This is a genomic window from Curtobacterium sp. MCBD17_028 (assembly GCF_003234875.1).
Taxonomy (GTDB): Bacteria; Actinomycetota; Actinomycetes; order Actinomycetales; family Microbacteriaceae; genus Curtobacterium.
The window spans coordinates 173,015-228,847 of sequence record NZ_QKTQ01000005.1; the positions used below are offsets into that span (position 1 = coordinate 173,015).

61 protein-coding genes and 4 tRNA genes (2 of these 65 only partly in view) are annotated in these 55,833 nt (G+C 71.8%); 19 read left to right on the forward strand and 46 right to left on the reverse strand.

What is annotated here, in order from left to right; all coding sequences use genetic code 11:
* On the forward strand, nt 1-413 hold the final stretch of the coding sequence (locus DEI86_RS08520; protein WP_111049296.1) for an ABC transporter permease. Its footprint begins 1,147 nt before the window's first position; 413 of the gene's 1,560 nt are visible here — the last part of the coding sequence; its start codon lies off the left edge, out of view; the stop codon is at nt 411-413.
* Between the two features lie 131 nt (nt 414-544).
* Entirely contained in the window at nt 545-1,219 is a 675-nt protein-coding gene (locus DEI86_RS08525; RefSeq protein WP_111013594.1) for an ABC transporter ATP-binding protein, read from the forward strand.
* Nucleotides 1,220-1,310: 91 nt separating this feature from the next.
* Here DEI86_RS08525 and DEI86_RS08530 read toward each other — a convergent pair whose 3' ends face one another.
* The 6 genes from DEI86_RS08530 to DEI86_RS08555 all read right to left on the reverse strand — a co-directional run bounded on the left by DEI86_RS08530 (nt 1,311) and on the right by DEI86_RS08555 (nt 7,692).
* On the reverse strand, nt 1,311-2,324 hold the full coding sequence (locus DEI86_RS08530; RefSeq protein ID WP_111049343.1) for a biopolymer transporter Tol: 1,014 nt from the start codon (nt 2,322-2,324) through the stop codon (nt 1,311-1,313).
* 172 nt (nt 2,325-2,496) lie between these two features.
* The gene (locus tag DEI86_RS08535; protein ID WP_111013529.1) at nt 2,497-3,336 is read right to left on the reverse strand and encodes a carbohydrate ABC transporter permease; all 840 of its coding nucleotides are present in this window, start codon (nt 3,334-3,336) and stop codon (nt 2,497-2,499) included.
* Complete coding sequence (locus DEI86_RS08540) at nt 3,329-4,324, reverse strand: carbohydrate ABC transporter permease (RefSeq protein ID WP_111009450.1); 996 nt, start codon at nt 4,322-4,324, stop codon at nt 3,329-3,331. The genes DEI86_RS08535 and DEI86_RS08540 overlap by 8 nt, the downstream gene beginning before the upstream one ends.
* A gap of 82 nt (nt 4,325-4,406) precedes the next feature.
* The gene (locus tag DEI86_RS08545; RefSeq protein ID WP_111049297.1) at nt 4,407-5,723 is read right to left on the reverse strand and encodes an ABC transporter substrate-binding protein; all 1,317 of its coding nucleotides are present in this window, start codon (nt 5,721-5,723) and stop codon (nt 4,407-4,409) included.
* Nucleotides 5,724-5,833: 110 nt separating this feature from the next.
* Entirely contained in the window at nt 5,834-6,949 is a 1,116-nt protein-coding gene (locus tag DEI86_RS08550) for a Gfo/Idh/MocA family protein (RefSeq protein ID WP_111009448.1), read from the reverse strand.
* Nucleotides 6,946-7,692 carry a sugar phosphate isomerase/epimerase gene (locus DEI86_RS08555; protein WP_111049298.1) on the reverse strand — a complete coding sequence of 249 codons (747 nt, stop codon included), beginning with the start codon at nt 7,690-7,692 and terminating at the stop codon, nt 6,946-6,948. The genes DEI86_RS08550 and DEI86_RS08555 overlap by 4 nt, the downstream gene beginning before the upstream one ends.
* A 176-nt stretch (nt 7,693-7,868) precedes the next feature.
* Here DEI86_RS08555 and DEI86_RS08560 point away from each other — a divergent pair, with 176 nt between their 5' ends.
* Both DEI86_RS08560 and DEI86_RS08565 read left to right on the forward strand, forming a co-directional pair.
* Nucleotides 7,869-9,083 (forward strand): ROK family transcriptional regulator, encoded by a 1,215-nt coding sequence (locus DEI86_RS08560; RefSeq protein WP_111009446.1) that lies wholly within the window; start codon nt 7,869-7,871, stop codon nt 9,081-9,083.
* A gap of 28 nt (nt 9,084-9,111) precedes the next feature.
* Nucleotides 9,112-9,756, forward strand: a complete 645-nt coding sequence (locus tag DEI86_RS08565; RefSeq protein WP_111013531.1) for a YqaJ viral recombinase family protein — start codon at nt 9,112-9,114, stop codon at nt 9,754-9,756.
* A gap of 8 nt (nt 9,757-9,764) precedes the next feature.
* Here DEI86_RS08565 and DEI86_RS08570 read toward each other — a convergent pair whose 3' ends face one another.
* The 6 genes from DEI86_RS08570 to DEI86_RS08595 all read right to left on the reverse strand — a co-directional run bounded on the left by DEI86_RS08570 (nt 9,765) and on the right by DEI86_RS08595 (nt 13,528).
* A complete protein-coding gene (locus tag DEI86_RS08570; RefSeq protein WP_111009444.1) occupies nt 9,765-10,391 on the reverse strand; it encodes a Pr6Pr family membrane protein in 627 nt (208 codons plus the stop codon).
* A 193-nt stretch (nt 10,392-10,584) separates the two neighbouring features.
* Nucleotides 10,585-11,277, reverse strand: coding sequence for a 50S ribosomal protein L1 (gene rplA / locus DEI86_RS08575; RefSeq protein ID WP_111013533.1), 693 nt, complete (start codon nt 11,275-11,277; stop codon nt 10,585-10,587).
* Between the two features lie 79 nt (nt 11,278-11,356).
* Complete coding sequence (gene rplK / locus DEI86_RS08580) at nt 11,357-11,788, reverse strand: 50S ribosomal protein L11 (protein WP_111009442.1); 432 nt, start codon at nt 11,786-11,788, stop codon at nt 11,357-11,359.
* A 126-nt stretch (nt 11,789-11,914) separates the two neighbouring features.
* Nucleotides 11,915-12,970 carry a transcription termination/antitermination protein NusG gene (nusG, locus tag DEI86_RS08585; RefSeq protein ID WP_111049299.1) on the reverse strand — a complete coding sequence of 352 codons (1,056 nt, stop codon included), beginning with the start codon at nt 12,968-12,970 and terminating at the stop codon, nt 11,915-11,917.
* Between the two features lie 119 nt (nt 12,971-13,089).
* Complete coding sequence (secE, locus tag DEI86_RS08590; protein ID WP_111009440.1) at nt 13,090-13,371, reverse strand: preprotein translocase subunit SecE; 282 nt, start codon at nt 13,369-13,371, stop codon at nt 13,090-13,092.
* An 84-nt stretch (nt 13,372-13,455) separates the two neighbouring features.
* A tRNA-Trp gene (locus DEI86_RS08595) sits at nt 13,456-13,528 on the reverse strand.
* 210 nt (nt 13,529-13,738) lie between these two features.
* Here DEI86_RS08595 and DEI86_RS08600 point away from each other — a divergent pair.
* Entirely contained in the window at nt 13,739-14,953 is a 1,215-nt protein-coding gene (locus DEI86_RS08600) for a pyridoxal phosphate-dependent aminotransferase (RefSeq protein ID WP_111027022.1), read from the forward strand.
* An 82-nt stretch (nt 14,954-15,035) separates the two neighbouring features.
* Here DEI86_RS08600 and DEI86_RS08605 read toward each other — a convergent pair whose 3' ends face one another.
* The 3 genes from DEI86_RS08605 to DEI86_RS08615 are packed head-to-tail and all read right to left on the reverse strand — an operon-like array spanning nt 15,036 to nt 17,025.
* A complete protein-coding gene (locus DEI86_RS08605) occupies nt 15,036-16,142 on the reverse strand; it encodes a UDP-N-acetylmuramate dehydrogenase (protein WP_258376490.1) in 1,107 nt (368 codons plus the stop codon).
* Nucleotides 16,143-16,150: 8 nt separating this feature from the next.
* Nucleotides 16,151-16,579 (reverse strand): MaoC/PaaZ C-terminal domain-containing protein, encoded by a 429-nt coding sequence (locus DEI86_RS08610; RefSeq protein ID WP_111049300.1) that lies wholly within the window; start codon nt 16,577-16,579, stop codon nt 16,151-16,153.
* Nucleotides 16,576-17,025, reverse strand: a complete 450-nt coding sequence (locus DEI86_RS08615; protein ID WP_111049301.1) for a MaoC family dehydratase N-terminal domain-containing protein — start codon at nt 17,023-17,025, stop codon at nt 16,576-16,578. Before DEI86_RS08615 ends, DEI86_RS08610 begins: the two co-directional genes overlap by 4 nt.
* A 164-nt stretch (nt 17,026-17,189) precedes the next feature.
* On the opposite strand from DEI86_RS08615, the gene DEI86_RS08620 reads away from it, so the two are divergent.
* Complete coding sequence (locus DEI86_RS08620; protein WP_146244891.1) at nt 17,190-17,993, forward strand: helix-turn-helix transcriptional regulator; 804 nt, start codon at nt 17,190-17,192, stop codon at nt 17,991-17,993.
* Nucleotides 17,994-18,033: 40 nt separating this feature from the next.
* Here the strand turns inward: DEI86_RS08620 and DEI86_RS08625 are convergent, their stop codons facing one another.
* From DEI86_RS08625 to DEI86_RS08650, 6 genes are all read right to left on the reverse strand, one after another.
* Nucleotides 18,034-18,975: a helix-turn-helix domain-containing protein gene (locus tag DEI86_RS08625; protein WP_111049303.1), complete on the reverse strand. Its 942-nt coding sequence runs from the start codon at nt 18,973-18,975 to the stop codon at nt 18,034-18,036.
* Nucleotides 18,976-19,079: 104 nt separating this feature from the next.
* Nucleotides 19,080-19,153: transfer RNA gene (locus tag DEI86_RS08630), tRNA-Met, on the reverse strand.
* A 35-nt stretch (nt 19,154-19,188) separates the two neighbouring features.
* Nucleotides 19,189-19,260, reverse strand: a tRNA-Thr gene (locus DEI86_RS08635).
* Nucleotides 19,261-19,358: 98 nt separating this feature from the next.
* A complete protein-coding gene (locus DEI86_RS08640; RefSeq protein WP_181439738.1) occupies nt 19,359-20,123 on the reverse strand; it encodes a M23 family metallopeptidase in 765 nt (254 codons plus the stop codon).
* Nucleotides 20,124-20,578: 455 nt separating this feature from the next.
* The gene (locus tag DEI86_RS08645) at nt 20,579-21,400 is read right to left on the reverse strand and encodes an inositol monophosphatase family protein (RefSeq protein WP_111049305.1); all 822 of its coding nucleotides are present in this window, start codon (nt 21,398-21,400) and stop codon (nt 20,579-20,581) included.
* Nucleotides 21,401-21,494: 94 nt separating this feature from the next.
* A tRNA-Tyr gene (locus tag DEI86_RS08650) sits at nt 21,495-21,576 on the reverse strand.
* Between the two features lie 124 nt (nt 21,577-21,700).
* On the opposite strand from DEI86_RS08650, the gene DEI86_RS08655 reads away from it, so the two are divergent.
* Together DEI86_RS08655 and cls are read left to right on the forward strand one after the other, a co-directional pair.
* Nucleotides 21,701-22,189, forward strand: coding sequence for a YajQ family cyclic di-GMP-binding protein (locus DEI86_RS08655; RefSeq protein ID WP_111013542.1), 489 nt, complete (start codon nt 21,701-21,703; stop codon nt 22,187-22,189).
* Nucleotides 22,190-22,225: 36 nt separating this feature from the next.
* Entirely contained in the window at nt 22,226-23,686 is a 1,461-nt protein-coding gene (cls, locus tag DEI86_RS08660) for a cardiolipin synthase (protein WP_111036812.1), read from the forward strand.
* Here cls and DEI86_RS08665 read toward each other — a convergent pair.
* The 4 genes from DEI86_RS08665 to DEI86_RS08680 form a co-directional block, all read right to left on the reverse strand.
* Nucleotides 23,667-24,734 carry a DUF418 domain-containing protein gene (locus DEI86_RS08665; protein WP_111049306.1) on the reverse strand — a complete coding sequence of 356 codons (1,068 nt, stop codon included), beginning with the start codon at nt 24,732-24,734 and terminating at the stop codon, nt 23,667-23,669. The two genes, cls and DEI86_RS08665, sit on opposite strands and share 20 nt — an antisense overlap.
* 7 nt (nt 24,735-24,741) lie before the next feature.
* Complete coding sequence (locus tag DEI86_RS08670) at nt 24,742-26,112, reverse strand: FAD-dependent oxidoreductase (RefSeq protein ID WP_111049307.1); 1,371 nt, start codon at nt 26,110-26,112, stop codon at nt 24,742-24,744.
* Nucleotides 26,113-26,155: 43 nt separating this feature from the next.
* Nucleotides 26,156-27,232 carry a polyprenyl synthetase family protein gene (locus DEI86_RS08675; protein ID WP_111049308.1) on the reverse strand — a complete coding sequence of 359 codons (1,077 nt, stop codon included), beginning with the start codon at nt 27,230-27,232 and terminating at the stop codon, nt 26,156-26,158.
* Between the two features lie 88 nt (nt 27,233-27,320).
* On the reverse strand, nt 27,321-28,139 hold the full coding sequence (locus DEI86_RS08680; protein ID WP_111009427.1) for a demethylmenaquinone methyltransferase: 819 nt from the start codon (nt 28,137-28,139) through the stop codon (nt 27,321-27,323).
* An 88-nt stretch (nt 28,140-28,227) separates the two neighbouring features.
* Between DEI86_RS08680 and DEI86_RS08685 the strand changes: the two genes are divergently transcribed.
* Nucleotides 28,228-29,514, forward strand: a complete 1,287-nt coding sequence (locus tag DEI86_RS08685) for an isochorismate synthase MenF (RefSeq protein ID WP_375342168.1) — start codon at nt 28,228-28,230, stop codon at nt 29,512-29,514.
* Between the two features lie 30 nt (nt 29,515-29,544).
* Here the strand turns inward: DEI86_RS08685 and menD are convergent, their stop codons facing one another.
* Together menD and DEI86_RS08695 are read right to left on the reverse strand one after the other, a co-directional pair.
* On the reverse strand, nt 29,545-31,242 hold the full coding sequence (gene menD, locus DEI86_RS08690; protein ID WP_111049310.1) for a 2-succinyl-5-enolpyruvyl-6-hydroxy-3-cyclohexene-1-carboxylic-acid synthase: 1,698 nt from the start codon (nt 31,240-31,242) through the stop codon (nt 29,545-29,547).
* Nucleotides 31,243-31,303: 61 nt separating this feature from the next.
* On the reverse strand, nt 31,304-31,687 hold the full coding sequence (locus DEI86_RS08695) for a PLD nuclease N-terminal domain-containing protein (protein ID WP_111009424.1): 384 nt from the start codon (nt 31,685-31,687) through the stop codon (nt 31,304-31,306).
* A gap of 100 nt (nt 31,688-31,787) precedes the next feature.
* On the opposite strand from DEI86_RS08695, the gene DEI86_RS08700 reads away from it, so the two are divergent.
* Entirely contained in the window at nt 31,788-32,120 is a 333-nt protein-coding gene (locus DEI86_RS08700; protein ID WP_111013548.1) for a DUF4229 domain-containing protein, read from the forward strand.
* 116 nt (nt 32,121-32,236) lie between these two features.
* Here the strand turns inward: DEI86_RS08700 and DEI86_RS08705 are convergent, their stop codons facing one another.
* The 4 genes from DEI86_RS08705 to DEI86_RS08720 are packed head-to-tail and all read right to left on the reverse strand — an operon-like array spanning nt 32,237 to nt 35,887.
* A complete protein-coding gene (locus DEI86_RS08705; RefSeq protein ID WP_181439739.1) occupies nt 32,237-33,196 on the reverse strand; it encodes a 1,4-dihydroxy-2-naphthoate polyprenyltransferase in 960 nt (319 codons plus the stop codon).
* A 17-nt stretch (nt 33,197-33,213) separates the two neighbouring features.
* The gene (locus tag DEI86_RS08710) at nt 33,214-34,386 is read right to left on the reverse strand and encodes an AMP-binding protein (protein ID WP_111049345.1); all 1,173 of its coding nucleotides are present in this window, start codon (nt 34,384-34,386) and stop codon (nt 33,214-33,216) included.
* 37 nt (nt 34,387-34,423) lie between these two features.
* Nucleotides 34,424-35,353, reverse strand: coding sequence for a 1,4-dihydroxy-2-naphthoyl-CoA synthase (locus DEI86_RS08715; protein WP_111027033.1), 930 nt, complete (start codon nt 35,351-35,353; stop codon nt 34,424-34,426).
* Between the two features lie 48 nt (nt 35,354-35,401).
* Complete coding sequence (locus DEI86_RS08720) at nt 35,402-35,887, reverse strand: hypothetical protein (protein WP_111048148.1); 486 nt, start codon at nt 35,885-35,887, stop codon at nt 35,402-35,404.
* 139 nt (nt 35,888-36,026) lie between these two features.
* Here DEI86_RS08720 and DEI86_RS08725 point away from each other — a divergent pair, with 139 nt between their 5' ends.
* Nucleotides 36,027-37,034: an o-succinylbenzoate synthase gene (locus DEI86_RS08725; protein WP_258376492.1), complete on the forward strand. Its 1,008-nt coding sequence runs from the start codon at nt 36,027-36,029 to the stop codon at nt 37,032-37,034.
* Nucleotides 37,035-37,061: 27 nt separating this feature from the next.
* Here the strand turns inward: DEI86_RS08725 and ccsB are convergent, their stop codons facing one another.
* The 8 genes from ccsB to DEI86_RS08765 form a co-directional block, all read right to left on the reverse strand.
* Entirely contained in the window at nt 37,062-38,045 is a 984-nt protein-coding gene (ccsB, locus tag DEI86_RS08730; RefSeq protein WP_111049312.1) for a c-type cytochrome biogenesis protein CcsB, read from the reverse strand.
* A gap of 103 nt (nt 38,046-38,148) precedes the next feature.
* On the reverse strand, nt 38,149-38,496 hold the full coding sequence (locus DEI86_RS08735) for an ATP-dependent DNA ligase (RefSeq protein WP_111009419.1): 348 nt from the start codon (nt 38,494-38,496) through the stop codon (nt 38,149-38,151).
* Between the two features lie 3 nt (nt 38,497-38,499).
* Nucleotides 38,500-38,835: a hypothetical protein gene (locus DEI86_RS08740; protein ID WP_111009418.1), complete on the reverse strand. Its 336-nt coding sequence runs from the start codon at nt 38,833-38,835 to the stop codon at nt 38,500-38,502.
* A gap of 101 nt (nt 38,836-38,936) precedes the next feature.
* Nucleotides 38,937-40,685: a cytochrome c biogenesis protein ResB gene (locus DEI86_RS08745; RefSeq protein WP_258376493.1), complete on the reverse strand. Its 1,749-nt coding sequence runs from the start codon at nt 40,683-40,685 to the stop codon at nt 38,937-38,939.
* Between the two features lie 70 nt (nt 40,686-40,755).
* On the reverse strand, nt 40,756-41,454 hold the full coding sequence (locus tag DEI86_RS08750) for a cytochrome c biogenesis CcdA family protein (protein WP_111009609.1): 699 nt from the start codon (nt 41,452-41,454) through the stop codon (nt 40,756-40,758).
* A 48-nt stretch (nt 41,455-41,502) separates the two neighbouring features.
* Complete coding sequence (locus DEI86_RS08755) at nt 41,503-42,150, reverse strand: TlpA disulfide reductase family protein (protein WP_258368505.1); 648 nt, start codon at nt 42,148-42,150, stop codon at nt 41,503-41,505.
* Nucleotides 42,147-42,791 carry a histidine phosphatase family protein gene (locus DEI86_RS08760; RefSeq protein WP_111013552.1) on the reverse strand — a complete coding sequence of 215 codons (645 nt, stop codon included), beginning with the start codon at nt 42,789-42,791 and terminating at the stop codon, nt 42,147-42,149. Before DEI86_RS08760 ends, DEI86_RS08755 begins: the two co-directional genes overlap by 4 nt.
* Nucleotides 42,792-42,894: 103 nt before the next feature.
* Entirely contained in the window at nt 42,895-44,397 is a 1,503-nt protein-coding gene (locus DEI86_RS08765; RefSeq protein WP_111036823.1) for a SulP family inorganic anion transporter, read from the reverse strand.
* Nucleotides 44,398-44,479: 82 nt separating this feature from the next.
* On the opposite strand from DEI86_RS08765, the gene aspS reads away from it, so the two are divergent.
* A complete protein-coding gene (gene aspS / locus DEI86_RS08770; protein ID WP_111049313.1) occupies nt 44,480-45,823 on the forward strand; it encodes an aspartate--tRNA(Asn) ligase in 1,344 nt (447 codons plus the stop codon).
* A gap of 86 nt (nt 45,824-45,909) precedes the next feature.
* On the opposite strand, the gene DEI86_RS16515 is transcribed toward aspS, so the two are convergent.
* From DEI86_RS16515 to proC, 6 genes are all read right to left on the reverse strand, one after another.
* Nucleotides 45,910-46,203, reverse strand: a complete 294-nt coding sequence (locus tag DEI86_RS16515; protein WP_181435326.1) for a Dabb family protein — start codon at nt 46,201-46,203, stop codon at nt 45,910-45,912.
* Nucleotides 46,200-46,454 carry a glutaredoxin family protein gene (locus DEI86_RS16520; RefSeq protein ID WP_111009414.1) on the reverse strand — a complete coding sequence of 85 codons (255 nt, stop codon included), beginning with the start codon at nt 46,452-46,454 and terminating at the stop codon, nt 46,200-46,202. The genes DEI86_RS16515 and DEI86_RS16520 overlap by 4 nt, the downstream gene beginning before the upstream one ends.
* 80 nt (nt 46,455-46,534) lie before the next feature.
* A complete protein-coding gene (locus tag DEI86_RS08785; RefSeq protein WP_003792170.1) occupies nt 46,535-46,633 on the reverse strand; it encodes a 30S ribosomal protein bS22 in 99 nt (32 codons plus the stop codon).
* Nucleotides 46,634-46,743: 110 nt separating this feature from the next.
* Nucleotides 46,744-46,938: a helix-turn-helix domain-containing protein gene (locus DEI86_RS08790; protein ID WP_111009413.1), complete on the reverse strand. Its 195-nt coding sequence runs from the start codon at nt 46,936-46,938 to the stop codon at nt 46,744-46,746.
* Between the two features lie 120 nt (nt 46,939-47,058).
* A complete protein-coding gene (locus tag DEI86_RS16975) occupies nt 47,059-47,577 on the reverse strand; it encodes a helix-turn-helix transcriptional regulator (RefSeq protein ID WP_111049314.1) in 519 nt (172 codons plus the stop codon).
* Nucleotides 47,578-47,648: 71 nt separating this feature from the next.
* A complete protein-coding gene (proC, locus tag DEI86_RS08800) occupies nt 47,649-48,479 on the reverse strand; it encodes a pyrroline-5-carboxylate reductase (RefSeq protein ID WP_111049315.1) in 831 nt (276 codons plus the stop codon).
* 55 nt (nt 48,480-48,534) lie between these two features.
* Here proC and DEI86_RS08805 point away from each other — a divergent pair, with 55 nt between their 5' ends.
* Nucleotides 48,535-49,491: a cation diffusion facilitator family transporter gene (locus DEI86_RS08805; RefSeq protein ID WP_111009410.1), complete on the forward strand. Its 957-nt coding sequence runs from the start codon at nt 48,535-48,537 to the stop codon at nt 49,489-49,491.
* Between the two features lie 93 nt (nt 49,492-49,584).
* The gene (locus DEI86_RS08810) at nt 49,585-49,962 is read left to right on the forward strand and encodes a hypothetical protein (RefSeq protein WP_111049316.1); all 378 of its coding nucleotides are present in this window, start codon (nt 49,585-49,587) and stop codon (nt 49,960-49,962) included.
* A gap of 24 nt (nt 49,963-49,986) precedes the next feature.
* Here DEI86_RS08810 and DEI86_RS08815 read toward each other — a convergent pair whose 3' ends face one another.
* Nucleotides 49,987-50,418 carry a nucleoside deaminase gene (locus tag DEI86_RS08815; protein WP_111009606.1) on the reverse strand — a complete coding sequence of 144 codons (432 nt, stop codon included), beginning with the start codon at nt 50,416-50,418 and terminating at the stop codon, nt 49,987-49,989.
* A 161-nt stretch (nt 50,419-50,579) separates the two neighbouring features.
* Here DEI86_RS08815 and upp point away from each other — a divergent pair, with 161 nt between their 5' ends.
* From upp to DEI86_RS08840, 5 genes are all read left to right on the forward strand, one after another.
* Nucleotides 50,580-51,215, forward strand: a complete 636-nt coding sequence (upp, locus tag DEI86_RS08820; RefSeq protein ID WP_111009408.1) for a uracil phosphoribosyltransferase — start codon at nt 50,580-50,582, stop codon at nt 51,213-51,215.
* 439 nt (nt 51,216-51,654) lie between these two features.
* Nucleotides 51,655-52,497, forward strand: coding sequence for a winged helix-turn-helix domain-containing protein (locus DEI86_RS08825; RefSeq protein WP_111027042.1), 843 nt, complete (start codon nt 51,655-51,657; stop codon nt 52,495-52,497).
* A 276-nt stretch (nt 52,498-52,773) separates the two neighbouring features.
* The gene (locus DEI86_RS08830; RefSeq protein WP_309146556.1) at nt 52,774-53,304 is read left to right on the forward strand and encodes a MarR family winged helix-turn-helix transcriptional regulator; all 531 of its coding nucleotides are present in this window, start codon (nt 52,774-52,776) and stop codon (nt 53,302-53,304) included.
* On the forward strand, nt 53,301-54,650 hold the full coding sequence (locus tag DEI86_RS08835; RefSeq protein WP_111049317.1) for a deoxyribodipyrimidine photo-lyase: 1,350 nt from the start codon (nt 53,301-53,303) through the stop codon (nt 54,648-54,650). Before DEI86_RS08830 ends, DEI86_RS08835 begins: the two co-directional genes overlap by 4 nt.
* Nucleotides 54,647-55,833 carry the 5' portion of a serine hydrolase gene (locus DEI86_RS08840; protein ID WP_181439740.1) on the forward strand. Its footprint extends 331 nt past the window's final position, so 1,187 of the gene's 1,518 nt are visible here — the first part of the coding sequence; it begins with the start codon at nt 54,647-54,649; its stop codon lies beyond the right edge, outside the window. The genes DEI86_RS08835 and DEI86_RS08840 overlap by 4 nt, the downstream gene beginning before the upstream one ends.

Here is a 55,833-nt window from a genome sequence, read left to right on the forward strand (position 1 = left end):
TCGTCCAGGGCATCATCGGCGGCGTCGTCGGAGCCGTCGCGGGCCTGGTCGGCATCCTCGTCATCGACGTCATCGCCCCCACCATCTCCGCCAGCGCCTCCAGCACCGGCACGAACGGGGCCCGTGGCGCCCCCGGCAGCGGCGGCGGGTTCCCCGGGGCCGCCGCAACCGGCGCGCCGAACGCCGGCACGAGCGGATCCGGTGCGACCTCGGGTGGGTTCGGCGGGGCGGGGGGCTTCGGCGGCGGACAGACGGCCTCGACCACCGACGTCGTGCTGCACGCCCCCGTCACCGTCGAGATCATCCTCGTCGCGATCGGTCTGGCGATCCTCGGCGGGCTGCTCGCCGGTGTCCTCGGCGGCTGGCGGGCCTCCCGGCTCCGCCCGGCAGAAGCACTCCGGAGCGTCGCCTGATGCCCACCGACACGTCCTCGAACCCCTCTCGGATCCCGAGCGCCACCGACCAGTCAGGAGCACCGATGTCCACCACGGACCGCGTCTCGACCATCGCACCCGCCGCAGCACCGGCCAGCGGGAACCGCCCGATGTACCAGCTGAGCGGCGTCGGCAAGACCTACGCCCAGAAGAACAAGAAGGTCACCGCCCTGGCCGGGGTCGACCTCGAGATCCCGACCGGCCAGCTCGTCGCGATCCAGGGTCCGACCGGCGGCGGCAAGTCGACGCTGCTGCAGATGCTCGGCGCGCTCGACCGACCCACGTCCGGGTCCGTCGTGCTCGGCGACCGGGACATCGCCAAGCTCGGCGACGGCGCCCTCACCGAGATCCGGGCATCCGAGATCGGGTTCGTGTTCCAGTCCTTCAACCTCATCCCGACGCTGACCGCCCGCGAGAACGTCGAGACGGCGTTCGCGGGGTCGCTCGCCCGGTCGTCACGTGACGAGATCACCCGGAGCGCGACCGCGGCGCTCGAGTCGGTCGGACTGGGCGAGCGCCTCGAGCACCTGCCCGCCGAGCTGTCCGGCGGCCAGCAGCAGCGTGTCGCGATCGCCCGGGCGCTGGTCAAGAACCCGAAGGTGCTCCTGGCGGACGAACCGACGGGGGCACTCGACGAGGGCACCCGTGACGAGATCATGTCGATCATCGAGGGTCAGTGGAAGGACCGCGGCCTGACGGTCGTCATCGTGACGCACGACTCGTGGGTCGCCCGCCGCGCCGAGCGCCGTCTGCACATCAAGAACGGCCAGGTGCGCGACATCTGACCGTCCCGCACGCACGGCATCTGCGCCGAGATCCCACGACACGCCGCTTCCCCACGACGGGAGGCGGCGTGTCGTGTGATCTCGACGCGGGTCAGTCGACTGGGTAGTCGCAGTAGGCGAACCACGTCGAGCTCGGCGCCCACGGCGGCACGTTCACCGTTCCCTGGCCACCCTGCATCATGGCGACGGTCCGCGGAGCCTCGGTCGTGGTCCCGAGCACGGCGTCGCCGGGGAGCATCCGGAGTTCGACGTCGCGGTCGGCCGGGTGCCCCTGGGTGCCCGTCGGGTACGCCAGGTACAGCAGGTGCCGGCCGTCCGGGGACGGGTGGGGGAACCAGTTCACGCGCTCGTCGTGCGTCAGTTGCTCCGCTCGTTCCGTCAGCGCGGGGTCCTCCGCGGTGCTGTCCGGCACCCCGTCGAGTCGCAACCGTGTCAGCTGCGCGTGCCCGGGCTCGGGCTCCCATCGTTCGGAGTTCCAGAGCAGGGCGGACCCGTCCGGGGCGAACACCACGCCGTCGTCGGCGTGCTCGTCGCGCGTCACGAACGTCGGCTCGCCGGTCGCCGGGTCCACGAGCGCGACGTCCGTCGACCACACGCCGTCGTCCGACAGCTCGCCGACGATCGCCGCGAGCGAGGACCCGTCGGGCGCGATGCCGTGCAGGTAGAACTTGCGGCGGACCGGCGCGGCGGCGGCGTCGGTGATGCGCTCGGCAGGCTCGGCCGCGGTGCCCTCGGGCAGTGCGACGCGGTAGAGGTCGCCGTCGCGGGCGGAGACCACGATCGAGGTGCCGGACGGATCGAGCACGTGGTCGTTGTTGATCTCCGGGACACCGTCCATCGGGACCCGCGCCAGGTCGTTCTCGTCGAGGACCACGCCGGTCCGCGGCACGGGGAGCGTGAAGAGGTCGCCGTCGCCGTTGAGCACGAGCCGTTCGTCCGAGGTCCCCGCCCGGTCGATCCACACGTTCGGCGCCTCGACGAGCACGCGGTCACTCACGAACACGACGCGGTCCTCGCCGGTCGTCACGTCGACCACGTGCACCCGGCTCGTCTGTCCGGGCCGCAGCTGCCGCCCGCGCGGCTCACTCGTGCTGTCGTCGCTCATGGTCTCCATCCTCTCCTGGTCCGCCGCCGTCCGTCGGTTGCTCGGACGCGCCGTGCGGAGACAGGTCGGTCTGTCCCGCCGGCTCCGGACCGTCGCGCCAGCGACGGGGCGACCGTGCCGGGAGGGACGGTGCGGGTCCGACCCGCACCGTCCCTCCGCGAGTGGCTCGTCCCTACTTGACGGCGCCTGCGGTCAGACCGGCGACGAACTGCCGCTGGACGATGAGGAACGCGACGACGACCGGGATGCTGACCACGAGCGAGGCGGCCATGATCTGGTTCCAGTACACGTTCGTCTGGGTCGAGTACTGCTGCAGGCCCACGGCGAGGGTCTGCGAGTTCCCGTTCGTCAGGACGGACGCGAACAGCACCTCACCCCAGCTCGTCATGAACGAGTAGATCGCGACGGCCACGATGCCCGGTCGCGCGGCCGGCAGGATCACCCGGAACAACGCCCCGAGCGGACCCGACCCGTCCACCATGGCGGCCTCGTCGAGATCGCGCGGGATGGTCTCGAAGTAGCCGGCGAGCATCCAGATCGAGAACGGCAGCACGAACGTCAGGTACGTGATGATCAGGCCGAGCTGGGTGCCGACGAGCTGGATGCCGAGCAGCTGGTCCAGGTTGACGAAGATGAGGTACAGCGGCAGCAGGAACAGCACGCCGGGGAACATCTGGGTCGCCAGGATCGAGGTGGTGAACGTGCTGCGACCGCGGAACGTCCACCGCGACACCGCGTAGGCGGCGAAGATCGCGATGGCGAGCGAGAACAGCGTCGCGATCGAGCAGACGACAAGGCTGTTCACGAAGTAGGTCGCCAGCGGCACCGTGGTCCAGATGTCGATGAACGGCTGGAAGGTGAGGTGTGTCGGGATCCACGTGAACGCGCCCTGCACGTCACCGAGCGGCTTGAGGGCCGAGGTGATCATGACGTACAGGGGCACGATCGTGAAGATCGACAGCAGGACGATGACGATGACGCGGAACGTCTTGGAGCCAGTTGTCTCACGCACGCTGGGACCTCCGGTTGGTGAAGAGCAGGTAGGCGCTCGTGACGATGAGCAGGAACAGCAACAGCAGCACGCTCATCGCGGCACCGGAGCCGAAGTTCCACGTGATGAACGAGGCGTTGTAGATGTGGAACGAGATGAGGTCCGCGGCCGGCGGCTGCGCGGTCGAGCCGAACAGCACGTAGGGCGTGTTGAAGTCGTTGAACGTCCAGAGGAACATCACGAGGACCAGGGTGACGTTGACCGACCGCACCATCGGCAGGGTGATGCTGCGCCACTGCCGGAACGGCTTGGCGCCGTCCACCGAGCTCGCCTCGTAGACGTCCTGCGGGATCGACTGCAGGCCTGCCATGAGCATGAGGAACGCGAACGGCCACAGCCGCCAGATGGCGACGATCACGATCGCGACGAACGCGTTGTTGCCGATCAGCCAGAACGGACCGTGCGCCATGAGGTGCAGCTGGTCGACGAGGATGTGGTTGATCGCGCCGGTGTCGCGCTGGAACATGAACTTCCAGGCGATGATGCCGGCGTAGAGGGGCAGCGCGTAGGGCACCAGGAACAGCGTGCGGAACAGGGAGCGTCCGCGGAACTCGCGCTGCAGGGCGACCGCCGCGGCCATGCCGAGGACCCACGCGAACCCGACCACCAGGACGGTGAACCCGCACGTCACCAGGAACGAGTTGAGCAGGCTCTTGCCGATCGCCTGGTTGAAGTCGAGCGCGACGCTGTAGTTGTGCAGGCCCGCCCACGGTGCGCTCGACCAGTTGGCGATGAAGTACTTGGTGAGCTGGACGAGGCTGATCCAGATGCCGGTGAGCATCGGGACGATGTGGATGAGCAGCTCGAACAGGATCGCGGGAGCCAGGAGCACGTACGGCAGCCACTGCCCGTGACGGCGCCGCTTGGGCGGCTTGTTCGCGAGCGTGGACCGTGAGTCGGTCGTCAGCTCCGCAGCTCGGGACGACTCGGGGAGGACCGTCGTTGACATGTGGATCACCTTCCGGCGGGTGCAGGGATGGGAAGGGGCGGCGCCCCGGGCGATGGCACCATCGCCCGGGGCGCCGTCGGGATCAGCCGTTGGCCTGGGACACCTGGTCCTGCGCGGTCTGCAGCGCCGACTTGATCTGGCTCGTCGACACCGTGCTGCCGGTGGCGATCTTGGCGAACATGTCGTTCATCGACTTGCCCACGGTGGACTCGTACTGGTCCTCGGCCGGCACCAGCGGCAGCGGCTTCGCCATCGTGTTGTAGATGTTGAGGAACGTCTTCGTCTCGGCGGACAGGTCCGTCGCGTTCGCGGCGCTCTTGAGCACCGGCAGGGCCGCGTACGGCTTGTCGAGGGTCGCCTGGGTGCTCTCGCTCGTCATGAACTTGACGAACTTGAGCGCGCCGTCCTTGTTCTTCGTGTTCTTGAAGATGGACAGGTTGATACCGGCCGGGAAGCTCGCGATCTGCTTCGCACCCGTCGGCGCCGGGAAGGGCACCACACCGTACTTGTCGGCGGACATGCCGTTCGACTGGATGGTGGCGTCGGCGTTGTTCTGGTTGAGGATCATCGCCGCCTTGCCCTTGGCGAAGTCCGACGTCGACTGCGTCGCGTTGTCGTACTGGGCGTTCGAGGTGTTCACGGCCTTCTGGGTCTGCATCAGGTCGAGGTACCGCTTGATGCCGTTGACGTTCGCGGTCGAGGTGAACGTCGGGTCACCCTTGCTGTTGAACCACTGGCCACCGTTCTGCGCCGAGTTGATGAACGCGAAGTGCGCGTTCTCGGTGTAGGAACCCGCGGCGAGGGAGAACCCGTACTGACCCTTGGCCGGGTCGGTGAGCTTCTGCGCGTCGCTCGTCAGTTCCTCCCACGTCGTCGGCGGCTTGAGACCGGCGGCGGCGAACATGGCCTTGTTGTAGAAGAGGCCGTAGGCGAGGCCGTAGAGCGGGACGCTCGTCACGGTCTTGCCGGGGGCACCACCGGTGGACAGCGGCACCTTGCCGAACTTGTCCGAGCCGCCGATCGCCTTCATCGCCGAGCTGTCGAACGGCATGAACGCGCCGGTGGCCTGGAGCGAGGTCGCCCAGGTGTTGCCGATGTTGACCACGTCCGGGCCCTGGCCACTCGTGACCGCGGTCTGGATCTTGTTCTGCAGGTCGTTCCACCCGATGACCTGGAGGTTCACCTTGATCCCGGTCTGCTTGGTGAACTTGGCCAGCTCCGGCGTGAGCACCTCCTTGTCGTTCTGGAGGCTCGTGCCCTGGTTGCTCGCCCAGTAGGTGAGCGTCTTGCCGTCGCTGCTGGAGGATCCGGATGAACCGGAGGAGGAACAGGCCGCGAGGCCCGTGACCATCAGTGCGCCTGCGGCGGCGACGGCCAGTGCGCGGAATGTGGTGCGCATGACTCTCTGCTTTCTCGTCGTTGAGTGGGAGGTGCTATCGGGAAGGGAAAAGAAGGGAAACGGAAGTTCGGGGCCCGCGCGGCCGTCGGTGTCGGCCGCGCGGGTCGGGGTCAGGCGAGCGTCGACGCCGCGGGGTCGAAGTCCTCGGGGAGGACGGGACTCGAGGACACCGTGCTCTCGACGCGGACGGGGCCGTGCTGCTCGGCGGCCTCGGCGATCGAGACCATGACGTCGAGCACGTGGAACGCCAGCGCACCGGGGACGCGTTCCGGCACGTCGGCGCGGATCGCGCGAGCGAGCTCGACGACGCCGGTCCCCCGCGTGTAGGTCGACCCCGTGGCGGGGATGACCTCGGGCTCCTCGGAGCCGGCGGTCCAGAGCTTCGTGTCCCCGTCGAACATGTTCGGGTCGGGGAACACCACGGTGCCCGTCTCGCCCGAGACCTCGACGAACCCGGCACGCGGCTGGGCCGACTCGAAGCTGAAGATGCTCTGCGCGCTGCCACCGTTCTCGAACTCGATGAGCGCCGAGTAGTGCGTCGGGACCTCGACCGGGAACTCCGTGCCGGCCTTCGGCCCGGACCCGATCACACGGGTGGCGCGGGCCTTCGACGCGGTTGCGCTCACCTGCGCGACCGGGCCGAACACCTGGACGAGCGTCGTGAGGTAGTACGGGCCGATGTCGAACAGCGGGCCACCGCCGAACGCGAACAGGAACTCGGGGCTCGGGTGCCAGGACTCGGGGCCAGGGCTCTGCATGATCGTCAACGCGTTGAGGGGCGTGCCGATCGCGCCACCGGCGATGGTGCGGAGGGACGTCTGGAGCCCGGCGCCGAGGAACGTGTCCGGCGCGACGCACACGCGCTTGCCCGCGGCGTGGGCCGCCTCGACGAGGGCGCGGCCGCTCTCGCGGTCGAGGGCGTACGGCTTCTCGCCCCAGACGTGCTTGCCGGCCTCGAGTGCCTTGGTGGCGACCTCGACGTGGGCGGCGGGGATGGTCAGGTTCACGACGATCTCGATGTCGTCGATGGCGAGGAGTTCATCGACCGTGCCGGAGCCGGGGACGTTCCACTTCTCGGCCTGTGCCGCCGCACGCGGCAGGTCGATGTCCGCGATGAACAGGACCTCGAGGTCGGGGAAGACGGTGAGGTTGGAGAGGTACTGGTCGCTGATCACGCCGGCGCCGATGACGCCGACGCCGACCCGGCCGGTGCGTGCGGCGCTCATGCCTGGACCCCCGTGAGGAAGGCGTGGCTGTCGGCGACGGCCTGGAACACGTCGCCCTCGTGGTCGTCGAGTTCGATGACCTGCTGGGCCTGCGGCGCCGCAGCGATGATCTCGCGGACGGGCATGATGCCGTTGCCGACCGCGACCTGGGCCTTGTCGTTCTTCGTCCCGTCACCGTCCTTGACATGCAGGAACCGGACCTTGTCACCGAGCTTGCCGAGGATCTCGACCGCGGAGTCACCCCCGACCTGGCACCAGTACGTGTCGAGCTCGAGCACGACGTCGTCGTGCAGGGCGTTCGCGAACACCTCGTAGGCGGAGACGCCGTCGATGCGGTGCTCGAACTCGAACGCGTGGTTGTGGTACCCGAGGGCCAACCCGTGGTCCGCTGCCCGTGCGGCGACGGCTCCGAGCTCGCGGGCCATCGCCTCGACGTCCTCGCGGGTGGTCCAGCGCGCCTCGTCGATGTGCGGGTCGATGAGCGTGGTGAGGCCGACGGTGACGCTCGCGCTGAGGATGCGATCGAGGTCGAGGCCGGCGTCGCCGAGGAGGCGAGCGTGACCGCTCGGCGCGGTGAGGCCCGTGGCCTGCAGCGCCTCGGCGTACTCGTCCGCGCGGTCGACGTAGCCGGCGAGCTCGATGTTCGTGAACCCGATGTCGGCGATGCGCCGCAGGGTTCCGGGTAGATCGGTCGCGATGGCGTCCCGGACGGTGTAGAGCTGGACCGAAAGCGGTGGGGTCACCTGGTTCTCCTCGTCGAGTGGTGCGGTACCGGCCGGTGTCGGTCCTCCTCCGCGAGGGGCGCCGGCGCTGGCCGCAGGTCACACTACGAGCACTTCTGCCGAGCGTCAAGCAGAAGTCCCATGTCGCTCGGCGATCTTGCTTGCTGCCGCCGTCGTTAGTGTGGTTCACTCCGACCATGGTCGATCTGACGCGTGCGGCAGCGCCGCCCACCGTCGGGGCGAGTGAGCTGTTCCAGATCCTGCGGGACGGCGTCCCCCGTACCCGCGCCGAGCTCGCCGCCCGCACCGGGCTGTCCCGCTCGACCGTCAGCGTGCGCCTCGACGCGCTCGTCGAGGTCGGCCTCGTCGGCCCGCTCGACACCGCTGTCTCGACGGGCGGACGGCCACCCGCGCAGATCGCACTCCGACCGACCGCGCGGGTCGTCGCCGCCGCCGACCTCGGTGCCTCCCACGGGCGTGTCGCGCTGACTGACCTCATGGGCAACCGCCTCGCGATGGACGAGGCCCGGATCGACATCGCCGAGGGGCCCGTCCCGATCCTCGAGTGGCTCGTCGGGCGCCTGGACCTGCTGCTCGACCGGATCGGTCGCCGCCGCGAGGACGTCGTCGCCATCGGGATCGGTCTGCCGGGCCCGGTCGAGTTCTCCACCGGACGCCCCGCCAATCCGCCGATCATGCGCGGCTGGGACGGCTTCGACGTCCCCGGATGGGTGCGCCAGCACATCGACACCCACGTGCTCGTCGACAACGACGTCAACATCGCGGCGCTCGGCGAACGGGAGCACGCGTGGCCGGACGTCGACCACATGATGTTCGTCAAGGTCGCCACCGGTATCGGCTCCGGCATCGTGTCCGAGGGCCGCCTCCAACGTGGCGCACAAGGCACCGCAGGCGACATCGGGCACGTCCGCGTCGCCCGCGCGGGCGAGGTCCCCTGCCACTGCGGCAACACGGGCTGCCTGGAGGCCGTCGCCTCCGGTCCGGCGATCGCCCGCGCGCTGCGCGCGAAGGGCCACGACGTCACGTCGAGCGAGGACATCCTCGCGCTCGTCGCCCGCGCGGACATCGACGCGATCGGCGCCGTCCGGCAGGCCGGCCGCGACATCGGCGAGGTCCTCGCCACGTGCGTCTCGCTCATGAACCCGGCCGTCATCGCGCTCGGCGGGTCGATGGCGCAGGCGGGGGAACACCTCCTGGCCGGCGTGCGCGAGGTCGTCTACTCCCGTTCCATGCCGCTCGCGACCTCGCACCTGGTCATCGCGCAGTCCCGCGCGGGCTCCGCCGCCGCGTTGCACGGCGCGTCCGCCCTGGCGATCGACTACGCGCTCTCCCCGGCAGGGATCGACGAGATGGTGGCCGTGGGCGAGGATCGCCGCCTCGTGTCCTCCTGACCGTCCCGGCGCGAGGGACAATGGTCGCGTGACCATCGTGCAGCCGACGCTCTCCCTCTGGGACGACGACGACGCGTACGACCGGTTCACGGTCCTCCGCGACCACACCGCGCGCATCCTGGCCGACGCGACCGACCGCGTCGGCTGGCTCCGTGCCCGCGCGGCCGGGATCACCGCGACCGACGTCGCCCGGCTCGCGTCCCTCCACGCCGTGGAGGCCGTGGTCGCCGACAAGCGCTACGGCTCACGGTTCTCGGGCAACGCGTTCACGGACCACGGTCGCGAACGCGAACCGGTGATCGCCGCCTGGGTCGCCGCCACGCACGGCATCGAACCGTCGAGCGCCCTGTTCCACGCCCGCACGAACCGAGCCCACCTCGCCACACCGGACGGCGTCGGACACGATCACCAGGGTCGTCTGGTGCTCGCCGAGATCAAGACGACGTCGACGGGCTGGCGTCGGATCCCCCGCCACTACCTGCGGCAGATCTGGTGGCAGCAGTACGTGCTCGGCGCTGAGCGCACGCTGTTCGTGTGGGAACGACACGACGACTTCGTGCCCGTCGCCGACGAGCCCGAGTGCCGCTGGGTGGATCGCGACGACGACCAGATCCGCGGGCTCGTCGAACTCGCCGACCTCGTGCTCGACCGCCTCCGCGTCGCCCGGAGCTGACGCCGGGGCTACCGCCGCTCGACGCGGAGGAGCCGCACCCGCGCCACCCGCGCGACGACGATGCCGATGAGGGTGATGAACACCCCGATCGCCACACATGCGATCGCCACGACGCCGTAGCCCTGCCGCGGATCGAGGAACGGGTACGGCACCCAGCCGTCGGTGCCGCCCCGGACGAGGACCACGCCGAGCCAGACCGCGGGGTAGACGAGGAACCACGGAACGCGCCGCAGCGAGATCGGACGTCGGTCGTCGACGAAGAGCCAGTCGAGTGCCAGGTAGAGCGGCACCCAGCGGTGCAGGACGTCGTTCGACCAGGCGAGCCCGAACGCGCCGAGCGGGACGTGCACGAGGAGGGTGTTGTACACGACGCCCGTCGTGGCCATGTACGTCGTGGCAGCGGCGCGCACGAACGTCAACCGGCTCGTCGACCGTCCACGCGCGGCGAGCACCACGACCGCGACGAGCACCACCGCGGCCACGCAGTTCGACTGGATGGTGAAGTACCCGAAGAAGTCCCACGGTCGGAACACGTCCCCGCGCACGAGCACCACGAGCTGTCCCACCACCGCGGTCACGATCGCGATCGCGACGACGAGCCGGACGGCGGACACGACGGTGAGGCTGGTGCGCACGTGGCTCACAGTAGTGGCCCCGGCTGCTGCACCGGGCCTCCCGACAGCTGCCTGTGGACGTCTGCGGAGCGCGGGCGGTGCTGTGGGCGGACGGTCCCTGTCGGCGGATGGTCCCCGGCGGCTCGGACGGCGCAGGAACGCGGAACGGCCCACACCGCGTGCAGCGGTGTGGGCCGTTCGGGTCCTCCGGGACTCAGCCGATCGCGTTGACGTCGAGCGGGATGCCCGGGCCGAACGTCGTCGAGATGGCGCCCTTCGTGATGTAGCGGCCCTTCGAGGCGCTCGGCTTGAGGCGGACGACCTCGTCGAGTGCGGCGGTGAGGTTCTCGTTCAGCTGCTCCGGCGTGAACGAGGCCTTGCCGACGACGAAGTGCACGTTGGCGTGCTTGTCGACGCGGAACTCGATCTTGCCGCCCTTGATGTCGTTCACCGCACCCGCGACGTTCGGGGTGACGGTGCCCGTGCGGGGGTTCGGCATGAGACCACGCGGGCCGAGGACGCGGCCGAGACGACCGACCTTGCCCATGAGTTCCGGCGTCGCGACGGCGGCGTCGAACGAGGTGTAACCGCCGGCCACCTTCTCGATGAGCTCGTCGCCACCGACCTCGTCGGCACCCGCGGCGATGGCGGCCTCGGCCGCCGCACCCGTCGCGAAGACGATGACCCGGGCGGTCTTGCCGGTGCCGTGCGGGAGGATGACGGTGCCGCGCACCATCTGGTCCGCCTTGCGGGGGTCGACGCCGAGCTTCAGCGCGACCTCGACGGTCGAGTCGAACTTGCTCGAGCCGGTCTCGCGCGCGATGTCGACGGCCTCGGACGGGGTGTAGTACCGGTCGGCCTCGATCTTCGCGGCCGCGGCCCGGTAGGCCTTGGAATTCTTCGCCATGGTGGTTCTCCTAGTCGAGAGTGTGGTTGACGAGCCTGGCGAGGCTCTCCCACGGGGGTGTCGGAAGGGGTGCGGGGCCTCAGGCCTCGACGGTGATGCCCATGGAGCGGGCGGTGCCGGCGATGATCTTCGCCGCGGCGTCGACGTCGTTGGCGTTGAGGTCGGCCTGCTTCGTCTCGGCGATCTGACGGACCTGGTCCATCGAGATGCGCGCGACCTTGACCGTGTGCGGGGTCGCGGACCCCTTCTGGATCCCGGCGGCCTTCTTGATGAGCTCGGCGGCCGGCGGGGTCTTGAGGACGAACGTGAACGAGCGGTCCTCGTACACGGTGATCTCGACCGGGACGACGTTGCCGCGCTGGGACTCGGTCGCCGCGTTGTAGGCCTTGCAGAACTCCATGATGTTCACGCCGTGCTGACCGAGCGCGGGACCGATCGGCGGGGCGGGGTTGGCCGCGCCGGCGTTGATCTGCAGCTTGATCAGGCCCGTGACCTTCTTCTTCGGAGCCATGTCTCTTCCTTCTCCTGGGTTCGAACGCACGGGGACCCGTGCACTCTCCCGCTCGTCCGGCCGTTCCGGACCGCGGTGGCGAGCTCGGTCCGCGATACGGATCCGAGCCCAAACTCGAACAGTCTACTAGAGCTTCGTCACCTGGTCGAAGCTGAGTTCGACCGGCGTCTCGCGCTCGAACAGCGAGACGAGGACCGTGAGCTTGCCGCTCTCCGGCTTGATCTCGGAGATCGACCCCGGCAGACCCGCGAACGAGCCCTCCTTGATGGTGATCGTCTCGCCGATCTCGAAGTCGACCTCGGCGGGGGTGACGCGCTGTGCCGCGGCACCACCCTTCGCGCCGCCCTTGGCCGGGGCCACCTCGGCCACCTGCACCAGGCTCTTCAGCATGCCGAAGGCCTCGTCGAAGCGGAGCGGCGTGGGGTTGTGCGCGTTGCCGACGAAGCCCGTGACGCCCGGCGTGTGACGCACGACCGACCAGCTGTCCTCGTCGAGGTCCATGCGGACGAGCACGTAACCCGGGATCCGGACACGCGTGACGAGCTTGCGCTGGCCGTTCTTGATCTCGACGACGTCCTCCATCGGGACCTCGACCTGGTAGATCGCGTCCTCCATGGACATCGACACCATGCGGTTCTCGATGTTGGACTTCACACGACGCTCGAAGCCCGCGTAGGAGTGGATGACGTACCACTTGCCCGGCTTCATCCGGAGCTCGGCCTTGAACGCCTCGTACGGGTCGACCTCGACCTCGTCCTCGTCCTCGTCGCCCAGCGCGTCGGCGGCCTCCTCGGCGGCCAGGTCCGCGTTGGCGGCGACGAGGTCTCCCTCGGCCTCCTCGGCCTCGAGCTCGAGCTCTTCCTCGTCCTCCACCGCCTCGACGGCGGCCTCGGCCTCTTCCGGCGTGTCGATCTCGAGCGCGTCGTCGACGATCGCGTCGGCCTCGGGGTCGCGCGACTCGGCGAGGGCGGCGAGCGCCTCGTCGAACGCGTCGCCGTCGGTCGCGCCGGTGGCGAGGGCCTCGTCCTCGTCCTCGACGGACATGGCGCGCTCCTCGGCGGACTCGATCGAGCGACCTTCGGAGGTCTCGACGTTGCCTTCCTGGTTCTCCTCGACCTCGGAGCCCTGCTCGGCGGCGGTCGAGAGGTCGATGTCGTCGCGAGCGCGAGAGTTGTCAGACACTGTCGGTTCTTTCCGTTCGGTTGGCGGATCGGGTGTTCGTTCGGTCCGGTCCGGCGGTGCGGCGCGGCCCCGGGGAGCCGACACGGATCAGGACTCCGCTCCGGAGCCCGTGGTGGTCGTCAGGAGGTCGCGCCGTTCCCGAAGACGTAGCCGACGCCCCACCCGAACACGAAGTCGAGCACGGACACGAGCACCATCATCACGACGACGAAGACGAGCACGACACCGGTGTAGCTGAACAGCTCACGACGCGTCGGCGTGACGACCTTGCGGAGTTCAGCGATCACCTGGCGGATGAACAGCGCGACGGCGGCGACGGGACCGCGACGCTTCTCGCGGTCACGCTTCGCCTTGGTGACGACGTCGTCGGTCGTCGTCGTCTCCAGGTCTCTTCTCGCCACTTCACACCCTTCGGAGGCCAGATCGCAGACGGTGCGCCTGCTGACCCGTCGTCCGGTCCGCACCGGATCGTGCGGACCGAGCTGCAGGGCGGACAGGACTCGAACCTGCAACCTGCGGTTTTGGAGACCGCTGCTCTACCAATTGAGCCACCGCCCTTCGGAAGGGCTCGCCCTTCCGTCGGTGAGGGAATCCATCCGCTCGACCGTGTCACCCTACCGGGTGCCCGACCGAGGGGCGATCACACGGCGAAGAGGCGCGCGAGAGCGTGGCGGATTCCGACCACCGCGCATCAGTCTACGGGAGCGGCGGAGGCGGTGTCCACTCGGGTGCCTCCAGCCGGGCGGGGCGCCCCGGTAGGCTGACCGCGTGAGCACCGAAGCCCCCCGTTCCGCGCCCCGCATCGCCTCCCGTGTCGCCGCCATCGCCGAGTCGGCGACGCTCAAGGTCGACGCCAAGGCGAAGGCGCTCAAGGCCGAGGGGCGCCCGATCGTGTCGTTCGCGGCGGGCGAGCCCGACTTCGCGACGCCGCAGCACGTGGTCGACGCCGCCGTTGACGCCGCCCGCGACCCCCGCAACCACCACTACACACCGGCCGCCGGGCTGCCCGAGCTGCGGGAGGCGATCGTGGCGAAGACCCGGACCGTGTCCGGCGCGGACGTCACCGCCGGACAGGTGATCGTCACGAACGGTGGCAAGCAGGCGGTCTACCAGGCGTTCGCGACCCTCGTCGACGTCGGCGACGAGGTCCTCCTGCCCGCCCCCTACTGGACCACCTACCCCGAGGCGATCCGTCTCGCGGGCGGCGTGCCGGTCGAGGTCTTCGCCGGGAGCGACCAGGACTACCTCGTCACGGTCGAGCAGCTCGAGGCCGCCCGCACCGACCGCACGAAGGTGCTCCTGTTCTGCTCGCCGTCCAACCCCACGGGCGCGGTGTACTCCCCCGAGCAGACCCGCGCGATCGGCGAGTGGGCGCTCGAGCACGGCATCTGGGTGATCAGCGACGAGATCTACCAGGACCTCGTCTACGACGGCACGGTCGCGACGGGGATCCTCGCCGCCGTGCCGGCGCTCGCGGACCAGACGGTGCTCGTCAACGGCGTCGCGAAGACCTACGCGATGACCGGCTGGCGCGTCGGGTGGATGATCGGTCCGGCGGACGTCGTCCGTGCCGCCGGGAACCTGCAGTCGCACCTCTCATCGAACGTCTCGAACGTCTCGCAGCGTGCGGCGATCGCCGCGCTCACCGGCCCGCAGGAGCCCGTCGTCGCCATGCGCGAGGCCTTCGCCCGTCGGCGCCGACTCATCGTCGACGGTCTCAACGCCATCCCCGGGTTCACCACGCCCACGCCGCAGGGCGCCTTCTACGTCTACCCGGACGTCACGGCGCTGCTCGGCCGCACCTGGCGGGGCGTGACGCCGACCACGTCCCTCGAGCTCGCGGACATGATCCTGGACGAGGCCGAGGTCGCCGTCGTGCCCGGGGAGGCGTTCGGACCGAGCGGGTACCTGCGCCTGTCCTACGCACTCGGCGACGACGACATCCGCGAGGGCGTCGCACGTCTGACGCGCCTGTTCTCCTGATCCCCCGCGGCCCGCGCCCCGACGAACGGGTCACCGGCCGGGAGGCCCGACACGTGCCCGGAACGTGCGTCCCGGCGAGCGGTCAGTCCGGCACCGAGTCGAGCAGGTCACCGACCACGACGGGTTCCGGCACGAGGGCGACGCCGAACCGGGTCATGACCATCGTCTGGACGTAGCGCGCGAGCTCGGCGACCTCGCTCGCGCTGGCGCCACCGCGGTTCGTCAGCGCGAGCGTGTGCTTCGACGACACGGCGGCCCGCGACCCGGGCAGGGCGAACCCGCGGTGCACGCCGGCGTGTTCGATGAGCCAGGCCGCGCTGAGCTTCACCCGCTCGTCGGGGACCGTCGGGGGCGCCGCCGGAGCCGACCCGAGCGGGACGACCGCCGGAGCGGCGTCCGGTGCGACCGGCCAGCGCGGTGCGTCGAGCGGCAGGGTCGCGGCGAACGTGGGCGACACGATCGGGTTCGTGAAGAACGACCCCGCGCTCGCGGTGTCCGCGTCCGTCGGGTCGAGCACCATGCCCTTCGCGGCGCGGAGGCCGAGCACCGCCGACCGGACCGCGGTCGGGGCGACGGCCGCGCCGAGCTCCACGGCGAGCGCGGTCGCGAGCTGCGGGTACCGCACGGGGACGCCACGGCCGTCGGCGAGACCGAGGCGGAACTCGACGGTGAGCACGACCCCCCGGCGTCCGCGCTTGAACACGCTCGTGCGGTATCCCAGGCCCAGTTCGTCGACGGGGAGCCAGGCCCGCTCTCCGGTGTCGGCGTCGAGGAACTCCACCGCGGCGAGGACGTCGCCGACCTCGACGCCGTACGCGCCGACGTTCTGCACGGGACTGGCACCCGTCGTCCCGGGGATCCCGGAGAGCGCCTCGAGTCCGGTCCAGCCGCGTTCGACGGTCCGGGCGACCAGGTCGTCCCAGGGTTCGCCCGCCGCGACGCGGAGCCGGACGGCGTCCGAACCGTCCGGGACGACCTCGACCCCGCGGGTCCGGACCAGCAGGACCGTTCCGGGGAACCCGGCGTCGGCGGCGAGCAGGTTGCTCCCGCCGCCCACCACGAGCCAGTCGTCGCCGTCGGCCCAGGTCCGTCGGGCCGCCTCGACCAGCCCGTCGGTCGTCGCACACACGACGAGCCGGGTCGGACGGCCGCCGACGCGCAGGGTCGTGAGCTCCGCGAGTGCGGTCACCGACTCGGTCAGCGGAACACCACCCACACCTGGGCCTTGCCGAGCACGGTGACGCCCGCCGCGGTGACCGTGAGGTCGATGCGCTCCGGGCGGCCGTCGTCGTCGAGCAGCCCGATCGTCGCGACGACCGTGACGTCGGCGCCGCCCTCGGCGTCGACGACCACGGGACGGGTGAAGCGCACCCCGTACTCGCGGACCCACCCGCGGTCACCGAGCCACTCGGCGACCGGCTGCACGGCGAGCCCCATCGTGAGCATGCCGTGCGCGAGCACACCGGGGAGCCCGACCGCCGCGGCGACGTCGTCGCGGTAGTGGATCGGGTTGAAGTCGCCGGAGGCCCCCGCGTACCGCACGAGGGCATCGCGCGTCAGGTGCACCGTCCGCTCGGCCACGACGGCACCGACCTCGCTCGCGCCGGTGGTGTCGACCGTGCTCATGCGACGTCCCCCCGCACGACCAGGGTCGACGTGGCGGTCACGACGTGGGCTCCCGAAGCGTCGACGACGGCGGACTCCGCCGTGACCATCGCGTTGCCGCCGAGGGTCTTGACCCCCGTCACCGTCAGGGTGGCCGTGAGTTCGTCGCCGGCGACGATGGGTCGCTCGTAGCGGAAGCGCTGCTCGCCGTGCACGACCCGCGCGAAGTCGATCCCCGCGTCCGGCTCGGCGAGGAGCTGCGCGAGCGTGGCCTCCTGCACGACGACCGCGAACGTGGCCGGCGCGACGACGTCGGGGTACCCGGCGGCGCGGGCGGCCGCGGCGTCGAGGTGGACGGGGGCGGTCGCGAAGACGGCGCGAGAGAACTCACGGACCTTCTCGCGACCCACGAGGTACGGCGCTGCCGGCGGGAACGTCCTGCCGACGAGCTCGGGGTTCACTGACACCCGGGCAGTCTACCGAGGACCGCGTGCGCGGCACCCTGCCCGGCTCGGAGCCAGTGAACGAAGACAGTTGTCCCGTGCGCGCACGGCTTCTCCGCGTGCGCGCTCCCCGGCGGTCCCGACGTCCGTCCCGCTCCTAGGATTCCGGGGCAGGAAAGCGAGGGCGAGTGACGCAAGTGTCGGGGCAGCCCCGGTCGACGGAAGAGGACGGTGTCCCCACCGGTCGGCAGGCGAGCACGGACCACGTGGGGTCCGATCACGTGCGCGTGCTCCGTCTCCGCCACGTGGTCAGCCCCGAGGACCACGGGAGCGATCACCACCTCCTGCTCCTCCCGCCCGGCGATCACGATCTCCCCGCGACGCTCGACGTGCTCGAGGCGGTCTCGATCCAACTCGCCGTCCTGCACCGCGTGGCACGGACGACCACGGGCAACGAACGACTCCGGCTCCCCCGTCAGCCCGCGCGCCCCGTCGGCACCGCCCTGGCTCGCTACTGGGCCAGTGCCGCAGCACACGCCCGTGCCGCGGCAGCGCTGCCCGGCGTGGAGGCCGGCAGCATCGTCCGGACGACGGCCGAGGAGTCCCTGGCGGCGGCCACCATCGCGACCTTCGAGCTCGCGCCGGTCGACGCCGGGCTGACCGAGGCCCCCTTGGCGGTCCGGCGCGCGGTGGCGTTCATGGAGGAGCACGCCGGCGCACCGATCACGATCACGGACGTCGCCGCGGCCGCGCACATGAGCGTCCGCGGACTCCAGAGCGCCTTCCGCCGCGCGCTCGGGTCGACCCCGCTCGAGTACCTGCGGTCCTACCGCCTCCGGAGCGCACACGCCGACCTGGTGGCCGCGGATCCGTCCCGCGGCGACTCGGTGGCGGCGATCGCGACGCGGTGGGGCCTCATGCACGCCGGGCGGTTCTCGCAGCGCTACCGCGAGCGCTTCGGCGAGTCGCCGATGACGACGTTGCACCGCTGAACCAGCACGTTCGGGACCGTGGTGCCCGCACCACGCCTCGTCAGTGCCGCAGGGTCTCGCCCGGCGACCGGCCGTACTCCTCGCGGTAGGCACGACTGAACCGGCCAGCGTTGCCGAACCCCCAGCGCCCCGCGATCTCGGTGACGGTCGCGCCGGTCCCCGGATTTGCTGCCTCCAGTTCCTCGTGAGCGGCGGCGAGCCGAGCCCGCCGGAGATGGTCGAGCGGCGTCGTGTCGAGGTGCCGACGGAACGCGAGCTGGAGTCCGCGCACCGACATCCGGGCCTCCGCGGCGATGTCGGCCACGCTCATCGGACGGCCGGGGTCGTCCTCGATGAACCGGACGGCGCGCCGCACGGACGACGGGAGCGAACCCGTCCCGCGGACCGTGCCCGACACGACCTCGATCGGGAACGTGTGGAGCGCGGCACCGATGAGCGCGCGGAACGCCTGCTGCCGGACCAGGTCGAAGCCGCCCGACAACTCGTCCTCGCCATCGTCCATGACTCCGCTCGCAGCGAAGTCGACCACGCTGGACCAGAGCGCCGCCGCCGCGGCCGACACGGGCGCCGTGCCGTGGAACCGGACGACCGCCGTCTCGGCGCCGAGGTGCTCCGCGGCGAGCCGCTCGACCGCGGCCGTGGTGACGTTCACGACGAGGAGTCGCGAGTCCTCCGCGTGGCTGCGGACGGCGCCGTGCCACAGGGACGGGCCGGCGGTGGGTCCGGTGTCGACGTTGTCGTAGCGGCCCTCGAGCGTGTGGACGATGCTGAAGCCGTCCGTCAGATCGCTGGCGAGGTCCATGATCGATCCGAAGCGGATCCGGGCGAAGGTGACGTCCTGGTCTCCGTCGACGTGTTGGGTGAACCGGAAGCCACCTCCGGCGGGCACGTCCTGCACCCGCACCGTCGGGTAGACCGTGCGGAGCGCCGCCAAGGCCTCGTCCGGATCGCTCGTGTCGAAACGCGCGTGGATGAGGGCCATGATCCATCCTGCCTGTCGGTCGCACCGCGACTGCAGGGGATGGAGCGGCCGCGGCCAGGACCGGCCGGACCGACGCCAGCGGCGTCGACCGAGCCGGAGAACGGTAGCGAGGGCGGGACTTGAACCCGCGACACCACGATTATGAGCCGTGTGCTCTAACCAACTGAGCTACCCCGCCGCGGACACCGCGGCGCCGGGAGCGCTGCGGGTCGGAGCCCCGAGTCAGGATTGAACTGACGACCCCTTCCTTACCATGGAAGTGCTCTACCACTGAGCTATCGGGGCGTGGCCGCGGACGGGAACCCGGCGCGCGGCACCGTACGAGGATAGCAGAGCCGGCGCGCCGTGCGTGCACCGGTCACGCCCCCCGGGCGTGCCGAGCGTCAGTCCGCGTTGGCCCGGAGCCAGGCGATCGGGTCCACCGCGACGCCGTCGACGTGGACCTCGAGGTGCAGGTGCGGACCGGTGGAGTTGCCCGTGCTCCCGACCAGGCCGAGTTCGTCCCCGACCGCGACGTGCTGCCCCTCGACCACCTCGAACGAGTCGTCCTCCATGTGACCGTAGACGCTCACGAACCGCTTGCCGTCGACGTCGTGCTCGACCCACACGTCGTTGCCGTACCCGCCGTCGTCCGCCTGCACCTTGGTCACGGTGCCCGCGGCGATCACCCGGATCGGCGTGCCCGCGCCCGGCGCGAAGTCCGCGCCCTCGTGGAACGTGGAACAGAACGAGCAGCCCTCGACGTTGCGGGCGCCGAATCCGCTCGTGATCGGCACGCGGGTCATGAACGGCCACTGGATGGTCCCGTTCGGGTCGTTCGTGAACGTGTCGCTCGTGTTCGCGGACGCGGCCGCGGGTTGGGAGACCGTGTAGCCGTCCCGACCGGTCTCGGCATCCGAGGCACCGTCGCCGACGGTCAGGGACTGCGCGGTCGTGCCGGCGGCCGCGTGTCCCGGGAGGGGCATCGGGGACCAGGACGCCTGCGCCGGCAGGGAGGTCGACACGACGAGTCCTGCCACGAAGAGCAGCGCCACCGCACCGGTGACCCGCTCGGCCGCGCGCCGCAGCGCGCCGTCCGTGGCGACCCCGGCCCCGCGGCCCCGCCCGGCACGCCGGGGAGCCGCCACGGCCGCGCGACGCTGCGCCACGACCGGGACCGAGCCCGTCCTGCTCCCCCGCACCCGGGCCGACGTGGCCGCGGCGAGCGGGACACCCGCACCGCGGACGGGCGGGACGACGAGCGGCCGGTGGGCCGGCGTGACCGCGGGACCGTCGGCGGCCTCCGTGTGCGGAGCGGAAGCCGCTGGACGCGACGCGGATCGGACGCGAGCCGACCTGCGTCCACCGCTCCGGGCCTCCCGGCGTTCTGCGTCGATGCGCTGACGCCGGGTGGTCGGAGCGACCGGAGCGTCGGGACCGGTGACGGACGGGGCGGTTGCACTGGCGTCGAAGGGCATGGCGGCGTGGACGAGATCCTCAGGACGGGGCGGAACGCGCTCGCGGGGCGAGCAGTGACGGAACTGGAACGGTACCAGCGGCCGCAGAGGGCCCGCCAGTCACGCACCCCCGACCTGGGGACGGCCGCCGGAGTCCGAGGCCGCCGTCAGGCCGCGCCCTCGAGGCCCCGCACGAGGTCCACGAGCGCTCGGGCGATGACCGGCGCGGCGACGACGTAGCCCCGGGCGTCACCCGATTCCCAGCTCTCGACCGTCGCGCCGGCCTCCGCCGCGACGAGGGCGCCGGCGGCCATGTCCCACGGGTTGATCCCCCGCTCGTAGTAGGCGTCGACGGTCCCCGTGGCCACCGCGCAGAGGTCGAGTGACGCCGCTCCCCCACGTCGGATGTCCCGGATCTCGGTGATGAGTCCCGCGAGCACGCGGACCTGGTCGCGGCGGCGCTCGGCGGTGTACCCGAACCCGGTCGCGACGAGGGACTCGGCGAGCGACGCCGGTGCGCCGACGTGCAGCGGCCGCCCGTTCAGCCACGCTCCGCGACCGCGTTCGGCCCGGTGGACGTCGCCCGTGGCCGGCGCCACGACGACCCCGGCGAGCGCCGACCACCGCGCGGGGTGCGGCTCGCCCTCGACCACCGCGATGCTGACGCCGTACGACGGGCTGCCGTACAGGTAGTTGACGGTTCCGTCGATCGGATCGACCACCCAGGTCAGCCCACTCGACCCCACGCTCGTGCCGGTCTCCTCGCCGAGGAACCCGTCGTCCGGTCGCACCTCGGCGATCCGCCGTCGGATCATCGCCTCGACCTCACGGTCGGCCGCGGTCACGACGTCGACGAGGCTCGACTTGCGGTCGGTGACCTCGACCCCCTCGGTCCGCCGTCGATGCGCGAGGGCTGCGGCGTCGCGCCCGATCGACTCGGCGATGTCGGCGAGTTCCGGGACGCTGACGGTGGCGCTGGCTCCGGGCACGGGGGCCTCCTCGGGACGGACGGGGCCCGGGACGGACGGACCCGTCGGGACGACGAAGGGTCCGTCCGATGCGGACGGACCCTCGTCGCGTGGGTGGCGAGTGAGGGATTCGAACCCCCGAAGGCTACGCCGGCTGATTTACAGTCAGATCCCTTTGGCCGCTTGGGTAACTCGCCATGTGCGCACCCGACCCGTGTGATCACCGACCGGAGGCGCCGTACGAGCATACCGTGTCGGCGGTGCCGCTCGGGACCATCCGGGGCCCCGCCGCGTGGTGCCGGATTCGTTAGGCTGTCGGGCATGGCAGACAGCTCCTTCGACGTGGTCAGCAAGGTCGACAAGATGGAGGCGGAGAACGCCCTCAACCAGGCCGCCAAGGAGATCGAGCAGCGCTACGACTTCAAGGGCGTGGGCGCGTCGATCGCGTGGAGCGGCGAGGACGTCCTCATCAAGGCCAACTCCGAGGAGCGCGCCAAGGCCGTGCTCGACGTCTTCGAGTCGAAGCTCATCAAGCGCGGCATCAGCCTGAAGAGCCTCGACGCCGGCGAGCCGTACGCGTCGGGCAAGGAGTTCCGCATCGAGGCCGCGCTCAAGAACGGCATCGAGCAGGACGTCGCCAAGAAGGTCGGCGCGCTCATCCGCGGTGAGGCCCCGAAGAGCGTCAAGAGCCAGATCCAGGGCGACGAGATCCGGGTCTCGTCGAAGAGCCGGGACGACCTCCAGGCCACGATGGCCCTGCTGCGGGGAGCCGACTTCGACGTGCCGCTCCAGTTCGTCAACTTCCGCTAGCCGGCATCCCCCGACCGCCGAGACCGGAGGCCCGCTGTGGAGCACTGGCTCGACGTCGCCGTCATCGTCCTGCTCGTCCTGCTCGACCTCGCGATCCGCGCGTTCTCGATCATCTACGTGCCGATCAACCGCAAGCCACAGACGGCGACGGGGTGGCTGCTCGCGATCTTCCTGATCCCGTACCTCGGGTTCATCGTCTTCCTGCTCATCGGCTCGACGAAGCTGCCGAAGGCACGCCGCGAGAAGCAGGCCGAGATCAACCAGTACATCCTCGACCAGACCGAGGGCATGGACCGGGTGCGGCGGGAACCGAGCTGGCCGTCCTGGCTGCACGGCGTCAGTGAGCTGAACCGCAACCTCGGGTCGATGCCGCTCGTCGGCGGCAACTCCGCGGAGCTCTACCCGGACTACGAGGAGTCGATCGCCGAGATGACCCGTGCGGTCGACACCGCGCGGCGCTTCGTGCACGTCGAGTTCTACATCGCGACGCTCGACGAGACGACCGCCCCGTTCTTCGACGCCCTCGGGCGAGCGGTGCAGCGCGGTGTGACGGTCCGGTTCCTGCTCGACCACATCGCGAGCCGCGGCTACCCGGGGTACCGGGCGACGCTCGCGCGCCTCGACGAGATCGGGGCGCAATGGCATCTCATGCTCCCCGTGCAGCCCCTGCGCGGGAAGTACCAGCGTCCGGACCTCCGGAACCACCGCAAGCTCCTCGTCGTCGACGGCGGGCTCGGGTTCACGGGCTCGCAGAACCTCATCGACTCGAGCTACGACACGGGGATCAACCGCCGACGGGGTCTGCATTGGAAGGACCTCATGGTCCGGTTCGAGGGTCCGGTGGTCGCGGGGATCAACGCGCTGTTCGTGACCGACTGGTACTCGGAGACGGACGAGCTCCTCGTGCGCGAGAGCGACCCGGTCCACCGCGCCGACCGGCAGGACGCCCTCGACTGCCAGGTGGTCCCCTCGGGCCCCGGGTACGACGGCGAGAACAACCTCCGCCTCTTCAACGCGCTGCTCTACGCGGCGCAGGAGCGCGTCGTGATCACGAGCCCGTACTTCGTGCCGGACGAGTCGATGCTCTACGCGATCACGACGACGGCGCAACGCGGCGTGGCGGTCGAGCTCTTCGTCGGCGAGATCGGTGACCACGCCCTGACCTGGCACGCCCAGCGCTCCTACTACGAGGGGCTGCTGCGCGCCGGCGTCCGGATCTACCTGTACAACAAGCCGACGATCCTGCACGCCAAGCACTTCACGATCGACGACGCCGTCTCGGTCATCGGATCGAGCAACATGGACATGCGGTCGTTCAGCCTCAACCTCGAGATATCGGTCATGGTCCGAGGACACCGCTTCGTCGACGCGCTCCGCGAGGTCCAGGACGCCTACCGCCGTGACGCGTTCGAGATCACGCTCGACGAGTGGCTCGAGCGGCCCACCCGTTCGCAGGTGCTCGACAACGTCGCGCGGCTCACCGCGGCCCTGCAGTAGCCGCGGCGAGGAGCATCTCGAGCGGACCGCGCCGGAACCGGTGCCGCCAGAGCACGGCGACGAGCACCGCGCCGAGCAGGAACGAGGCCGCCACGGCGGGACCCTCGGTCGGCCCGAGGGTGTGCGCGAGCACGGCGATCGCGACGATGTGCAGCGCGTAGACGGACAACGGCATGCTGCCGACCGCCACCGCGGGCCACACGATCCGCGCCAGCCGGGTTCGGCGTTCGGTCAGGAGCAGACAGGCGCCGAGGACCGCGACGGCCACCCCGGTCGAGCCGAGGACGTCGACGACCGACGACGAGTGGGCCCGCGGCGACAGCCACTCCTGCACGACCGCTGACGGTCCCGTCGCGCCGCCGGCCGAGGGCACCCCGGTGACGACGGCCACCGCGGGGTCGACCGGCGCGACGACCGCACCGACCGTGTACGCGGCGACGGCGAGCGCCATCCCCGTGACGACGAGCAGCACCTGCGTCCGGCGAGCGGGGAGGTCGCTCCGCCCCACCGCGAGTCCGACGAGCAGGAACCCGATGAACGTGAGGACCGGGTACGTCCGGCCGAACTGCGCCGTCGCGGCGTCCGCGTGGGCGAACAGCGCGGCGGTCGCGAGCGCGACCGGGACCGACAGCGCGACCGCCCCCGCGGCGAACGACAGCAGGACCGACCGGGGACACCGCAGGACCGGGACGACCAGCAGGAACAGCGCCCCGTACGTCGGCAGGATCACGGCCACGGACGTGCCGAGTGCCACGAGCAGCACCCCGAGCGCGACCAGGAGGACCGCCCGGACCACCAGCCGGATCCGGGCGGCGGCCATCGCGGGCGGAGCGAACGGGCGAGTCCGACCCGTGACGAGCGCGACCGACACTCCCGCGAGCAGCGCGAAGAGTGCGGAGGAGCGCCCGTTCACGACGGCGGACCAGGTGGACGGGTCCGACCACGCCACGGTCTGGGGCACGGCCCCGACGTGCGCCACGACCATGCCGGCGAGCGCGAGTGCCCGCGCGAGGTCGACCCCCACGAGGCGGCCGCCGGACGGCGCCACGGGTCGGTCAGACCCGCTGTGTGGCGCCCCGGCGGAGCGAGACGTCCACCATGTCCTCGCGCGGGACCACCTTGACGCGCGCACGCCCCGCCGGCTCGCCGAGCGCGATCTCGTGCGCGTCGAGGGCGTGCCAGCCGTCGAGGTCCGTGTACTCGACGCCGCGCTCGCGGAGCAGGGCCGGGACGGCCTCCTCCGACGGGTCCTCCGGACTCCACCAGCTCGCCTGGTCGGTGACGAGGTGCTGGACGGTCTCCATCGCGTCGGACTTCGTGTGCCCGATCAGTCCGACCGGTCCGCGCTTGATCCACCCCGTCGCGTAGACACCCGGCATCTGCTGGTTGTCGTCGTCGAGCACCTGACCCTCGTGGTTCGGGATGACGCCGTGGCGCTCGTCGAACGGGACACCGGGCACCGGCGACCCGAAGTAGCCCACCGCGCGGTACACGGCCTGCACCGGGACCTCGCGGAACTCGCCGGTGCCCTCGACGCCGCCCTGACCGTCGGGCCGGGTGCGCTCGTACCGCAAGGCGGTCACCTTGCCGTCGGCACCGACGATCTCGACCGGCCGCGCGTAGAAGTGCAGGTGCAGCCGGCGTGACGCCGTGCCGGGCTCGCGCTTGCGCCACTGCTGCAGGACGCGGTCGATCACCATGACCTGCTTGTTCGTCGCCACGGCGGCCTTGGACGCCTCGTCGTAGTCGAAGTCCTCGTCGTACACGACCATGTCGACGTCCGGCACCTCGCCGAGCTCGCGGAGCTCGAGCGGCGTGAACTTGACCTGCGCGGGGCCGCGGCGCCCGAAGACGTGCACGTCGGTGACGGGCGACGCCTTGAGGCCCTCGTACACGTTGGCGGGGATCTCCGTCGGGAGCAGGTCGTCCGCGTGCTTGGCGAGGATCCGCGCGACGTCGAGCGCCACGTTGCCGTTGCCGATGACCGCGACGCTCTCGGCCTCGAGCGGCCAGGTGCGCGGGACGTCGGGGTGGCCGTCGAACCAGCTCACGAAGTCCGCGGCGCCGAACGAGCCCTCGAGGTCGACGCCCGGCACGTCGAGGTCGGCGTCCTTGATCGCCCCGGTGGAGAACACGACCGCGTTGTAGTGCCGCTTGAGGTCGTCGAGGGTGATGTCCTGGCCGAACCGGACGTTGCCGAACACGCGGACGGCACCGCTGTCGAGGACGTCGCGGAGCGCGTTGATGATGCCCTTGATCCGGGGGTGGTCCGGTGCGACGCCGTACCGGACGAGGCCGTACGGCGCCGGGAGCTGCTCGAACAGGTCGATCGAGACGTCGAACCCGCGTGCCTCGCGCTTGAGGATGTCGGCGGCGTAGATGCCGGCGGGGCCTGCACCGACGATCGCGAGTCGGAGAGTGGTCACCGTGTGCTCCAGTTCTTGTTCGGCGTGCGACGAGCGTCGCGGGTCAGCGGGTGCGGTCGACGACCGACTCCGCGAAGCGGGTGAGGGCGCGCTTGACCGGCCCGGACGGCAGCGGTGCGATGGCCGCGACGGCCTCGTCCGCCCAGCGGTGGGCGACGGCGCGGGTGGCCGCGGTGACCTCGTGCTCGCGGAGGTCCGTGACCGCCGACAGGTACGGCGCGCTCGTCACCGCGTCGTCCGGGGCACCGGTGACGTCGCGTTCGATGCGCCGGACGAGGTCCGCCGCCGCGGCGTCCGTCGCCGCGGCGCGCCGCAGGTGCAGGAGCGGCAGCGTGACGACACCGGCGCGGAGGTCGTTGCCCGTGATCTTGCCCGTGCGGTCACCGGCGGGGGCGAGGTCGATGACGTCGTCGACGAGCTGGAAGGCGACCCCGACCTTCTCGCCGAACTCCGCGACGGCCGGCAGGTACGTCCGGTCGGCTCCGGAGAACATGATCCCGGCGCGGGCAGCGGTGGCGATGAGGGACCCCGTCTTGTCGCTCAGCACCTGGATGTAGTGCGCGACCGGGTCGTCGTCCGGGCCGGGGCCGGTCGTCTCGTGGAGCTGCCCGAGGCACAGGCGGGCGAAGGTCTCGGCCTGCATGCGGATGCCCTCGACGCCGAGCTCGGCCGTGATGAGGCTCGCGCGGGCGAAGAGCAGGTCACCCGTCAGGATCGCGACGTTGTTGCCGTAGGTCACGTGGGCGCTCGGCACACCCCGTCGGACCGGCGCCTCGTCCATGACGTCGTCGTGGTACAGCGAGGCGAGGTGGGTCATCTCGACGCTCACGGCGGCACGGACCACGGCGTCGGTCACGCCCTCGCCGAGCTGCGCGATGAGCAGGGTCAGGGTGGGGCGGATGCGCTTGCCGCCAGCCGACAGCAGGTAGCGGCTCGTCGTGTCGGCGAGGGTGTCGGCCGACCGCATGGCCTCGTCGAGCTGCTGTTCGACGAGTTCGAGCCCGTCGTCGATCCGGCCGACGAACCGGCGCTCCGCGGGGGTCGCGAACATCCGCTCACCGACGCCGAGCGACGCACGCAGGCTGGGCGCGCGTCGGGCGACGGGGACACTCGGGTTCACTGCTGCTCCGTACTGGGGACTGGGTCCGACGCGGACCGTTCGTCGTGGACCGGATCGGTGGGCTCGGCCGCGGGGCTGGCCCCGGCGGTCACGCTCCCGGTCGTTCCGCCGCGGGCGCGTCCGGCTCCGTCCCGACGCGGGGCTGCTCCCCCGTCGGCTGGTGGGCACGCCGTGCCTTCGCCCGGCGTGCGGCGGACTCGCGCACGGCACCCGCGACCGGCTTGCGACCGCGGTGGAGTGCCACGATACCGGCGGTGAGGTTCCGGTACGCCACCATCGTGAACCCCACACCGCGCAGCCACTGGCTCAGCACCTGCTGGTCGGGCCACGCGGAGATCGACTCGGCGAGGTACCGGTACGCCGCCGGGTTGCTGCTCGACAGCCGCGCGATGCCCGGCAGGACCCGCTTGAGGTAGGCCGTGTACGACAGGCGCAGGACGGCGAGCGGCGGGGTCGAGAACTCGCAGATGACGACGCGGCCCCCGGGCTTGAGCACCCGGTACATCTCGGCGAGCGCCACGGACGGCTCGTTGACGTTGCGGAGCCCGAAGGAGATGCTGACGGCGTCGAACGAATCGTCCTCGAAGGGGAGCTGCTCGGCGTCACCGTGGACGAAGGTGATCTCGGGGTGACGCTGTCGGCCGACCTCGATCATGCCCGCGGACAGGTCGAGCGCCGTGACCTCGGCGCCGCGCTTGGCGAACGCGACCGAGCTCGTCCCGGTGCCGGCGGCGAGGTCGAGCACACGTTCGCCGGGCCGGGGGTCCACCGCGCGGGTCGTCGCCACGCGCCAGAGCGCCGCGTTGCCCGCCGAGAGGATGTCGTTCGTCAGGTCGTACCGTGCCGCGACGTCGTCGAACATCGCCGCCACCTCGTCCGGCCGCTTCTCCATGTCCGCCCTGCTCACGAGGAGCCATCCTAGTTGGTCGACGCCGGACGGCAGCCGTACGACGGCGGGCCCGCGGAGGCCGGACGCGTACCATCGTGGGGTGCCCCTGACCGCCGTCGAGACCCCCCGTCTGACCGTCGCGACCCGCATGCTGGACGACCCGGGGGACGTGCTGGCCGCGACGCTCCCCGACCGTCCCCTCGCCTTCGTCCGGCGCGGTGACGGCATCGTCGGCATCGGCGAGGCCGTGCGGTTCGTGTTCACCGGCCCGGCCCGGATGCGCGACGCCTCCGCCACCTGGCGCCGCCTCGTGGAGCGCGCCACCGTCGAGGACGGCCTCCGGGTCCGCGGGACCGGACTCGTCGCGTTCGGGGCCTTCGCCTTCGCCGACGAGTCCGCCGCCCCGAGCGTGCTCGTCGTGCCGCGGATCGTCATCGGTCGCCGTCACGGGCGGGCGTGGATGACGACGATCGACCCCGAGCCCCTCGACGGTGAAGCGTTCCCCGCGGTCGTGGCGGACGTCGTCCCGACCACCGCGACCGCGTCGATCACCCTGCCCACCCCGGCGCCCGCCCACCTCTCGGCCGCGTTCGGTCCCGGTCGCATCGACGAGGACGCCTACGCGGCCGCGGTCGCCGAGGCCGTCCGGGTGATCCGCGCCGGCGGGGTCGAGAAGGTGGTGCTCGCCCGTGACCGCGTGGCGCGCCTCCCGGCCGACGCCGACCGCCGGGGCGTCCTCGTCGACCTCGCCGCGGCGTACCCGGACTGCGTGACGTTCGCGGTCGACGGCCTCGTCGGCGCGACGCCGGAGACACTCGCCCGTACCGACGGGCGGACGCTCACCGCGCGGGTGCTCGCGGGTAGTGCCGCGCGCGGTGCGGACGCCGAATCGGACCGCCTCGCCGCGGAGTCCCTGGCCGCCGACCCGAAGGACCTCGAGGAACACGCCTTCGCGCGGGCGAGCCTCGTCGAGGCGCTCGGCACGGTCGCCACGGACGTGCGGGCCGATCCCGCACCGTTCCGCCTGCAGCTCCCGAACCTCTGGCACCTCGCCAGCGACGTGTCGGCCACGCTGCCCGAGGGCACGACCGCCCTCGACGTCGCCGACGTCCTCCACCCCACCGCGGCGGTGGCCGGGACGCCGCGAGCGGCTGCGCTCGACCTCATCGCCCGACTGGAGGGCACGGACCGCGGCCGGTACGCCGGACCCGTGGGATGGATGGGTGCCTCCGGCGACGGCGAGTGGATGCTCGCGCTGCGGAGCGCGCAGATCGACGACGACGGCACCGTGACCGCGTGGGCCGGTGCCGGGATCGTCGCCGGGTCCGTACCGGACCGCGAGGTCGCGGAGACGGCGTTGAAGCTCCGGCCCGTCACCGACGCGCTCGCCTGAGCCGGACCTCCCGGCCGCCCCAGGAGGCGGTCAGACCTGGAGCGGCACCTCGATGACGAGTCGGTCGGCCGGATCCGTGAGGACCTGCTCGAGCTCGGCCCAGGTGGCGGCGCGACGGTACTCCCACCCGAGGCCACGGACGACGGGCTCGATCTCGACCACCTGCGGTGTCGCCATCATCCGGCGCATGTCAGCCGGGTCGGTCGTCGCGGCGACCTCGAGCCCGCCGAAGATCGCACCCCCGCCGTCGTTGCCGACCACGATCTGGAGGCGCTGGCGCCGCTCCTCGACGCCCGTCACCAGCCCGCCGAGGTCGTGCAGGAACGTCAGGTCGCCGACGAGGACGCGGGTCGTGCCCCCCGTCGCGCCCGAGGCCTCGACTCCGGCGGCGATGCCGAGCGCGGTCGAGATCGTGCCGTCGATGCCCGCCAGTCCGCGGTTCGCGTGCACCCGCACCTTCTTGCCCGGGACGCGGCCGTCCGCCACCCGGATGAGCAGCGACGCACCGAACACGAGGCGGTCGTGCGGCCAGGTGGCACCCCAGACCGCGTCGACGAGCATCGCCCGGTCCACGGGACGCCGCCGCACCGCGAGCTCGTCGCGGAAGAACTGCGCCCGTTCCGCACGGTCGGCGGACCGCTTGGCGTCGAGATCGGGGGCGGTGTCCCCGTCGCCGAGGAGGGCACGGCTCGCACCCACCCAGGTGCCCACCCATGCGCGGTGCTCCGGCCCCGGGCGCCCGTCGACGCGGATGCCCGGGACGACGACGGCCGGGTGCGGAGGACGGGCGGCGCTGCCGGGGTCGTACGCCTCGGCCGCTGCGCCCCGCACCACGACGACCTCGACGTCCGCGCGCTGGAGGAGCGCCGGGACCTCACGACTGAGCGTCGGGTGCCCGAGGACCACCACGCGGCGGACGCGACCGCCGAAGGCGGGGTCCCGGAGCAGCTGACGGTAGGCCACGACGAGGTTGCGACCGAAGTGGGCGCCGCTCGAGACCTCGGCCAGGAGGGGCGCGCCGAGCTCCCACGCGATGCGCTCGGCGTCCGCGCCGGCGTCGTGGCCCGCGACCACCACCGTGGCGGGGTCGGCGTCGACGACCAGGTCGCGGTCGCGCTCGGGTGCGGGTCCGGTGCGACGGGTGGCGAAGTCGGCGTCGACCTCGTGCGGCTCGGGGGCCGTCACGGCCCCGACCGCGGCCGAGAGCGGCTCGCGGAAGGCGAGGTTCACCTGCACCGGCCCGGGAGGCCCGTCGTGGCCGGCCGCCGCCGCGACGGCCTGGCGGACGAGTGCCCGGAGCGTGGCCCGGGTGGAGTCGTCCACTCCGTGGGTGGTCGGCGCCTCGACGTCCCGGACGAACCGCGTGGCGGCGCCGAAGACCCCCGGCTGGTGCGTGGTCTGGTTGCTGCCGATGCCACGGAGCTCGTCGGGTCGGTCGGCGCTCACCACGATCATCGGGACGCCCGAGTGGTGGGCCTCGAGCACGGCCGGGTGGAGGTTCGCCACGGCCGTCCCGGACGTCGTGACGACCGCGGCCGGCCGTTGCGTCTCGACCGCGAGTCCGAGCGCGAAGAACGCGGCGGTCCGCTCGTCGAGCCGGACGTGGACCCGGAGGGCACCGGCGCGCTCGACGGCGGCCGCGGCCAGCGCGAGGGCCTGCGACCGCGACCCCGGGCTCACGACGACGTCCGTGACGCCGGCGCAGGCCAGCTCGAGCAGGAACGCCACCGCGAAGTCGGTCGCCGGGCTCCCGGACCCTGCGGGCCGGGCCGGGGAATCGCTGCCGGGACTACCGGTCGGGGCGGTCGCCGCCGGGGCCGCCGCTGGCGCCGGGGTCGTCGTCGAGGTCGGCGAGCTGTTGTTCGAGGTGCCGGAGGGTTGCGTCGCTCTGCTCTTTCTCGCTGCGGGTCATCCCGGCGCGCGCGGTGGCGCCGAGGAAGTCCGGGTCGTCGTCCGGCCCACGGTACCGCTGCCGGGGCACCGCCCGTGCCGGGGCCCGCCCGAGCAGGTACCAGAGCACGGCGCCGATGATCGGCAGGACGACGACGAGGACGATCCACAGGGGTTTGTTGAGGGCACGGACCCGATCGCGCGGCACCCATGCACAGTCGATGACGGCGTACACGGTGAACGCAACGGCGGCGACGACGGCGCCGATGAGGAACTTCACCATGGACGGAGTGTAGGTCGCTCCGGCTGGGACGCGCCGGGACGTGCACACCGGTCGCCGGACGCTCAGCTCCCGCGTCGTCGCCCGACCGTAGAATCATCGGGTGAAGTCGTGGCTGGTGTACTCCCTGGCGAGGATCGGGATCTTCGCGGTCCTGCTCGCGGTCTTCCTCGTCATCCGGCTGCCGTGGCCCGTGGCGACGATCGGCGCCGCGCTCGTCGGGCTGCTCATCTCGTACATCGCGCTGCCGAAGCTGCGGTGGCAGGTGGCGACCAGCTTCGCCGAGCGGCGACGCGGGCCCGACCACGACGAGGACACCGACTTCGAGGACGACTTCGTCGACGCCGAGGACTCCGCTGCTCCGTCGGTCGACCCGGCCCGGAGCGCTGAGCCGGGCGTCGTCGAGCGTCCCGCGTCGCCCCGCGCCGACGCCTGATCCCGCTGACGCCTGATCCCGCCGGGGCCTGATCCCGCTGGAGCCCGGCCCCCGCTGCCGCAGACCTCCTGGCGGAGGCAGCCGCCCTGGCAGCGACGTCGCGATCGCTGTCCGCCCTAGGGCTGCAGCGCGAGCGCGATGCCGAGCACGATGCCGTACGCGAGCGCCGAGAACGACGACAGCTGCAGCGCCGTGATGAGCTCTCGCGGGCGGCTCGACGTCGCGCCGATGATCGCGGCCGGCAGCGCCAGGAGCAGCGTGAAGTACGTGTAGCCCGTGCGGAAGTACAGCACGACGAACCACACGAGCACGACGTACGGCAGGACGAGGAACAGGACGTACAGGGTCCGCGCGGCGCGGCTGCCGAGCACGACCGCCAGGGTGCGCTTGCCCGCCAGACGGTCCTCGTCGATGTCCCGGATGTTGTTGACCATGAGCACGGCGCATGCGAACAGCCCGGCGGCGACCGCCGCGGCCCAGGCATTCAGGGTCACGTGGTGGATCTGGACGAACTCGGTCCCGAGCACCGCGACGAGGCCGAAGAACACGAACACGAAGACCTCGCCGAGCGCGTTGTACCCGTACGGCCGCTTGCCACCCGTGTAGAACCACGCGGCCAGGATCGCCGCGGCGCCGACCGCCAGGAGCCACCAGAGCCCGGTGAGCACGACGATCACGACACCCGCGACCGCCGCGAGCCCGAAGAACGTCAGCGCGACGGTGAGCACCGTCCGCGGACGCGCTCTGCCGGAGCCCGTGAGCCGCGCCGGGCCGACGCGGTAGCGGTCGGTGCCGCGGACGCCGTCGGAGTAGTCGTTGCTGTAGTTCACCCCGATCTGCAGGAACAGGGCGACCGCGAGGCACAGCAGCGCGATGCCGAGGTCGTACCCACCGTCGACGTACGCGACGGCGGTCCCGAGCACGACCGGGACGACGCCGAGCGTGAGGGTGCGGAGCCGGGCGCCGCCGATCCAGTCGCGTGCGGTCGCCTTCTGGGGGCGCCCGACCGGTCGGCCACCGGGCCGTCCGGATCGGCGCTTCGACGTCGGTCGGGGTCCCTTGCCTCGTTGTGCCACGGCCACCGATCGTATCGTCAGGTGTCCATCGAGCCGCTGGGAGCGGCGTCGGCGGCGAGCCGCTGCACCGCGCGTCGGTCCGGCTTGCCCGTCGGGAGCATGGGCACGGCGTCGACCACCACGACGGCGGCCGGCCGGGCGGCACGACCGAGCACGGCGCCGACGCGCTCCCGGAGCACCGCGACGTCCACCGCGACGTCGGTCACGACGACGGGCACCTCGCCCCAGCGGTCGGAGGCGCGGCGGGTGACGACCGCGCCGGACTGACCCGGGGCCTCCCGGACGACCCGTTCGACCGCGCCGAGCGCGACCTTCTCGCCGCCGGAGATGACGACGTCGTCGAGGCGGCCGACCACACGCACCGTGCCGTCGGCCGCGATCTCGGCGGCGTCCGCGGTGCGGTACCAGCGGAGCCCGTCGCCCTCGACGAACGCGGCGGCGGTGCGCTCCGGGTCGTCCAGGTACCCCTCGGCGAGCATCGGACCGGACAGTTCGAGGCCGCCGTCGACGAGCCGCGTGCGGACCGGGCCGAGCGGGACACCGTCGTACACGCAGCCGCCGCTCGTCTCGCTCGCGCCGTAGGTGGTGACGATCCGGGCACCGGCGGCACGCGCGCGGTCGCGCAGCGCGATCGGGGTCGCCTGTCCCCCGACGAGCACCGCGTCGAGCCCGGCCAGCGCGGCGGTCGCACGGGCATCGTCGAGCACGCGTGCCAGCTGCGCCGGGACGAGCGACGTGTACCGGCGGTCGGCGTGCAGGCGGTCGACCGCGTCGGCGAACGCCGTCGGGTCGAAATGCCCGGGCGGCACGACGACGGGGCTGGTGCCCGCGGCGACGGAGCGGGTGAGGACGTTGAGACCGGCGATGTAGTGCGTCGGCAGCGCCAGCACCCAACCCCCCGGACCGCCGAGCGCCGCGTCCGCCGCCGCGGCGCCGGCCAACAGCGCCTCGGACGACAGCGCGACCCGCTTCGCGGCGCCGGTCGATCCGCTCGTCTCGACCACGAGGGCGACCCGACGCGGCACGACGGCGGGCGGTGTGGAGGACGTCGGGTCCGACGACGGCACCGACGCCGACCGGGGTGACGGCGTCCGCGGCAGGATCGCCGGGCCGCCGGACAGCGCGCACTCGAGCGCCCGCAGCACGTCGAACGGGTCGTCGGTGGGGACCGGGAGGAGCGGCCGCGTCATCGGCGTCGGCTCACCGCCGTCACGCCCCACCGATGCATCAGTAGTGCCACGGGTACGCGGTCCACTCCGGCGTGCGCTTCTCGAGGAACGCGTCGCGCCCCTCCACGGCCTCGTCCGAGGCGTACGCGAGCCGCGTGGCCTCGCCGGCGAACACCTGCTGCCCGACCAGGCCGTCGTCGACCGCGTTGAACGCGTACTTGAGCATCCGGATCGCGGTGGGTGACTTGCCGAGGATGGTCTCGCCCCACTCGATCGCGGTCCGCTCGAGGTCCGCGTGCGGGACCACGAGGTTCACCGCGCCCATCTCGTAGGCACGCTGGGCGCTGTACTCCCGGGCGAGGAAGAAGACCTCGCGCGCGGCCTTCTGGCCGATCTGCCGGGCGTAGTAGGCGCTGCCGTACCCGCCGTCGAACGAGCCGACGTCGGCGTCCGTCTGCTTGAACCGGCCGTGCTCCGCGCTCGCGATGGTCAGGTCGCACACCGCGTGCAGGGAGTGCCCACCGCCGGCCGCCCAACCGGACACGACCGCGATGACGACCTTCGGCATCATCCGGATGAGGCGCTGGACCTCGAGGATGTGCAGGCGGCCCATCGACGCCTGTGCCGCCGCCGGGTCCACGCCCTCGGGCGGGGCGCCCTCGTCGCCGACGTACTCGTAGCCACTGCGGCCGCGGATGCGCTGATCGCCACCCGAACAGAACGCCCAGCCCCCGTCCTTCGGGCTCGGTCCGTTGCCGGTCAGGAGCACGCAGCCGACGCGGGGGTCCTGCCGGGCGTCGTCGAGCGCGCGGTACAGCTCGTCGACGGTGCGCGGTCGGAACGCGTTCCGGACCTCGGGACGGTCGAAGGCGATGCGGACGATCCCGCCCGACACGTGCTTGTGGTACGTGATGTCCGTGAACGACGCGGCGATCGGCGCCGCGTCCCAGACGTCGGGATCGAAGGTGTCGGAGACGGGTGCAGCCATGCTCCGAGCCTATCCGGCGGCCCCGACCGGCTTCAGCCTCGGCCTCGGTCAGCTGCCGAACTGCGTGAGCACCTCGGGCGCCGCCACGACGAGGACGACCACGATGACGACGGGGTTCGCGGCGAACGCGATGAACACCGCCACGACGCCGTACCAGCGGCCGAGACCGCCCACCGCGGCGACGAACCCGAGCACCGCGGCGATCACGGTGAGGAACACCACCACGAAGCAGATCCCGCCCGCGAAGTCGACCTCGCCGCCCATGAAGACGGCGAACGCACTCGCGTCCACCGCCACACTCGCCACGGCCAGGGCCAGCCCGACCTTGCCGACGACCGGGCTCCGGCGGGCACGACTGGGCGGCCGGTCGATGTCGACCGTGTTCGTCCGCAGCAGCTGCGCGAACTCGTCGGACCGGTCGACGGCCCGCACCCCACGGCCGCCGTCGGGAGCGACACGACGCGTGGACGAGGCGGGTCGACGGCCTCCGGTGCGCTGCTGCGACTTCGGCGTCACCGGCTCTCCCCGCGTCATCTCCGACCGTTCCTGGTCGTTCCCGTCCCTGGTTCGCGCGACCCGGCGGCCGCTCGACCTGAGGATGCTAACGGCCGGAACTGGCGGTCGCCTCCGAGCCCACGGCGCGGCACCTGAGCGCGCCTGGGAGGATCGGGGGGTGACGACCGTGACTCCCCCACCCACCGCTCCGATCCCCTCGATCGACGAGCTCCTGGCCGCCGCGCACGTCGTGGCGCTGCCCATGCGTGTCCGGTTCCGCGGGATCACGGTGCGCCAGGCCATGCTGCTGCGTGGCCCCGAGGGCTGGACCGAGTTCTCGCCGTTCGTCGAGTACGACGACGCCGAGGCGGCCGCATGGCTCCGCGCCGCCGTCGACTTCGGCTGGCGACCGCATCGGGCGGACGCCGACACCGTGCCCGTCAACGCGACCGTGCCCGCCGTGCCCGCGGACGCGGTCCCCGACGTGCTCGCCCGCTACCCCGGGTGCCGGACGGCCAAGGTCAAGGTCGCGGAGCCGGGCACCGGCCTCGCCGACGACGTCGCCCGGGTCCGTGCGGTCCGGGCCGTGATGGGCGACGACGCCGCCGTGCGCGTCGACGCGAACGGACTGTGGTCGGTCGACGACGCCGCGCGGGCGCTCGAGGCCCTCGCGCCGTTCGGCCTGCAGTACGCCGAGCAGCCGTGCGCGACCGTGCCGGAACTCGCGGCGCTGCGACGGCGTCTCCAGGGGCTCGGCGTCGCGATCGCGGCCGACGAGAGCGTGCGCAAGGCAGAGGACCCGCTCGCCGTCGCGCGCGCGGGTGCCGCGGACGTCCTCGTCGTCAAGGCGCAGCCCCTCGGAGGGATCACCGCGGCGGGGCGCGTCGTCGCCGAGGCCGGGCTGCCGTGCGTCGTCTCGAGCGCGCTCGACACGTCCGTCGGGATCAGCATGGGCGCGCACCTCGCCGCAGCGGTGGCGGCTGACGGGTTCGCCTCGGGACTCGGCACCGCCGCGATGTTCCGGGGCGACGTCACGGCCCGGCCGATCCTGCCGCAGGACGGGAGGATCGCGGTCCGTCGCGTCGACGTCGCGCCGGACCTGCTGGAGCGCCACGCAGCCGCGCCCGACCGCCGCTCCTGGTGGATCGAACGGCTGCGTCGGACGCACGCAGTCCTCACCGCGTGACGGGACGGGCAGGCGTCCCGCGCTGCCTCACAGTCCGGAGTAGCTGTGCAGCCCCTTGAAGAACAGGTTGACGACCGAGAAGTTGAACATCACGGCCGCGAAGCCGATGAGGGCCAGCCAGGACGACCGCGCGCCCCGCCAACCACGGGTCGCACGCGCGTGGATGTACCCGGCGTAGATCACCCAGATGATGAAGGTCCAGACCTCCTTGGTGTCCCACCCCCAGTAGCGGCCCCAGGCACGCTCGGCCCAGATCGCGCCCGCGATGAGGGTGAAGGTCCAGAGCACGAACCCGACGAGCAGCACGCGGTAGGTCATGACCTCGAGCCGGTCGGCGTCGGGGAGGGTCTCCATGAAGCGGAGCTGCTTGACGTCGCCGCCACGGCCCTGCCGGTAGGTCTGCACGAGCTGCGACACCGCGAGCCCGGCGCCGAGGGCGAAGAAGCCGGTGCCGCAGATCGCCACGAACACGTGGAGGACGAGCCAGTACGACTGCAGCGCCGGCGGGAGCGGCACGACGTCGACGTAGAAGTTGACGGTCGCGATGCCGAGCAGGATCAGGACGAGTCCGCTGACGAACACGCCGAGGAACTTCAGGTTCTGCCAGAACTGCACGGCGAGGAAGATCGCGACGATGATCCCGGTGCCGGTGAGCGAGAACTCGAACATGTTCGCCCACGGCACGCGGTGCGCGGCGACACCGCGGAGCACGATCGACCCGACGTGGATCACGAGCCCGAGCACCATCATCGCCATGCCGACGCGCTCGAAGCGGCTGCCCGACCGGGGCCGGTCGACCGGCGCCCCGACCCGCTCGAGCACGACCGTGCCGCCCTGGACCGTCGCGACCGTCCGCGCCTCGGCCCGCTGTTCCTGCCGCGCCGAGCGCTCGAGCTGCACGTCCCCGGACCGCTTGGCGACGTCGAGGATGAACGAGATGAACGCGATGAGGTACACGGCCATCGCCGAGTACACGAGGACGACCGAGTACTGCGCGAGGTCCGAGGTCATGTCGTTCACGCCCTGATGGTACCGCGCGCCCCTGACCCTGCCGGGGCCGGGGCGGTCGAGCGGCCGCAGTCTGAGCGGATCCGCACCGCGGGCGTCCCCCGGTTCACACCGCTCCGGTCGACAGCTCGGGCCGCCGCGTCTGCGCCTCGCCCTCCGGGGGTTCCGCGAGCAGGTACAGGCCCGTCCCGCTGCCCGCCGCGTCGTCGAGTGCCGCGATCCACGCCCGGTTGAGGCGCGGAGGTCGGCCCCCGATGAACTTGAAGTGCAGCTCGCAGTACGGGTGCAACCAGATCGTGGTGCGGCCGTCGCCGACGCGGACGTCGTCCTTCCACGAGAACGCGAAGCTGTCCCCGCGTCGCAGCCGGTTCACGATCACGACCTGCAGGTGCGCGAGCGTGCGGTCCTCGATCTCCATCCCGAGGCGCATCGCGCCGTACGTCAGATGTCCCATCGCTCAGACCTCCTCGTCGCCCGGGGCGACGATGTCCTCGAGTCGTGTCGTGATGGGCTGCGGCTCGCGCAGGAGCATGATCCGCCGGCGGATCTCCGTCACCGTCTCGTCGTCGACGAGTTCCTCGCCGTCCGCGTCCGGGACGTCCGAGAGCACGATCTCGCTCGCCGGCCCGACGAGGAGCGACACGTGCACCACCGACCCGTCGGCGGCTCGGGCCGGGATCCGCACGGGCTCCGCCGTGGCCTGGTGCGCCAGCTCGGCCGCGTAGTCCACGACGGCATCGGCGATGGCGTCCCCCGTCAGCACGTGGGCGTCGCTGTAGTCGATCGAACGCATCGGGCCTCCTCCCGGTCGATGCAACCAGGACCCGCCCGTGCGCCGGTACGGGCTGAGCACGACCCGCACCGCCGGCGTCCCGATCGGGACGCCAGCGCGCGTCAGGTCAGCGAGGCCGCCGCCGTCGGCGCCACCCCGAGCCCGGCCGTGTGCCGCTCGGCGATCTCGTCCACCGCGCGCTCGAGGTTCGGGTCCTCGCCGCGCGCCAGACCGGCGTACTCGAGGTCGAAGCCGTCCTCGCCGGGGCGGCCGACGGCCTTGACCCACACCCGCCGACGCGGCACGAACAGCGAGGTGAGGAGTCCGGCGACCGCGAGGATCGCGAACCCGGCGACCCACAGCTGCGAGGCGTCGTGGTGGACGTCGAGCGAGACGTACCGCTTGACGCCGTTGAAGGTGATCGAGCCGGTGCCGTCGGGCAGTCGCTTCGTCTGGCCCGGCTCGAGCTCGATCGCGCCGTGCGCCGCCGTCGTCCCCGCGATCTGCCGCAGCCCCTTCGTCGAGAGCTGGTACACGGAGCGCGGGACGCCGTCGTCGAGGCCGAGGTCGCCCGTGTAGACCTGCAGGCTCAGCAGCGGGTTCTCGGTGTCCGGGTAGTTCGACGTGTAGGCGCCCGTCGCCTGCTTGACCGCAGTGGGGTAGAAGAACCCGACCATGCCGAGCTGGTCCGGCTGCGCGTCCGGGACCTTGACCACGCCGAGCGAGGTGTAGTTCGTGTCCTGCGGCAGGAACGGGACCACGTCCTCGAACGCCACGTGCCCGTCGCCGTCGCGCACGGTGACGTCCATCGCGTACCCGTTGCCGAGCAGGTACACGTTCGTCCCACCGATCGACAACGGGTCGTTCACCTTGATGGTGCGCTTGGTCGCCGCACCGCCCTTGGTCCGGGCGGTCACGACGGCCTTGTAGTCCGTCGCCTGACCGAGCGCGTTGAGGTTCTTCTGCTCGTACGTCGTCGTGAAGTCGTCGAGCGTCAGGTTGTAGCCGTGCAGCTGCGACTGGCTGAACCAGCGCCCCGGGTTGAACGAGTCGTACGAGCCGAGCACGTTCGAGAACGTCTGGCCCTCGACGAGGAGCCGCTGCCCCGTGTAGCTGAACCCGCCACCGATGCCGACCGCGAGCAGGACACCGACGAGCGCGGTGTGGAACACGAGGTTCCCGGTCTCGCGCAGGTAGCCGCGCTCGGCGCTCACCGAGTCACCGAAGCGCTCCACCCGGTAGCCGGACCGCTTGAGGAGCGTCATCGCGCTCGTCACGGCGGTCTCGGCGGTCGGGAGGGCCGGAGCCGGGCCCGTCGCGGACCCCTCACCTGTGACCGTGGTCGGGTCGACCGCGATGCGCTGGTACCCGGCGAGGCGCCCGAGGCGGACCGGCGTGCGGGGCGGGCGGGTTCGGAGGGCCTGCCAGTGGTGGCGTGTCCGCGGGATGATGCAGCCGATCAGGGACACGAACAGCAGGAGGTAGATCGCAGAGAACCACACCGAGGTGTAGGTGTCGAACACCTGCAGCTTGTCGAGGACCGGGTACAACGTCGGGTGGTCGACCTGGTACTGCGTCACGCCGTTCGGGTCGGCCGTGCGCTGCGGCACGAGCGACCCGGGGATCGCGGCGAGCGCGAGCAGCATGAGCAGGAACAGCGCCGTGCGCATGCTCGTCAGCTGGCGCCAGAAGAACCGGACGTAGCCGAGGAACGACAGCGCCGGCTGGTTCACCCCGCCGTCGTCGCCGCCCCCACCGCCACCGCCGCCGGTACCGCCACCACCGGTGCCGCCCGACGTGGGAGCGGCGTCGACGTGGTCGGACGGGCGCATCGGGTCGCCGACGATCGTCGTGCCGTCGGCTTCGTCCATGCCGGTGGAGGCAGCCGTGGACGTGCGGTCCGTGACCGGAACCGCTGCGGCGATCCGGTCCTCCCGGGTGTCAGACGAGCGGGACATAGCTCTGGATCACCGCCCCGACGCTCGACATGATGGCCGACCAGAGTCCGGTGACCATGAGCAGACCGATGACGATCAGGATCGCTCCTCCGATGACGTTGACGAGGCGGATGTGGCGCCGGACCGTGCGGAGGGCGCTCGACGCCCACCCGGCGCCGAGCGCGACGAGCAGGAACGGGATGCCGAGTCCGATGCAGTAGGCGACGCCGAGCCACATGCCCTGCCACGCGCTGCCGGCCTGCACGCTGAGCAGGTTGATCGCGGCGAGCGTCGGGCCGAGGCACGGGGTCCAGCCGAGGCCGAACACGACGCCGAGCAGCGGCGCCCCGACGAGGCCCGTGGCGGGCGACCAGGACGGCTTGACGGTGCGCTGCAGGAACGTGAACCGGCCGACGAACACCAACCCCATGGCGATGACGACGACCCCGAGCACCTGGGTGATGAGGTCGCGCCAGCGCACGAGCCAGAAGCCGAGCGCGCCGAACACGGTCGTGTACGCGACGAAGACGACCGTGAACCCGAGCACGAAGAACAGGACGCCGAGCAGGACGCGGCCACGACGTCGCCCGACCTCGGTGACGCCACCGACGTACCCGAGGTACCCGGGCACGAGCGGCAGCACGCAGGGCGACAGGAACGACACCAACCCGGCGAGCGCCGCGACGGGCAGTGCGACGGCCATCTGACCGCTGAGGATCGCGTCGGAGAAGGGGTTGCCGCCGGTCACGGGTCAGGCGTTCCCGTTGAGCTCGTCGCTCACGAGGGTGTCGATGATGCTCGACGAGTCGACCGCACCGAGGACGCGCGCGGCGACGCGTCCCTGCTTGTCGAGCACGATCGTGGTGGGGACGGAGTTCGGGGCGATCGTGCCCGAGAGGGCGAGCTGCATGGTCCCGTGGTCAGCGTCGAGGACCGAGCCGTACGCCGTCCGGAAGGTGCGCTCGAACGCCTGGGCGGTCGGCTTCCGGTCGCGCACGTTGACCCCGACGAACGCGACGTCCTTGCCCTGGAACGTCCCGTACGACTGGTTGAGGTACTTCGCCTCGGCGCGACAGGGCGGGCACCCGGCGTACCAGAAGTTGAGGACGACGACCTTGCCCTTGAGCGCGGCACTCGACACGTGGTCGCCGTCGTCGGTGGTGGCCGAGAAGGTCACGGGCGCGCTCCGCTTGTCGGCGGCGACCTCGGTCACCGCACCGTCGCCGGAGATGTAGTTCTGCGTGGTGCCCTTGCCGTACTGGTTCGTCAACTGGTCGTTCGAGCTCGACGAGCAGCCTGCGAGCGCGAGGGCCGCGACCACGGCACCGGTGATCGCGACGGCGAGGCGGGCGCGGGTCGAACGGCGCCGCGGTTGGACGGTCGTGCTGGTGGTGATCACACTGCTCCCATGTCGACGGCTCCGGCCCGGAGCGGACCCGCGGGATCGGCGTAGCCGACCTCGACGAAGCGCCCGCCACGGCGTTCCACGCTCGTGATGCTCGACAGCGCGCACCGACGGGCACGCGGGTCGTGCCAGAGGTGCTCGCCGGCCAGCCGGCGGTGCACCGTCCAGATCGGGAGCTGGTGGCTCACGAGGACGACGTCACCCCCGTCGATGCTCCCCCACGCGGTCTCGAGCGCGGCCGTCATGCGGTTCGCGATCGACGCGTAGGCCTCGCCCCAACTCGGCCGCAACGGGTTGGCGATCCACGGCCACTCCGTCGGCCGGGCGACCGACCGCCGCGTGAAGCCGGGCGGCTGGCCCTCGTAGCGGTTCGTCGGCTCGATGAGCCGCTCGTCGAGCCGGACGTCGAGGTCGTACGCCTCGGCCCACGGCGCGGCCGACTCCTGCGTCCGCTGCAGGGGCGATGCGACGACCGCACGGACGTCCACACCGGCGTCGACGAACGACCGCGCGGCGGCCTCGGCCATGCGTCGGCCGAGCTCGCTCAGCCGGAACCCCGGCAGGCGTCCGTACAGGACGCCATCGGGGTTGTGGACCTCGCCGTGACGAACGAGGTGCAAGCGGGTCGCGGGCATGGCCTCCAGTGTAGGTCGGGCGGCGCGTCCACCTCCCACCCAGTTCCCGCACGGGTATGCGGAACCGCTCAGCAGCGGCGTCCGGGAGGCTCGGGCGGGCCCGTCAGGACAGGTGGCCCGACAACCGCGTGTGGATCCGCAGCGACCGGGTGTCGAGCCCCACCACCTCGACGGTCGCACCGTGCATCGCGTACCGCTGCTCGATCGCGTCCAGCGCGGCGACCGTCGACGCGTCCCACACCTGGGCGCCGGCGAGGTCGATCTCCACCCGCGCCGGGTCCTCGGCGTACGAGAACCGCGTGGGCAGATCGCTCGACGAGGCGAAGAAGAGCGCGCCGTGCACGCGGTAGCGGACGAGGTCGCCACGGACCTCCCGCTCGACGGACACGACGTGGGCGACCCTCCGGGCGAACACGAGCGCGGACACGACGACGCCGATGAGCACTCCGGTGGCGAGGTTGTCGGTGAACACGACGACCACGACCGTGATCACCATGACGCCCGTCTCCCCGAGCGGCATCCGGCGGAGGGTCCGCGGACGGACGCTGTGCCAGTCGAACGTCGCGACGCACACCATGACCATGACGGCGGTGAGCGCCGCCATCGGGATCTCGGCGACCACCCCGCGCAGGGTCACCGTCAGCACGAGCACCGAGACGCCGGCGACGAAGGTCGAGACGCGGGTCCGCGCCCCGGCCGTCTTCACGTTGATGACCGTCTGGCCGATCATCGCGCAGCCGCCCGTGCCGCCGAAGAACGCACTGACGACGTTGGCGATGCCCTGCCCCCACGACTCGCGCCACCCGCTCGACCGGGTGTCCGTGAGCGCGTCGACGAGCTGTGCGGTGAGCAGGGTCTCGATGAGCCCCACGACCGCCATGCCGAAGGCCGTCGGGGCGATGATCCGCAGCGTCTCGAGGTCGAGCGGCACACGGATCCCGGCGAAGGTCGGCAGCGACGACGGCAGCGCGCCCTTGTCCCCGACCGTCGGGACGTCGACGTGGAACAGCAACGTGAGCGCGGTGACCACGATCACCGCGATGAGCGGGGCGGGCACCGCCTTCGTCAGGAGCGGGAACGCGATGATGATCGCGATGCCGAGCGCCGTGAGCGGCCAGACGACGAACGGCACGCCACGACCGAACAGGTTCGGCAGCTGTGCGGTGAGGATGAGGATCGCGAGCGCGTTGACGAACGCGACGTTGACGCTCCGCGGGATGAACCGCATGAGACGAGCGACGCCGAGGAAGCCGAGCACGAGCTGGAACACACCGCCGAGGACGATCGTCGGCACGAGGTACGCGATGCCGTGGTCCCGGATGAGCGGCGCGACGACCAGCGCCACGGATCCGGCCGCCGCGGAGACCATGGCAGGACGACCGCCGACGAACGCGATCACGACCGCGATGACGAACGACGAGAACAGGCCGACCGCCGGGTCGACCCCGGCGACGATCGAGAACGAGATCGCCTCGGGGATCAGGGCGAGCGCCGTCACGACGCCAGCGAGCACCTCGCGCGTGAGCAAGCGCGGCGACCGCAGCGCCTGCAGCACGGAGTGGGCGACGGGTGCCGACGGACCGGACTGGACAGCTGCGGAGGTCATCGGCGACCACCTTACGGGCGGGCGTGAGCGCTCACCACGGCGTCCGACGCGGGACGGGGGCCGCCCGCTAGACTCGACCCCCGTGATCGAACGCACCCGCATCGCCGACCTCGCCGCACTCCCCGACGGTCCCGTGACCGTCGGCGGATGGGTCGAGACCGTCCGTGACCAGAAGAAGGTGCAGTTCGTCGTACTGCGCGACGAGACGGGCGCCGTCCAGCTCGTCAACCCCGCCGTCCGTGCCGTCGACGACGACGCCGACGACAGCGCACGTGCGGCGCTGACCACGACCGAGACGATCTCCGGGCTCGCGCACGGGACCTTCCTGGTGGCCCAGGGCACGCTCAAGCACGACGAGCGCGTCAAGCTCGGTGGCATCGAGGTCAAGATCGACCGCCTCGACGTCGTGACCGCCGCGCTCCCCGAGACGCCGATCGCCGATGACTCCTCGCTCGACAAGCGCCTCGACTGGCGGTTCCTCGACCTCCGGAACCGCAAACAGAACCTCGTGTTCCGGATCCAGACGACCCTCGAGCACGCGTTCCGGACCTACTGGGTCGAGCGCGACTTCATCGAGATCCACACGCCGAAGCTCATGGCGTCCGCGTCCGAGTCCCGCGCCGAGCTGTTCGAGCTGCCGTACTTCGACACGACGGCGTACCTGGCGCAGAGCCCGCAGAACTTCAAGCAGATGGCGCAGCCGGCCGGATTCGGCGCGGTGTTCGAGATCGCGGACGCGTTCCGGGCCGACCCGTCGTTCACCTCCCGGCACGCGACGGAGTTCACCAGCGTCGACGCCGAGATGAGTTGGGTCGAGTCCCACGAGGACGTCATGGCCATGCACGAGGAGCTCCTCGTCGCCGGCATCACCGCCGTGCAGGCGAAGTACGGCAAGGAGATCAACGAGGTCTTCGGCTTCGAGCTCCAGGTCCCCACCGCGCCGTTCCCGCGCATCCCGCTCGCCGAGGCCCGCCGGATCGTCGCGGAGGGCGGCTACGAGATCCCCCGCGCCGACGGCGACCTCGACCCCGAGGGCGAGCGCCGGATCTCGGCGTACGCCAAGGAGCAGTTCGGCTCGGACTTCGTGTTCGTCACCGACTACGACGCCACGATCCGGCCCTACTACCACATGCGTCACGAGGACGACCCGACGCTCACGAAGAGCTACGACCTCATCTACAACGGCACCGAGATCTCCACGGGCGCCCAGCGCGAGCACCGCGTCGACGTCCTGACGCAGCAGGCGGTCGAGAAGGGCCTGGACCCCGCCGAGCTCGAGTGGTACCTCGACTTCTTCCGCTACGGCGTCCCCCCGCACGGTGGCTTCGGCATGGGCCTGGCCCGGGTGCTCATGCTCATGCTCGGCCAGTCGTCGATCCGCGAGGTCACGTACCTGTTCCGCGGTCCCACCCGCCTGCTCCCGTAGCGGTTCCCGACCGCACACAGGAGGCGCTGCTCCCCACCGGGGCAGCGCCTCCCGCGTGTGCGGCAGCGACGGCCGGGAGCCGCGGCTCAGGCCTCCCAGTCGATGGCGGTCCGCCCCGTGACCATCCCGCGGACGGTGTCGGCGGCGGCCTGGTGCTCGGGGTGGACCTGGTAGGCCTCGAGCCCGGCGAGGTCGTCGAACGTGGCGACCACCGCGACGTCCGCGTTGCTGCCGGGGTACGCCACGTTGTCGACCACGCGGATGGAGCGGATCGACGGCACGACGCCGTCGAGGGCTTCGAGCACGGCGCGGATGTGGGCGATCGCCTCGTGACGGACGACGTCGTCGCGCAAGCGCCAGGCGACGACGTGGTGGATCACGCGCGGGCCTCGGCCGCGGCGAGCGCACGCTCGAACCGCTCGGCGTCGACGCGCCAGGTGCTGTGGACCCGGCCGTCGACGATGACCACGGGGATGTCCTCCGCGTACTCCTCGCGCAGGGCGTCGTCCTGGAGGATGTCCCGCTCCTCGAACACGACGTCGGGGTGGGCGTCGAGCACGGAGCGGACGATCGGACGGGCGTCGTCGCACAGGTGGCATCCGGGCTTGGTCAGGAGCGTCACGGTGGGCACCCGTCCAGCGTAGTGCGGAGACGACGAAGCCCCGGCCGGTGATCGGTCGGGGCTCTCGTGGTGAGCAGGTCCGGCAGGACCTACTTCTTGTTGCGACGCTGGTGGCGCGTCTTGCGCAGCAGCTTGCGGTGCTTCTTCTTCGCCATGCGCTTGCGGCGCTTCTTGATGACAGAACCCATACGGCCCTCCTACGGCTGATGTGGACACCGGGTCGGAGACCGCGGAAAAATACCTCGTGCGACATTACCGGAGCCGACCGGCGTTGTCGAACGGCGTGGGCGTGGCGCGCTCAACCGACGTCGGCGACACCACCGCGGAGCATCTCCGCGACGGCGGACTCCGGGACCCGGAACGACCGGCCGAAGCGGATGGCGGGGAGCTCCCCCGCGTGCACCATGCGGTAGACCGTCATCTTCGAGACGCGCATCATCTCAGCGACCTCAGCGACCGTGAGGAACCGCACGTCGTCGAAGTTGCCGGCCATGCTCTGCCTTCAGGAGGGGCCCGGCGCCTCCGGACCATGGTGTGACCTGCGTGGTCTCTGGCAACCATAGGGGCGGCCGTGGCGCGGTGTCCAGCCCGCCCGCTGCCCCGGGAACGGGGGTCAGTCGTCGTCCTCGCCGGCACGCCGCTGGAGCCGACGCCGCACCGGGTCCACCACGCGCTCCCAGCCCGTCTGCGCCCCCGAGATCGCCGTCGTGGCGCGGAAGGACGCCTCGGCCATCACCCGTCCGAGTTCGGTGCCGACGTCCACCCGAGACCGTCCCGCGGCGCCGCGGCGCACCGACACGGGGCGGCCGTCGGGGGTCCACGCCGTGGTCGCCGGGACCTCCTCGGCAGCGACGACACCGGTGAACGGTGCGAGCCATTCCTCGACGCCGACGAGGGGCTCCGGGTCGAGGCGGTAGTAGCGGTGCTGGCCCTCGTCGCGCGTGCACACCAGGCCGGCGTCGCGGAGCACCCGGAGGTGTTTCGACACCGTCGGTTGGCTGATCCCGAGGCGCGTGACGAGCGCACCCACGCTGAGTTCGCCGACGGACCCGGCCGCGCCGTACTCCTCGAGCAGGGTTGCGAGCAGTCGGCGCCGCGTGGGGTCCGCGATCACGCCGAAGATGTCGGGCATGCGCTCAGGGTAACGGGGCGCGCGCGGCGAGGGCCATCCGGACGCCCTCGGGGTGCCCCAGGGCGCGTGCGTCAGAGCGCGGCGAGCTCCGCGGCTCGGGCGATGGCGGCATCGGCGGCACGGCGGAGGGTCCCCTCGAGGTCCGCGTCCTCGAGGACCGCGATCGCCCGCTCGGTCGTGCCCTTCGGACTCGTCACCGCGCGCCGGAGGGCCTCGGGGCCGTCGTCCGACGTGGCGAGGAGCTCGACCGCGCCGCGGAGCGTGCCCTCGACCATGACCCGCGCCTGCTCGCGGTCGAACCCGAGCGACTCGGCCGCACGCCGCCACTGTTCGACGAGCAGGAACACGTAGGCGGGCCCGGATCCGGACACCGCGCTGAGGGCGTCGAGCTGGGCCTCGGGGACCTCGAGCACGTCGCCCGAGACCGCGAAGAGGGACGAAGCGAGCGCGACCGCCGCCGCGTCGGCGCGACTGCCCCCGCTGACCCCGGTGACACCGCGGCCGACGCGCACGGGGGTGTTCGGCAGCGCCCGGACGACCCGCACGCCCTCCGGCACCAGGGACTCCATCGTCACACTCGTCACCCCGACGGCGACACTCACCACCACCGCGTCCGGCTCGAGGTCGGCCCGCACCTCGCGCAGCAGGTCGGCGACGAGGAACGGCTTGACCCCGACGACGACGAGCCCCGCCCCGCGCACGGCGCGCCGGTTCGCCTCCGGGTCGGTCTCCACGGCGACGGCGGCGAGGCCCCGGACGCGGAGCGCCTCGGCGGACCGCTCCGACCGGTTCGTGACGGCGAAGCGATCCGCGGGGACGCCTGCGGCGAGCAGGCCGTCCAGGACCGCTCCCGACATGGATCCGACGCCGAGCATCGCGGTACGTGGCAGATCGAGGACCATCCGGCCATCCTAGGATCTGACCGACCACACAGGAACGAGAGCAGGGCTGGGCACCATGAGCGCATCCGGAGGCAACAGGGCGATCGTCGCGGCCCTCGGCGCGAACGTCGGCATCGCCGTGGTCAAGTTCATCGCGGCCGCGATCAGCGGATCGGCGTCGATGCTCGCCGAGGGCGTCCACTCCCTCGCCGACTCGGTCAACCAGGTCCTGCTCATCATCGGCGGCCGACGGTCGAAGCGGGCGGCGGACGAGGAACACCCGTTCGGCTACGGCCGCGAACGGTACGTGTACGCCTTCGTCGTGTCGATCATCCTGTTCTCGATCGGCGGCGTGTTCTCGCTGTACGAGGGCATCGAGAAGCTCGAGCACCCGCACCCCCTGGAGACCTGGTGGCTCCCGCTGGCGGTGCTCGCGATCTCCATCCTGCTCGAGGGCTTCTCGCTCCGGACGGCGTTGCGGGAGGCCCGGTCCGACCGCGGGGACCAGTCCCTGGTGCAGTACATCCGTCGGGCCAAGGCACCCGAACTCCCGATCGTCATGCTCGAGGACACGGCGGCGCTCACCGGGCTCGTGTTCGCGTTCCTCGGCGTCGGTCTGACGGCGCTCACCGGCAACGGCGTCTTCGACGCGATCGGCACGATCCTCATCGCCCTCCTGCTCGTCGCCGTCGCGGTCGTGCTCGGTGTCGAGACGAAGAGCCTGCTGCTCGGCGAGGGGGCGACGCCCGCGGACCTGCAGGCGATCAAGCGGGCGATCCTCGACGGCCCGGAGGTCGACTCGATCATCCACATGAAGACCCTGTACCTCGGCCCGGACGAGCTCATGGTTGCGGCGAAGGTCGCGGTGGACGGGGACCGTCGCCTGGGGGACGTCGCGGCGGGCATCGACGCCCTGGAGGCCCGGGTCCGGTCCGTCGTGCCCGTCGCCCGGGTCATCTACATCGAGCCCGACGTCCGGCACGACGCCCCGCGGCCGCCGACCGAGGCGATCATCATCCGCGCGGCCGACTGACGCGTCCTCCCCCGGTCGGGAGGCCGAGCGACCGTCCACAGGGAAGGCACGCCTTCGTGGCGGAGCCGGCCGGGCCTCCGCCACGATCGGAGCATGTCCGTGTTGCAGAACGTGTTCCTGGCCCTCCACTTCCTCGGTCTCGCCGCCGTGATCGGCGTCTTCCTCGCGCAGGTCCGGCGCAAGGAGCACATCGAGACCCAGTGGCTCGTCATCGGCCTCGTGACGCAGCTCGTGGCGGGTCTGGCACTCATGGGCATCATCGACGCGACCACCCACGGCGGGGCGAACCACGTCAAGCTCGGGGTCAAGCTCGTCATCGCGCTGATCGCCCTCACGACGGCGTTCGTGGCGCGGTCACGGCAGCGCCGGGCCGACGCGGGGACGGCCGGACCGAAGGCGGCGCTGCCGTTCTTCCACACGACCGGAGCGCTGGCGATCGTCAACGTGCTCATCGCCGTGTTCTGGCACTGAGGCGCGTCCGGTCGCCGAGCGGCCTCAGCGTCTCGCGGCGAAGAACGTGTCGAGCATCGCGGCACAGGGCTGTTCGAGCACGCCGCCGACGACCTCGGCCCGGTGCGGGAGTCGTCGATCGCGCGCGATGTCGTAGACGCTGCCCGACGCACCCGCCTTCGGATCCCACGCGCCGAACACGATCCGGGGTACCCGAGCGGCGAGCACGGCGCCGGCGCACATCGGGCACGGCTCGAGCGTGACGACGAGGGTGTGCTGCTCGAGGTGCCAGTCCCCCGTGCGTGCCGCGGCGGCGCGGAGTGCGAGCACCTCGGCGTGCGCGGTCGGATCCTGTCGGGCCTCCCGTTCGTTGCGCCCCGTGGCGACCACCGCACCGGTCGCGTCGAGCACGACCGCGCCGACCGGGACGTCCCCCGTCGCGAGACACGCGCGGGCCTCGTCGAGCGCCCGTTCCATCGCGGCCACCCACGGCCGGGCCGCCGGGTGCTCGCCCCGGTCCGCTCCGCCGCCGATGCCCGAGGGTCCGGGGCCGACCGGCCCGGGTCCGTGCTGCCGGTGCTCCACTCGCCCTCCTCGTCCGCCGCGGTGGCGCCTCCGTGGCCGGTACCCTTGAGCGTATGCGAGTCCACGTCGCCGACCACCCGCTCATCACGCACAAGTTGTCGGTGCTCCGCGACCGCACGACGCCCGCACCGACGTTCCGCGCTCTGACCGAGGAGCTCGTGACGCTCCTCGCGTACGAGGCGACGCGCAACGTGCGAGTGACCGCGACCGCGATCGAGACCCCCGTCGCGAACACCGTCGGCGTCGCCATCGCCAAGCCGCGTCCGCTCGTCGTGCCGATCCTCCGAGCGGGCCTCGGGATGCTCGAGGGCATGGTCAAGCTCGTGCCGACAGCCGAGGTCGGGTTCCTCGGCATGGCGCGCAACGAGGAGACCCTCGAGCCCCAGACGTACGCCGAGCGCCTGCCCGAGGACCTGTCGAACCGGCAGTGCTTCGTCCTCGACCCGATGCTCGCGACCGGTGGCTCCCTGACGGCCGCGATCGAGTTCCTGTTCGACCGGGGCGCCGTGGACGTCACCGCCGTCTGCATCCTCGCCGCGCCCGAAGGGCTCGCCGCGGTCGAGGAGGCCACCGCGGGCAAGGACGTCACGATCGTCCTCGGTGCCCTCGACGAGCGACTCGACGACCGCGGGTACATCGTGCCCGGACTCGGCGACGCGGGCGACCGGTTGTACGGACTCGCCGAGTAGCCCCTTCCACCGCCCTCGCAGGCTCGGTCGGCGCTGGCGTCGCGCGAACGCACGTCCGCACGTCCGCCGGGACAGTTGACAGCCCCCTGGTATACCGCCGATACTCGCCCCATGACTGTTTCCTCGTCCACCCGCGTCCTCATCGAGGTCCAGGGGACTGCCGGCATGATGATGCCGGGCATGGCGGTCATGTGTTGTCGAATGCGTGCCTGACCGGCACCCGTTCCAGCCGGACCCACCCCGACGGCGACCCCGTCCTGTGTGCGGTCCCCGGGATCCGGCGCCGACGACCATCGTGATCGTCGACGCGGAGGTACCCGCTCCCCTCGGTCCGTCCCGCCCTCGAACCCCCTCGCCGGGGTCCGGGCACCGCGGACGCCGCGACCGAGGACGCATTCGACGCACCGGCGCTCCGAGCGCCACAGCCAGGAGGACTCCCATGTCACTCACCATCGATCGCCCGCGACACACCACCGCCCCCGCCGACACCGCGCTCGCCGGTGCTGCTTCGCCGACCCATGCCGGGCCGGCTCTCCCCGCGGCCCAGCACGCCCGCACTGCTGCGCCCGTGCGTACCCCCGCTGCCGGCACCGCCCTGCCCGCCCGTGCCGCACGGCCTGCGCCCGCTGCCGAGGACGTCCCGACGAGTCCCGTCGTCGCTCCCGCCCGGAGCCGCGCTCTGCCCGAGGGCACGGAGGCACGCGGATTCGCCCTCTACGTCGGGATCGACGAGGCGAAGGCCGCTGCGGCCGGCACCTCGCTCGCGGCCATCGTCGAGCAGCTCAAGGCCCTGACGGCCCAACTCGCCCCCGCCGCCGAGACCTACGCGGCGGTCGCGGTGGCGGCCGAGGGCTCCGGGGGCCGCGACGTCGAGGTCGTGCGCCTCGCGCTGCAGGACCGATCCGCGGTCGCGGCGCGGAAGCAGACCTCGCCCGCGGAGCCCGAGGAGACCGGCGTCGTGATCGACATCTCGCGCAAGCGGGTCGTGCTCGACGGCGAGACCGCACCGCTGACCTACAAGGAATTCGAGCTCCTCCAGTTCCTCGTGCTCCGCGAGGGCCGGACGGTCGACCGCCAGGCGATCATCGAGGGACTCTGGGCGGACGGCGAGGACGAGACGCCGAACGAGCGGACCATCGACGTGCACGTCCGACGCCTCCGCTCGAAGCTCGGTGCCTTCGAGGAGATCGTGCGGACGGTCCGGGGTGTCGGCTACCGGTTCGACCGGCACGCGGACGTCGCCGTCCGGTACGCCTCCACGCCGTCCCCCGACCTCTTCTGACGGCCGCGGGGGCTCCCGGCATCGGCATCGGGCGCTCTGGGTGAACTCGCAGTGAAACAACGATCCGGTACCTACCGCTCGTTACCACCTCGTTATATTCTGACGGAGCAGTCGCTGTTTGCTGTGGCAGCGGTTGCGGAATGTGATTGCAGGACACTCTTGGGTGCAAGGGAGGAGGGCGGCCACCACGCCTCTGGTGGCCGCCCTTCGTCGTGTCCGAGCCGGTCCGGCGTCCGACCCCGTCGATACAGTTGGCGGAGGTCGGAAGGAGCCGCAGTGAGTGACACATCGAAGGCCGTCGCCGCGTGGGAGGCCCTGTTCCGCGCGCAGGTCACCGTGATGCGCAACCTCAACACCGCGTTCCCGTCGTCCGACATCTCGTTCAACGAGTACGACGTCTGCTACAACCTGTCCAAGCAGCCCGGACGGCGCCTCCGGATGCGGGACCTGACCGGCCAGCTCCTGCTGACCCAGCCGAGCATCAGCCGCCTCGTCGAACGGCTGGCGGCCCGCGGCGTCGTCGAGAAACTCCCCGATCCGACGGACGCCCGCGGTGTGATCGTCGCGTTGACGACACACGGCTTCGACCTCTACCGCACCGTGGCGAAGCAACACGCCGCCACCATCGCCGAGCAGGTCGGCGCCGGACTCGACGACGACGAGCTGGGCGAGCTCGAACACCTGTGCACGAAGCTGCGCACGGCCGCCGCTGCCGCCACCGACGGCACCACGGCGCACCCGGCGCTCCGCGCGAACCCGGACCCGTCGGCCTCCGATCTGGCCTCCGACACCGTGCCGAGCGTGTGAGCGGCGCGCTCGTCTGGCTGCGGGACGACCTGCGCCTCCACGACAACCCCGCCCTGCACGCCGCCGTCACGGCCGGCGGCCCGGTCACCGTGGCGTACGTCCTCGACGACCAGTCGGAGGGCCTCCGTCCGTTCGGTGGCGCCGCGCGCTGGTGGCTGCACGGGTCGCTCGCCGCGCTCGACGCCGACCTCCGGGCCCGCGGGAACCGCCTCGTCCTGCGCCGGGGTGCCGCGGCCACCGTGATCGACGAGCTCGTGCGCGACACCGCGGCGGACACGGTCCTCTGGAACCGTCGGTACGGCGCCGCGGAACGCGCGATCGACACGGGGATCAAGCAGTCGCTCACCGACCGCGGTCACGTCGTGCACAGCGCGGCGGCGGCGCTGCTCTGGGAGCCGTGGACGCTCGCCACCGGCCAGGGCCAGCCCTACCGGGTGTTCTCGCCGTTCTGGCGCGCGGCGCAGGCGATGCCGACACCCCGCGAACCGCTCCCGCGGCCCGTGACGGTGCCGGCCGGGCCGTCTGTGGCGAGCGACGCCCTCGACGACTGGGGTCTGCTGCCGACCCGACCGGACTGGGCCGGCGGCCTGCGCGCGACCTGGACCCCCGGCGAGGCCGGAGCCGCGGCCCGGTTCCGCCACTTCCTCGAGCACGGTCTCGAGGACTACGACCAGCGTGACCAGCCGTCGGCCGACGCCGCGAGCGGACTGAGCCCGCACATCCGCTGGGGCGAGATCAGCCCGTACCAGCTCTGGCACCGTCTGCACGGCGAGCTCACGCCCGCGCAGCGTCGGCAGGCGCCGTCGTTCCTCCGACAGCTGGCCTGGCGCGAGTTCAACTGGCACGAGCTGTACCACGAGCCGGACATGGCGACCGTGAACGTCCGCCCCGAGTTCGACGCCTTCCCGTGGCGCTCCGCGTCGTCGGACGAGCTCGACCGCTGGCGGTACGGCCGCACCGGCATCGACCTCGTGGACGCCGGCATGCGGGAGCTCTGGCACACCGGCGCGATGCACAACCGCGTCCGCCTGGTCGTCGGGAGTTTCCTCGTCAAGAACCTGCTCGTCGACTGGCGCGTCGGCGAGCAGTGGTTCTGGGACACCCTCGTCGACGCCGACTCCGCGAACAACGCCGGCAACTGGCAGTGGGTGGCCGGTTCCGGGTTCGACGCCGCCCCCTTCTTCCGCGTCTTCAACCCGCAGCTCCAGGCGGACAAGTTCGATCCCCACCGGAGCTACATCCGGCAGTGGATCCCGGCGGACGAGGTCCGGCCGGAACCGATGGTCGACCTCAAGTCGAGCCGCGCCCGAGCCCTCGACGCCTACCAGCAGATGCGGGCCGTGTGACCAGCGCATCCTCGTCGGACGCCGCTCCCGACAACGCCGCCTCCGCCAGGGCTCCACGACCCGCGGACCGAATCCCCGCGGACGTCCTGAGCCGCATCGACGACCTGTTCCGGCAGCGTGTGGAGCGCGGTGTCGCTCCGAGTAGCGCGTGGGGCGTGTTCGACCGCCAGGGCCTCGTCGCCAGTGGCGGGCACGGGGACCGCGGTGACGGACGAGCTCCCGACCAGGACACGGCGTACCGGATCGCCTCGTGCACGAAGAGCGTCACCGCCGCGGCCCTGCTGCTCCTCGCCGAACGGGGCCTCCTCGACCTCGACGACCCGGTGACCGCGTTCGTGCCCGCGTTCGCGTCGGTCGCACTGCCCCGCCCGGACGCCCCCGTCCCGACGCTGCGGATGCTGCTGACGATGTCCGCCGGCTTCCCGACCGACGACCCCTGGGCCGACCGGCAGGAGTCCCTGTCCGACGACGCGTTCGACGGCGTGCTCCGCGGCGGCCTGCTCTTCGACCGGGTGCCGGGAACGGGCTTCGCCTACTCGAACCTCGGTTACGCACTGCTCGGCCGTGTCGTGGCGCGGGTGAGCGGTCGGCCGTACCAGCGCTTCGCGACCGAGGAGCTGCTCGACCCGCTCGGGCTCACCCGGACGGCGTTCACCGCGCCCGACGGGGCCGCGCTCGCCTCCGGGTACCGCTCGGGCCCGGACGGCTGGGAACGGCTGCCGTTCACCGGCCCGGGTGCGTTCTCGAGCATCGGCGGTCTGTTCTCGACGGTCACGGACCTCGCGGCGTGGGCGCGGTTCCTGGCCGCCGCGTTCGACGGCATCGGCGTCGGGACGACCGGGGCGGCGGCGTGGTCCGGGTCGGCGTCACTGTCGGCAGCCGACCGTCGTGCCATGCAGCAGGCGTCACGGACCATCTCGGGCGGGACGGGCCTCCCGGGTCTGCGGGATCGCCCTGCCGGGTACGGCTTCGGGCTGTTCGTCGAACAGGACCCGGTCGTCGGGACGATCGTGTCGCACTCGGGCGGCTACCCGGGCTTCTCCGCACACATGCGATGGAGCACGGCTGACGGCGTCGGCGTGGTTGCGTTCGAGAACGCGACCGGGGCTCGGGTGCCGATGGCCGCGACGGAGGCGCACGACCTCCTGCTGTCCGCACGACCCGCACCCCCTGCGGTCCCGGT

Coding starts and splice junctions, on each gene's coding strand:
- DEI86_RS08525 (WP_111013594.1), top strand. CDS start 545: ATGTACCAGCTGAGCGGCGTCGGCAAGACCTACGCCCAGAAGAACAAG.
- DEI86_RS08530 (WP_111049343.1), bottom strand. CDS start 2,324: ATGAGCGACGACAGCACGAGTGAGCCGCGCGGGCGGCAGCTGCGGCCC.
- DEI86_RS08540 (WP_111009450.1), bottom strand. CDS start 4,324: ATGTCAACGACGGTCCTCCCCGAGTCGTCCCGAGCTGCGGAGCTGACG.
- DEI86_RS08545 (WP_111049297.1), bottom strand. CDS start 5,723: ATGCGCACCACATTCCGCGCACTGGCCGTCGCCGCCGCAGGCGCACTG.
- DEI86_RS08550 (WP_111009448.1), bottom strand. CDS start 6,949: ATGAGCGCCGCACGCACCGGCCGGGTCGGCGTCGGCGTCATCGGCGCC.
- DEI86_RS08560 (WP_111009446.1), top strand. CDS start 7,869: ATGGTCGATCTGACGCGTGCGGCAGCGCCGCCCACCGTCGGGGCGAGT.
- rplA (WP_111013533.1), bottom strand. CDS start 11,277: ATGGCGAAGAATTCCAAGGCCTACCGGGCCGCGGCCGCGAAGATCGAG.
- rplK (WP_111009442.1), bottom strand. CDS start 11,788: ATGGCTCCGAAGAAGAAGGTCACGGGCCTGATCAAGCTGCAGATCAAC.
- DEI86_RS08610 (WP_111049300.1), bottom strand. CDS start 16,579: ATGAGCACGGTCGACACCACCGGCGCGAGCGAGGTCGGTGCCGTCGTG.
- DEI86_RS08625 (WP_111049303.1), bottom strand. CDS start 18,975: ATGGCCCTCATCCACGCGCGTTTCGACACGAGCGATCCGGACGAGGCC.
- DEI86_RS08655 (WP_111013542.1), top strand. CDS start 21,701: ATGGCAGACAGCTCCTTCGACGTGGTCAGCAAGGTCGACAAGATGGAG.
- DEI86_RS08695 (WP_111009424.1), bottom strand. CDS start 31,687: ATGGTGAAGTTCCTCATCGGCGCCGTCGTCGCCGCCGTTGCGTTCACC.
- DEI86_RS08710 (WP_111049345.1), bottom strand. CDS start 34,386: ATGACGCGGCCGCTCCTCCCGGTCCCCACCGACGACCCGTTCGACGTG.
- DEI86_RS08715 (WP_111027033.1), bottom strand. CDS start 35,353: ATGGCTGCACCCGTCTCCGACACCTTCGATCCCGACGTCTGGGACGCG.
- DEI86_RS08720 (WP_111048148.1), bottom strand. CDS start 35,887: ATGACGCGGGGAGAGCCGGTGACGCCGAAGTCGCAGCAGCGCACCGGA.
- ccsB (WP_111049312.1), bottom strand. CDS start 38,045: ATGACCTCGGACCTCGCGCAGTACTCGGTCGTCCTCGTGTACTCGGCG.
- DEI86_RS08735 (WP_111009419.1), bottom strand. CDS start 38,496: ATGGGACATCTGACGTACGGCGCGATGCGCCTCGGGATGGAGATCGAG.
- DEI86_RS08740 (WP_111009418.1), bottom strand. CDS start 38,835: ATGCGTTCGATCGACTACAGCGACGCCCACGTGCTGACGGGGGACGCC.
- DEI86_RS08745 (WP_258376493.1), bottom strand. CDS start 40,685: ATGGACGAAGCCGACGGCACGACGATCGTCGGCGACCCGATGCGCCCG.
- DEI86_RS08750 (WP_111009609.1), bottom strand. CDS start 41,454: ATGGCCGTCGCACTGCCCGTCGCGGCGCTCGCCGGGTTGGTGTCGTTC.
- DEI86_RS08760 (WP_111013552.1), bottom strand. CDS start 42,791: ATGCCCGCGACCCGCTTGCACCTCGTTCGTCACGGCGAGGTCCACAAC.
- DEI86_RS08765 (WP_111036823.1), bottom strand. CDS start 44,397: ATGACCTCCGCAGCTGTCCAGTCCGGTCCGTCGGCACCCGTCGCCCAC.
- DEI86_RS08785 (WP_003792170.1), bottom strand. CDS start 46,633: ATGGGTTCTGTCATCAAGAAGCGCCGCAAGCGCATGGCGAAGAAGAAG.
- DEI86_RS08790 (WP_111009413.1), bottom strand. CDS start 46,938: ATGGCCGGCAACTTCGACGACGTGCGGTTCCTCACGGTCGCTGAGGTC.
- DEI86_RS16975 (WP_111049314.1), bottom strand. CDS start 47,577: ATGCCCGACATCTTCGGCGTGATCGCGGACCCCACGCGGCGCCGACTG.
- proC (WP_111049315.1), bottom strand. CDS start 48,479: ATGGTCCTCGATCTGCCACGTACCGCGATGCTCGGCGTCGGATCCATG.
- DEI86_RS08805 (WP_111009410.1), top strand. CDS start 48,535: ATGAGCGCATCCGGAGGCAACAGGGCGATCGTCGCGGCCCTCGGCGCG.
- DEI86_RS08810 (WP_111049316.1), top strand. CDS start 49,585: ATGTCCGTGTTGCAGAACGTGTTCCTGGCCCTCCACTTCCTCGGTCTC.
- DEI86_RS08815 (WP_111009606.1), bottom strand. CDS start 50,418: ATGGAACGGGCGCTCGACGAGGCCCGCGCGTGTCTCGCGACGGGGGAC.
- upp (WP_111009408.1), top strand. CDS start 50,580: ATGCGAGTCCACGTCGCCGACCACCCGCTCATCACGCACAAGTTGTCG.
- DEI86_RS08825 (WP_111027042.1), top strand. CDS start 51,655: ATGTCACTCACCATCGATCGCCCGCGACACACCACCGCCCCCGCCGAC.